General features: G+C 54.4%; 39 protein-coding genes, 2 tRNA genes and 12 pseudogenes (2 of these 53 cut by a window edge). 24 read left to right on the top strand and 29 right to left on the bottom strand.

Going from position 1 to position 57671, the window contains the following annotated elements; translation table 11 throughout:
* The 5 genes from FIV00_RS04045 to FIV00_RS04025 all read right to left on the bottom strand — a co-directional run.
* Positions 1-2494, bottom strand: the 5' portion of a protein-coding gene (locus FIV00_RS04045) for an AsmA family protein (RefSeq protein ID WP_152499549.1). 401 nt of this gene lie to the left of the window's left edge; 2494 of the gene's 2895 nt are visible here — the first part of the coding sequence; the start codon lies at positions 2492-2494; its stop codon lies beyond the left edge, outside the window.
* 129 nt (positions 2495-2623) lie between these two features.
* Positions 2624-3781: a DUF1513 domain-containing protein gene (locus tag FIV00_RS04040; RefSeq protein WP_152499548.1), complete on the bottom strand. Its 1158-nt coding sequence runs from the start codon at positions 3779-3781 to the stop codon at positions 2624-2626.
* Positions 3762-4835 carry an imelysin family protein gene (locus FIV00_RS04035; RefSeq protein WP_152499547.1) on the bottom strand — a complete coding sequence of 358 codons (1074 nt, stop codon included), beginning with the start codon at positions 4833-4835 and terminating at the stop codon, positions 3762-3764. The genes FIV00_RS04040 and FIV00_RS04035 overlap by 20 nt, the downstream gene beginning before the upstream one ends.
* Positions 4835-6364, bottom strand: coding sequence for a di-heme oxidoredictase family protein (locus FIV00_RS04030; RefSeq protein WP_152499546.1), 1530 nt, complete (start codon positions 6362-6364; stop codon positions 4835-4837). Before FIV00_RS04030 ends, FIV00_RS04035 begins: the two co-directional genes overlap by 1 nt.
* Before the next feature lie 86 nt (positions 6365-6450).
* Positions 6451-7713, bottom strand: a complete 1263-nt coding sequence (locus FIV00_RS04025; RefSeq protein WP_152499545.1) for an imelysin family protein — start codon at positions 7711-7713, stop codon at positions 6451-6453.
* A gap of 306 nt (positions 7714-8019) precedes the next feature.
* Between FIV00_RS04025 and FIV00_RS04020 the strand changes: the two genes are divergently transcribed.
* Positions 8020-8496 carry a TerB family tellurite resistance protein gene (locus FIV00_RS04020; RefSeq protein WP_152499544.1) on the top strand — a complete coding sequence of 159 codons (477 nt, stop codon included), beginning with the start codon at positions 8020-8022 and terminating at the stop codon, positions 8494-8496.
* A gap of 92 nt (positions 8497-8588) precedes the next feature.
* Positions 8589-9341: a glutamine amidotransferase gene (locus FIV00_RS04015; protein WP_152499543.1), complete on the top strand. Its 753-nt coding sequence runs from the start codon at positions 8589-8591 to the stop codon at positions 9339-9341.
* Positions 9342-9399: 58 nt separating this feature from the next.
* Here the strand turns inward: FIV00_RS04015 and FIV00_RS04010 are convergent, their stop codons facing one another.
* From FIV00_RS04010 to pyc, 3 genes are all read right to left on the bottom strand, one after another.
* On the bottom strand, positions 9400-10965 hold the full coding sequence (locus tag FIV00_RS04010; RefSeq protein ID WP_152499542.1) for a DUF1254 domain-containing protein: 1566 nt from the start codon (positions 10963-10965) through the stop codon (positions 9400-9402).
* Between the two features lie 133 nt (positions 10966-11098).
* The gene (locus FIV00_RS04005) at positions 11099-11695 is read right to left on the bottom strand and encodes a cytochrome P460 family protein (RefSeq protein ID WP_152499541.1); all 597 of its coding nucleotides are present in this window, start codon (positions 11693-11695) and stop codon (positions 11099-11101) included.
* 191 nt (positions 11696-11886) lie between these two features.
* Positions 11887-15327, bottom strand: coding sequence for a pyruvate carboxylase (gene pyc, locus FIV00_RS04000; protein WP_152499540.1), 3441 nt, complete (start codon positions 15325-15327; stop codon positions 11887-11889).
* A gap of 822 nt (positions 15328-16149) precedes the next feature.
* Here pyc and FIV00_RS03995 point away from each other — a divergent pair.
* The 5 genes from FIV00_RS03995 (at position 16150) to FIV00_RS03975 (ending at position 22363) form a co-directional block, all read left to right on the top strand.
* Positions 16150-19308, top strand: a complete 3159-nt coding sequence (locus tag FIV00_RS03995; RefSeq protein WP_152499539.1) for a helicase-related protein — start codon at positions 16150-16152, stop codon at positions 19306-19308.
* On the top strand, positions 19308-19709 hold the full coding sequence (locus FIV00_RS03990; protein ID WP_152499538.1) for an RNA-binding S4 domain-containing protein: 402 nt from the start codon (positions 19308-19310) through the stop codon (positions 19707-19709). The genes FIV00_RS03995 and FIV00_RS03990 overlap by 1 nt, the downstream gene beginning before the upstream one ends.
* Positions 19710-19933: 224 nt before the next feature.
* Positions 19934-20266 carry a ferredoxin FdxA gene (gene fdxA / locus FIV00_RS03985; protein WP_152499537.1) on the top strand — a complete coding sequence of 111 codons (333 nt, stop codon included), beginning with the start codon at positions 19934-19936 and terminating at the stop codon, positions 20264-20266.
* A 455-nt stretch (positions 20267-20721) separates the two neighbouring features.
* Entirely contained in the window at positions 20722-21312 is a 591-nt protein-coding gene (locus FIV00_RS03980) for a CarD family transcriptional regulator (RefSeq protein ID WP_152499536.1), read from the top strand.
* A gap of 187 nt (positions 21313-21499) precedes the next feature.
* Complete coding sequence (locus tag FIV00_RS03975; RefSeq protein ID WP_152499535.1) at positions 21500-22363, top strand: RNA polymerase factor sigma-32; 864 nt, start codon at positions 21500-21502, stop codon at positions 22361-22363.
* 76 nt (positions 22364-22439) lie between these two features.
* On the opposite strand, the gene FIV00_RS03970 is transcribed toward FIV00_RS03975, so the two are convergent.
* Positions 22440-23873 (bottom strand): M48 family metalloprotease, encoded by a 1434-nt coding sequence (locus FIV00_RS03970; RefSeq protein ID WP_152504099.1) that lies wholly within the window; start codon positions 23871-23873, stop codon positions 22440-22442.
* A gap of 180 nt (positions 23874-24053) precedes the next feature.
* Positions 24054-24932 carry a hypothetical protein gene (locus FIV00_RS03965; protein ID WP_152499534.1) on the bottom strand — a complete coding sequence of 293 codons (879 nt, stop codon included), beginning with the start codon at positions 24930-24932 and terminating at the stop codon, positions 24054-24056.
* A gap of 296 nt (positions 24933-25228) precedes the next feature.
* Between FIV00_RS03965 and FIV00_RS03960 the strand changes: the two genes are divergently transcribed.
* Positions 25229-25305: transfer RNA gene (locus FIV00_RS03960), tRNA-Arg, on the top strand.
* 190 nt (positions 25306-25495) lie between these two features.
* On the top strand, positions 25496-26248 hold the full coding sequence (locus FIV00_RS03955; protein ID WP_152499447.1) for an IS6 family transposase: 753 nt from the start codon (positions 25496-25498) through the stop codon (positions 26246-26248).
* A gap of 306 nt (positions 26249-26554) precedes the next feature.
* Here FIV00_RS03955 and FIV00_RS03950 read toward each other — a convergent pair.
* The 7 genes and pseudogenes from FIV00_RS03950 to purS form a co-directional block, all read right to left on the bottom strand.
* Positions 26555-27580, bottom strand: a pseudogene (locus FIV00_RS03950) (IS110 family transposase).
* Between the two features lie 78 nt (positions 27581-27658).
* Positions 27659-27757, bottom strand: a pseudogene (locus tag FIV00_RS03945) (transposase); the annotation flags it as partial.
* Between the two features lie 458 nt (positions 27758-28215).
* Positions 28216-29303 (bottom strand): IS3 family transposase gene (locus FIV00_RS03940; RefSeq protein ID WP_371419566.1). Its coding sequence is split into 2 segments (ribosomal slippage): positions 28216-29042 and positions 29042-29303, totalling 1089 coding nucleotides; the frame shifts between segments, so codons are not numbered across the junction.
* A gap of 190 nt (positions 29304-29493) precedes the next feature.
* A complete protein-coding gene (gene purL / locus FIV00_RS03935) occupies positions 29494-31692 on the bottom strand; it encodes a phosphoribosylformylglycinamidine synthase subunit PurL (RefSeq protein ID WP_152499533.1) in 2199 nt (732 codons plus the stop codon).
* Between the two features lie 336 nt (positions 31693-32028).
* On the bottom strand, positions 32029-32694 hold the full coding sequence (purQ, locus tag FIV00_RS03930; RefSeq protein WP_152499532.1) for a phosphoribosylformylglycinamidine synthase subunit PurQ: 666 nt from the start codon (positions 32692-32694) through the stop codon (positions 32029-32031).
* Positions 32695-32710: 16 nt separating this feature from the next.
* Entirely contained in the window at positions 32711-32818 is a 108-nt protein-coding gene (locus tag FIV00_RS30250; protein WP_152499531.1) for a phosphoribosylformylglycinamidine synthase-associated small membrane protein, read from the bottom strand.
* Between the two features lie 17 nt (positions 32819-32835).
* On the bottom strand, positions 32836-33075 hold the full coding sequence (gene purS, locus FIV00_RS03920) for a phosphoribosylformylglycinamidine synthase subunit PurS (RefSeq protein WP_152499530.1): 240 nt from the start codon (positions 33073-33075) through the stop codon (positions 32836-32838).
* A gap of 281 nt (positions 33076-33356) precedes the next feature.
* On the opposite strand from purS, the pseudogene FIV00_RS03915 reads away from it, so the two are divergent.
* Positions 33357-33614 (top strand): annotated as a pseudogene (locus tag FIV00_RS03915) (IS6 family transposase); the annotation flags it as partial.
* A gap of 434 nt (positions 33615-34048) precedes the next feature.
* Here FIV00_RS03915 and FIV00_RS03910 read toward each other — a convergent pair.
* Positions 34049-34474 (bottom strand): annotated as a pseudogene (locus tag FIV00_RS03910) (DDE-type integrase/transposase/recombinase); the annotation flags it as partial.
* Between the two features lie 71 nt (positions 34475-34545).
* Here FIV00_RS03910 and FIV00_RS03905 point away from each other — a divergent pair.
* Positions 34546-35633, top strand: a protein-coding gene (locus FIV00_RS03905; protein WP_371419552.1) for an IS3 family transposase whose coding sequence is annotated in 2 segments (ribosomal slippage) — positions 34546-34807 and positions 34807-35633 — 1089 coding nt in all. Because the reading frame shifts where the segments join, the coding sequence is not laid out codon by codon here.
* A 141-nt stretch (positions 35634-35774) separates the two neighbouring features.
* Here the strand turns inward: FIV00_RS03905 and FIV00_RS03900 are convergent.
* Positions 35775-37388: a hypothetical protein gene (locus FIV00_RS03900; RefSeq protein WP_152499529.1), complete on the bottom strand. Its 1614-nt coding sequence runs from the start codon at positions 37386-37388 to the stop codon at positions 35775-35777.
* Between the two features lie 205 nt (positions 37389-37593).
* Between FIV00_RS03900 and FIV00_RS03895 the strand changes: the two are divergent.
* Positions 37594-37785 (top strand): annotated as a pseudogene (locus FIV00_RS03895) (IS6 family transposase); the annotation flags it as partial.
* A 109-nt stretch (positions 37786-37894) separates the two neighbouring features.
* Here the strand turns inward: FIV00_RS03895 and FIV00_RS03890 are convergent.
* Positions 37895-39040 (bottom strand): annotated as a pseudogene (locus FIV00_RS03890) (IS3 family transposase).
* Between the two features lie 83 nt (positions 39041-39123).
* On the opposite strand from FIV00_RS03890, the pseudogene FIV00_RS03885 reads away from it, so the two are divergent.
* Positions 39124-40224 (top strand): annotated as a pseudogene (locus tag FIV00_RS03885) (IS701 family transposase); the annotation flags it as partial.
* A 167-nt stretch (positions 40225-40391) separates the two neighbouring features.
* Here the strand turns inward: FIV00_RS03885 and FIV00_RS03880 are convergent.
* Positions 40392-40841 (bottom strand): hypothetical protein, encoded by a 450-nt coding sequence (locus FIV00_RS03880; RefSeq protein WP_152499528.1) that lies wholly within the window; start codon positions 40839-40841, stop codon positions 40392-40394.
* 294 nt (positions 40842-41135) lie between these two features.
* Positions 41136-41336: pseudogene (locus tag FIV00_RS03875) on the bottom strand (DDE-type integrase/transposase/recombinase); the annotation flags it as partial.
* A gap of 598 nt (positions 41337-41934) precedes the next feature.
* Here FIV00_RS03875 and FIV00_RS03870 point away from each other — a divergent pair.
* The 7 genes from FIV00_RS03870 to FIV00_RS03840 all read left to right on the top strand — a co-directional run bounded on the left by FIV00_RS03870 (position 41935) and on the right by FIV00_RS03840 (position 49973).
* Positions 41935-43200: an alpha/beta fold hydrolase gene (locus FIV00_RS03870; protein ID WP_209006802.1), complete on the top strand. Its 1266-nt coding sequence runs from the start codon at positions 41935-41937 to the stop codon at positions 43198-43200.
* A 67-nt stretch (positions 43201-43267) separates the two neighbouring features.
* The gene (locus FIV00_RS03865) at positions 43268-43738 is read left to right on the top strand and encodes a type III secretion system chaperone (protein ID WP_152499526.1); all 471 of its coding nucleotides are present in this window, start codon (positions 43268-43270) and stop codon (positions 43736-43738) included.
* 235 nt (positions 43739-43973) lie between these two features.
* Complete coding sequence (locus FIV00_RS03860; protein WP_152499525.1) at positions 43974-44537, top strand: recombinase family protein; 564 nt, start codon at positions 43974-43976, stop codon at positions 44535-44537.
* Between the two features lie 624 nt (positions 44538-45161).
* Positions 45162-46241, top strand: coding sequence for an AAA family ATPase (locus FIV00_RS03855; RefSeq protein ID WP_247649338.1), 1080 nt, complete (start codon positions 45162-45164; stop codon positions 46239-46241).
* Complete coding sequence (locus tag FIV00_RS03850; protein ID WP_152499523.1) at positions 46234-48507, top strand: S8 family peptidase; 2274 nt, start codon at positions 46234-46236, stop codon at positions 48505-48507. Before FIV00_RS03855 ends, FIV00_RS03850 begins: the two co-directional genes overlap by 8 nt.
* Positions 48508-48509: 2 nt before the next feature.
* Positions 48510-48758 (top strand): DUF2188 domain-containing protein, encoded by a 249-nt coding sequence (locus FIV00_RS03845; protein ID WP_152499522.1) that lies wholly within the window; start codon positions 48510-48512, stop codon positions 48756-48758.
* A gap of 127 nt (positions 48759-48885) precedes the next feature.
* Positions 48886-49973, top strand: a protein-coding gene (locus tag FIV00_RS03840; protein ID WP_371419566.1) for an IS3 family transposase whose coding sequence is annotated in 2 segments (ribosomal slippage) — positions 48886-49147 and positions 49147-49973 — 1089 coding nt in all. Because the reading frame shifts where the segments join, the coding sequence is not laid out codon by codon here.
* A gap of 34 nt (positions 49974-50007) precedes the next feature.
* Here FIV00_RS03840 and FIV00_RS03835 read toward each other — a convergent pair.
* From FIV00_RS03835 to FIV00_RS03825, 3 genes are all read right to left on the bottom strand, one after another.
* Complete coding sequence (locus FIV00_RS03835; RefSeq protein WP_152499521.1) at positions 50008-50496, bottom strand: IS3 family transposase; 489 nt, start codon at positions 50494-50496, stop codon at positions 50008-50010.
* A gap of 8 nt (positions 50497-50504) precedes the next feature.
* Positions 50505-50798: a transposase gene (locus FIV00_RS03830; RefSeq protein ID WP_152499520.1), complete on the bottom strand. Its 294-nt coding sequence runs from the start codon at positions 50796-50798 to the stop codon at positions 50505-50507.
* Between the two features lie 220 nt (positions 50799-51018).
* On the bottom strand, positions 51019-52551 hold the full coding sequence (locus FIV00_RS03825) for a calcium-binding protein (RefSeq protein WP_152499519.1): 1533 nt from the start codon (positions 52549-52551) through the stop codon (positions 51019-51021).
* Between the two features lie 454 nt (positions 52552-53005).
* On the opposite strand from FIV00_RS03825, the gene FIV00_RS03820 reads away from it, so the two are divergent.
* Both FIV00_RS03820 and FIV00_RS03815 read left to right on the top strand, forming a co-directional pair.
* Complete coding sequence (locus FIV00_RS03820; RefSeq protein WP_152499469.1) at positions 53006-53374, top strand: hypothetical protein; 369 nt, start codon at positions 53006-53008, stop codon at positions 53372-53374.
* 286 nt (positions 53375-53660) lie between these two features.
* On the top strand, positions 53661-55373 hold the full coding sequence (locus FIV00_RS03815) for a hypothetical protein (protein WP_152499518.1): 1713 nt from the start codon (positions 53661-53663) through the stop codon (positions 55371-55373).
* On the opposite strand, the pseudogene FIV00_RS30245 reads toward FIV00_RS03815, so the two are convergent.
* A pseudogene (locus FIV00_RS30245) lies at positions 55359-55589 on the bottom strand (IS630 family transposase); the annotation flags it as partial. The gene FIV00_RS03815 and the pseudogene FIV00_RS30245 overlap by 15 nt on opposite strands.
* 76 nt (positions 55590-55665) lie before the next feature.
* Between FIV00_RS30245 and FIV00_RS03805 the strand changes: the two are divergent.
* Positions 55666-56366: pseudogene (locus tag FIV00_RS03805) on the top strand (transposase); the annotation flags it as partial.
* A 31-nt stretch (positions 56367-56397) separates the two neighbouring features.
* On the opposite strand, the pseudogene FIV00_RS03800 reads toward FIV00_RS03805, so the two are convergent.
* Positions 56398-56529 (bottom strand): annotated as a pseudogene (locus FIV00_RS03800) (IS6 family transposase); the annotation flags it as partial.
* Between the two features lie 91 nt (positions 56530-56620).
* On the opposite strand from FIV00_RS03800, the pseudogene FIV00_RS30240 reads away from it, so the two are divergent.
* A pseudogene (locus tag FIV00_RS30240) lies at positions 56621-56806 on the top strand (IS630 family transposase); the annotation flags it as partial.
* Between the two features lie 389 nt (positions 56807-57195).
* On the opposite strand, the gene FIV00_RS03795 reads toward FIV00_RS30240, so the two are convergent.
* Both FIV00_RS03795 and FIV00_RS03790 read right to left on the bottom strand, forming a co-directional pair.
* Positions 57196-57281 (bottom strand) — tRNA-Leu (locus FIV00_RS03795).
* Positions 57272-57671 carry the 3' portion of a MucR family transcriptional regulator gene (locus FIV00_RS03790; protein WP_152499395.1) on the bottom strand. 29 nt of this gene lie beyond the right edge of the window, so the window shows 400 of its 429 coding nt (coding positions 30-429); the start codon falls outside the window, past its right edge — the gene reads right to left on this strand; its stop codon occupies positions 57272-57274. The genes FIV00_RS03795 and FIV00_RS03790 overlap by 10 nt, the downstream gene beginning before the upstream one ends.

The raw sequence follows: 57671 nt of genomic DNA, 5'->3' as shown, positions 1-57671 counted from the left end.
GCGTCGGTACGATCTTCGGCTCAACACGCCAGGCAAGGCTTTGTTTCGGCATATCGGTCGTGCCTTTGCCCGTCATACGCAAAAGCGGGCCCACCATCGCCAGATCTTCGGTCTTGGCAACGCCATTGTTGATCTGGAAGGTTGCACCGAGTGAGCTGAAGTCGGTCTTTTCCGACTCGTTGTCCTGCCAGCCCAGCAACGTTTCAATCGAAAGACCACGCACCATTTTGGGAATGTTGATCCCCCGGATCGCACCATCCATAAATTGATAGCTTGCGGTTCCGTTCAGGCCTTGAACAAGCGCCTGCTCACTCGCTCCTTTGGAGGTGACATCCATGTTGATGGTCGCTTTGCCTTCAATCCAGCTGAAATCAGCCGCATCGCGCAACAATGGGTAGGAATCGAGACTGGTCAGTGCGAATTTCGCCGCGACGTCCGGTGTATCAGAAGACCCGTTGAGCTTGACTGTGCCGGTCCCTTTGCCGTTGTAAAGCGACAGATTTTCAAGGTTTGCGGTCAGGAGACCATTTTGTATGGTTGCTGACAGAGCAGACTGATCGATCTTGATCTTGTCCCAACGGATTTCCTGCGTTGTGACCTTGAAGTCCGCATCGACAGCCCTCAAACCGGAAAAATCGATCGGTTCGTTGCTCCACCCGCTTCCTTTGCTGGTGTTACCGCCACTATTGCCGCCACCGTTGCCGCCTGAAGACCCGGAAGAAGAAGAATTCCCACCTGATTTCGCGCTGCCCCCAAGATAAGGATCAAGAACCAGCGCACCAAGTGAGAGGCGGGCAGTGACCTTCGGCTTGCCGGCAAGTTCAATACGCCCGTTTGCCTCGCCGGAGGTACTGTCCAGGGTAAAACGGGTTTCCTCGAATGTGATCGTTTCGCCCTGAACACCGAAAATACCGGATGCCTTGAAGGTTTTCAGGCCTCCGCCAGCGCCAATCGGCTGCCCCATCCAGGCCATCAGACCACGCAGATCTGCCGTTTCAAGGCGAACAGCACCGTCAACTGCGCCCGAACGCGCCGCCCATCCGTCAAAGCCTGCACCCACGCGATTGCCCTTTACTGTCACCGAGACAGGCGCTTCAGCCCCGGCCAGAAGTTTGGCCGTGTCGGCATTGCCGGTCAGCGTAAAGGCTTCACCGCGCCAGGTCATGGCACCGCTCAGGGATATCGGCTTTTCCAGACCTTGCATCTCGACATCCATGGCAAGGTTGGTCAGTCGATCTGCTTCCGGATCACCACCGACGGCGGACGCAAGGCCGAGACCGCCGATCTCCCCTTCCGAGATTGAAACCGATCCGTTTATGTCGAGCCCCGCCACCAGCTCTTCGCCCGTAAGACCGACCGTCTCAAACGCAAGATCAGCGCTCAGTTTTCCGCTTGCCGGAAGATCCTGACCTGACAGCAGCAGCAGGTCCGCAATCGAACCGTCCTTGAGTACCAGCCGGCCGGAAAGTTCCGGCACAAGACCGGAAAGGTCTGCATCTGCGGCTCCTCCAAGCGACAATTGACCCAGTGTTATGTGAAGGTCAGCCAACGAAACTGCAGCTTCTGTCCCTGAAATCCTGGCGTCCATATTGAAGGCACCAGGATCGGTCGCCAGATCCTGACCCGCAAGCGCGGCAAGAGCTTTGAGCGAAGGACCAGACCCTTCAATTGCCAACTCGGCGCGGGCAGGCTCGATACCGGCCTCGCCTCCGACCGTAATCTTGTTTTCGGCGGAGGATATAGTGAGGTTGACCGGAACCTGTTCACCCGAAACCATTCCAAGCGGATTTGTCAGAGAGCCTTCGATTCCAAGTGGGATCTCGTTGAAGACAAAACTGGAGCTCAAGTCAACGACGCCGGACAGGTCCGGAGCGTTGAGAGAAAGATTGAGGTCGGTCACCCTGATAGGTTCAGGCGTCGACAGGTCTTTGTATGTGACCGTCCCGCCGGTAATCTCAAGGCTGTCGACACCAATGCTTTTCAGATATCCCTCCGAAGGTGCTGAACCGCCACTGGTATCTTCAGCAGGTGCGTCCGTTTGCGCGGGGGCTTCAACCACTCTTGGTGCGGCCTCCGGACTGTCCGAAGCTGTGTCAACTGCCAGCGCGCGACGCGGCTCCCAGCTGGTCGTGCCGTTTGGTCCGATTTCGAGATAGATATCCGGTTGATCAAGCGAAATGCCTGTCACCTGAATGTTGCCGGACAGCAGCCCACCCCAGGCCAGGCCAAATTCCATACGCTCGGCTTTGGCAAATTCAATACCGTCTGCACCGGCTTCTCCGGACAGGCCGATTTGCTCAGCAACAAGCGAGAAACCAGGAAACAGCGACAGGGAAACAGGGCCATCCAGTCTGACCCGCCAACCAAGGCGTTGGTCCACCTGCTCAACAACCTGGCGCTTGATCTCATCCTTGGGCAGGAACAGCGGAACAACCAAGATGATGGTCACCAGCATGAACACCAGGCTGCCCAGTCCGATCAAAAGCCGTCGCATTAAAGTGCCTTTCATCTCCTCGAATCGGCCTCAATGTAGACCAATACGGCAACAAACATGCCTGATGAATTTGACAAAAGCAGGAATTGTCGCCGTTTCAAAGCCGATTTGCAGGATTTCAGTGCGAATTCAGGAAATGGAAGACATGTGATTGTCCCAGGCATACCCGGGCGGCCGGGCTATGACTTCGGCTGGAGCGTCAAGCTCTCCAACATAAGAAAGCGCGCCATTTCCGTCTGAAATCAGGAAACCTGCCTGATCGATCGGTGCGACACCGCACCCGTCGGGAATGGGTTTTGCCCCCAGAAAGGCTGAAGTTGACGTGTCCCAGAAAAGCGTTTGACCGCCACGCGGGGCAGACGTTGCAATCACACTGCCATCGTTGTTGGCAGTCACCGAACCGATGTAGTTTTCAAGTCCGACTGCAATGGGGGTCGGGATTGTCGTTGGACGAGGCGGTTGGTCCCGTTCAACAACGACGACCAGCGGCGGCGTTTCGTTTTCCGGCCCTTCGAACTGACCGCCAACCCATACTCTTCCGGCAGCGTCCATTGCCATATGGCGCAATGAAACCTGGTGCAGGGAGCGTGGCAGCGCTTGTATGGACAAAAGTTCGCCGGTCTCTACATCAAGAAAGGCGATCGACGGCGCCATGCTGTCGAGATTCAGCTTTTCGCGTGCCTTGTCCGGATGGGTTTCAATGCCACCATTTGCGACGATAAGCGCGCGTCCATCGGCGCTCATCAGAATGTCGTGTGGGCCAACTCCGAAAGTATCGAACTCTCCGATACGCTTTGGCTCGACAGCACTCATGTCGTAAACACCGACAACACCTCGGGCCGCATCGAAATCGTTCTCAACCGAATAAAGCAGCCGTCCGTCGGCCGAAAAACACCCGTGCCCATAAAAATGCCGACCCTTGGAGGCGGCCAGGACATGAGGTTCAACGCGATCGAACGGATGAATGACGACGGCAAATGCACCCGGACGCCTCGCGAATGCGACCCAGCGGGTCTTGTCAGGAGATATAGCTATCCCGTGCCCTCTGCCCGGCAGGGAGACTTCAGCCAAGACCTGACCAAGATCGTCCAGAATACCAATTCCATAGGTTCCGTTCGCTTTTCTGAAGGCACTGGCAAAGAGAGGTATGTCCTCTTCGGCACCCCGGCCGATCAGGTTCTCTGCCAGCGTTGATTTTGCAAAAACCGGCGTTGCCGCGAGGCTGCCAAGCCCGGCCAAAAAATGACGTCGGGAAAATGCCGTCGGCTTAGTCGCCGTCAAGCGCATTGAACCCTCCGGCGAGATCCAGCGCTCCGGCAAGTTCGAGAGCGACAGTATCTCTGATCGATTTGACGGTAATCGCAAGGACGCTCACCAGTTTGTAGCTGTCTCCCTGCCCGAATGACTTGCGCAGTGGGGGATTTAGCTGCGCTAAAATCTTCTGAGCGTTGCCGAACTCAAAGTTCAGCGTATCGAAAATCCATATGAAGTCCTGCGGCGTCAGGCTTTGCAGGTTCAAGCTTGACAGCGACTGCTCAATTCCCTGCAATTCGCTGGACAAGAATATGACGCCATTGCCCGAGCGCGAAAACGGAAAACGTCGGGGTTTGGCCTTCTCTTCAGAAGTTCCTAGTGCTGGCAAAAGATCCTGATCGCGCACAACAATCAGCCCAGTGACCAATGCGTTGAAAACGGATTCGATGGCCTCTTTCGAAGTCTGAAACCGCGCATCGTTGCCACCAGGTGTTAGCAAGATGTCTTTGAACCCGTCCGGGTTTGCCCAATCCGCCTCAAGGGCAATTGCGATGGTGTGTATGTTCCGGGCGATTGCGAGAGCATAGTCGCACGTAAACTCCGAGTTTTCGTCCGATTTCCCCAGCCGCACTTCGCCGGTCTTGTCAAAAGCGATCAGCTCCAGAGCTGTCAGCCCCTGAACTGCAACACTCTTTTTCGCAAGACCGGCGGCATTGAGCGCGTCCTTGTCCTTGTTCGCATATAGTTTGCGAAGTTGCCGTGAACCTATGCCGCGAGGATCAGGCAGGAAGGCCAGACGGCTTAACCTGTCCTGATCAAGAAGTGGCCCGAAGCGCAAGAAGTGAATACGTCCAAAGTCATGAACGGTTTCGGAAAACACTTGTTGAAACTCAAGGCCGGCCGTCTCATTCGCATCGAGACAGACCGTTTCGACTGCCGTCGGAAGGCTCTGCGTCGAGGAGGCAAATTCCTGAAAAGCCGGCTGGATATAGCCGATGATCATGCTTTCAAGGTTGGACTTGTAATCCTGCGCCCGTGCCGAAACCGAAACAGACAGGGCTATGGCCATCACGAGTATCAGGCGCATTACAGAGACTCCAAAAACCTGATCAGATATCGGCGGTCATCCGGAGACAGATTGACTACGTTGTTTCGCGCCTGCTCAGCCTCACCACCATGCCATAGCACTGCTTCAAGCAGGTTTCGAGCACGTCCATCATGCAGGAACCGGGTGTGATTGTTAACTGTTTCAGTCAAACCGATACCCCATAGCGGCGGTGTGCGCCACTCCTGACCGGTCGCGTCGCCAACGGGCCGGTGATCGGCGAGGTCTGGACCCATGTCATGAAGCAACATGTCGGTGTATGGCCAGATCAGTTGGAACCGGTGTGCCGGATTTTCCGCAAATCGGCCGGTAACGAATTTCGGCTGATGGCAAGCGGTGCAACCGGAGGCGTAAAAAACTTCCTTGCCCTTGAGGACTTCCGGATCTTCGACATCCCGCCGCGCCGGAACTGCAAGGTTTTCTGAATAGAAGGTCACAAGTTCCATAACCGGGTCTGGCGCTTCCGATGGTCCAAGTTGAGCCTGCTCGCCATGCGGCATGGACAGGCACTCCGTTTGGGCCTGGGTACAGTCACCGAAGTTGTTGGGTTTGTCCGGTGTGCTAATGCCGATGTCGCCGGAGAACGCGCCAGCTGTCTGTGCTCGGATGGACGGATTCGAGGCCTTCCAACCAAACCGTCCGAGTGTCAGCTCATTGGTTTGCGGGTCCCGCACCTGACTGGGCCTTCCCGATATCCCGTCTCCATCCTCATCACTCGGGTCGGCAAGCGCTTCGATATCTCCGGGGTGGATCGCCTGCAACAACCCAAGCCCGATCATTGGCGGAGCAACTCTGGGCGAAATCAATGTTTCTGGATGCATGTCGCCATAACCAAGGTCACGGATATTATAAATTGGCATTTGCAGAACAACGGTTTCACCGCCGTTCAGCAATATCTCTATGTCCTCAAATTCAATGTCGAACTTCCCTTCGCCGGACAATCCGGGAACCGCAAACGCCTGAAACTGACCCCCGTATGTGGGCTCAGGAATAGACAGAAGCACCTTCTGGGCTAAAGCCTGCCGCTGATCATCGTTTTGCGGAGGTATCGACAATCTCAAAAAGAGCGAAACCGCCTCGTCTCCCGTGCGAGGCGGACGGCCACGCCCATCCTTCAGATGGCAGCCCTGGCACGACCTTGCATTGTAGAGAGGCCCCAGACCATCAGATGCCTGAGTTGAAGCCGGTGAAGAGGCCCAGAGCTTCTTGAAAAGCCCGTTCCCAACCTTGAACAAGTGTTGCTCGTCGAAAGTGAGATTTGAATTGGAATGGGAAAAGGCATCTCTGCTTGGCCGTCGTTTTGAGGTGCCGGCGCCTCCCTGCATCTTCTCAAATGCCTCAGCTGTTTCAAAGTCCGTTGTCAGCTCAAGCACCCGCGCCGCCTTTTGCCGGTCGGCTTCGGAAAGATCGTCTCGATAGGAGAGAGCATCGGCGCCATAGGTCGGATATGCAGCGACCAGAAAAACAGAAACAGCGCCCAATGCGGCGCTCAGTTTGGGGACCAGTCCCATTGTTCGCATCCTGATTATGCCCGCGAGCCCCAATTCGCGGGTGTCAACACCAGGCGGTCCATCGACCGCCTGGTACACTCTAAGGCTTATTCGAAGACAGCGCCCGGATTGTCCAGGCTGTCTGAGCCTTCAAAGGCGATCTCGTCAAGCTCAAGCACCTTCACCACACGTTCGATGGAGGTCGTCTGGTCGACAAGCGCATCAACGGCCGCCTGCACGACAGCATTGCCTTCCTCGTTGCCCTCACCGATCATCTGGTCATAAGCTTCGCCGCCTTCAGCGCGGGCTTTCATGGCCTTAAATGCCGCAAGCGTTGCATCAAGTTTGGTTTTCATTTCTTCCGCAAGCGCAGGGTCTTTTTCCGCGACAAGTTCCGCCAGAGACGCTCCGGAAACATTGTTGCCGAGTGGGCTGCTGTATTCGCCGAAATAGACATTCCGGATCCCGACCACATCATTGTAGTGCGACATATGCGTGTTGTCGGAAAAGCAGTCATGCTCTTCCTCCGGGTCATGAAGCATCAGGCCAAGTTTCATCCGTTCACCGGCTAGTTCGCCATAGGAAAGCGAGCCCATTCCGGTCAGGATCGTGGCCAGTCCGCCAGTTTCACCCTTGCCGCCAAGTTCCTCGCGCGCGGCACCACCAGGAGCCCAAGCAGCGGTCATTTCTTCCAAATCGGAAATCAGCAGATCGGTGACAGCCTTGAGATACTGAACACGGCGCTCGCAATTCTCGCCGGTGCAGTTTGCGGTATCGAAATCGGTTGCCGGACGGCTGCCGGCTCCAGCGTCCGTTCCGTTCAGATCCTGGCCCCACAGCAAAAATTCGATCGCATGATATCCGGTTGCAACATTGGCCTCCACTTCACCCGCTTCCTGAAGCGTGTTGGCCAACAGGTCGGCAGTGATCTCGGTCGCATCGACAGTTTCACCACCAACTTTCAAAGTCGGATTGGCGATAACATTCGCAGCGTAAAAATCATTTTCTTCAGATTCATCGCCATAAGACGCATCGACGTAATCGATCAGGCCTTCATCCAGCGGCCAGGCATTTACCTTGCCTTCCCAATCGTCGACGATGGCGTTACCAAACCGGTATGCCTCGGTCTGCTGATACGGGTTACGAGCCTCGATCCATGCGGCACGGGCAGCTTCCAGATTTGCTTCGGTCGGCTCTGCAATCAGCTTGTCGATTGCGCCCTTCAGCGTCTTGGCCGTCTCAAGCGAGTCAGCATATTTTTGCTGGGCAATGTCGCCATATGTCGACAGTACATCAGCCGGAGCCGCGGACAATGCCGGCGTGGCTAAAAGTGCTGTTGCGGCCAAAAGGCCAAACTTAAAAGATTTCATTGGTCCATCCCGGTGTCTGCAGGCCTGCAGAAAATAAGTGTTTGTGGCAGGCCAATTCCGAAAACTTTGGCGGTCAGCGAGTGCTGCGCAGATCGTACGGAAACCATTTTATGAGGCAAAAAGTCAAGATAAAAATACTAAAAAATCAATACTTTAGAACAATTCCAAAAAGTTGACTGGGAAGTGTAAGTTTAACTACGCATATATAAGCCATAAATCAGACATCAATCCTTTGATGCTAGTGAGGGAATGGTATAGCAATAAAAATAGGCCGGATCGGACGCCGGAAAACGGGAAGAAAACAAGATGCTCAATGCACTGAAAAGCTTTGTACGGGAACTTACCTTCGGTGACAGTGGTGAAAAGACTTTCGCTGAAGACGACAAACGACTTGCAGCTGCTGCGCTCCTGTTTCATCTGATCGACATTGACGGTGTCATTGAAGAGAGCGAAAGCCAAAAACTTCGGCAGATACTCCAGAACCATTACGAACTGTCGGACAAGGAAACGACCGAGCTTATTTCAGCCGCCAAGCAGCGGGATGAGGAAGCCGTCGACCTTTATGGCTTCACATCGGTGCTCAAACGCACCGCGGACGAAGACGAGCGCCTCGCGATCGTCGAAATGATGTGGGAGATCGTCTATGCGGACGGTCACGTCCATGAATTTGAAGACAACACGATCTGGCGTGTTGCGGAGCTTTTGGGCGTGTCGACCCGTGATCGCATGACACTTCGCCACAAGGTTGCTCAAACCGCGCCGGAAGCCGATGAAACCAGCTGACACCCTGCTGGAAGCAACGCCAGCTGTTCATTACTGACCGGTGATGCCCCACGGGACTCGATTTCCAAGATCACCTGCCTCATATTAAAGGCATGAAATTTCAGTCAAGTCAGGGCGGTCGCCCCAAAATTCTGATCATTCTGCACCAGGAGCATTCTTCACCAGGCCGGGTCGGTCAGGAATTGGTGAAACGGGGGTTTGCGCTGGACATCCGCAAGCCGAGATTTGGCGACACTTTGCCCGACACAATGGACGGGCACGCAGGCGCGGTCATTTTTGGCGGGCCAATGAGTGCCAACGACCCGGATGCGTTTGTCCATAAGGAGATAGACTGGATCAGCGTTCCGCTGGCCGAGCAAAAGCCATTTCTGGGCATATGTCTGGGTGCGCAAATGATGGTGAAAAACCTTGGCGGCACCGTATCCGGACACCGCGACGATCTCGTCGAGATCGGATATTATCCATTGAAAGCGACCGAAGCGGGCCAGGCACTCATGAACTGGCCGGGAAAGGTCTACCAGTGGCATCGCGAAGGGTTCAGCCTGCCGCGTGGAGCAGAACTGCTTGCAACCAGTCCGACCTATACCAACCAGGCAATCCGTGTGGGACCGGCCGCTTATGGCATTCAGTTTCATCCTGAGCTCACGCATCAGATGATGGTTCGCTGGACAACAAAGGGGGCTCCACGCATGGAACTCCCCGGAGCGCAACAGCGCCGCGATCACTTTGCAGGTCGACTGGTCTATGACCCTGCAGTTAAGAGATGGCTCGACGGGTTTCTGGATCACTGGATCGGATCCGCCGCAATGCCGAAGGTCCACTCGGCGCTGAAAGCAGCCGAGTGAACCCGCATTCCATTCAGAACCGATAATCAGATCGGAACGTCAAGACTGAGTTTATCGCTCACTCAAGCAACTCGATTTCACCAGGCTGCCACGTTTTTTCAAACCAGGCCTTCTCTGGTCCATAGAGTCGCAGGATCGTGAACCAGCCCTTTCCAGGAATTGTCTCGATCCAGTTCTGTTCTTTTCCAGATGGTGCTTGCGGGCCAAAATAGAGCGTCACCGATCCGTCTTCATTTACAAGCAACTCGTCACGTTTGTTGTTTTTGCTCGGAAAGGGCTGGCCGGTTTGCAGCTCTGAACGTGTTTGCGGGTCGTAGGCGACCACCGACCAGAAATCCTTGGCGGGCACCTTGGACGGAATGTCTAGCTTGTAGGACTTGGAGCCGTCGAGAAAGTCTCCCGATACGTCCGTAACGTTGAGCGCATATTGTGAGCCCTTGCCGGGCAGCTTCAGCACCATAGCGGGCGTGTTCACTGTCGCCATGTAGAAGAACATGGTTCTGGCATCCAGATACCGCCCTCCGTTACCCTTGTCCCGGAGCCACTGCCAGTCACCACCAATGAACGCCGTATACCATCCGCTATTTTCATAAAGATAAGCGCTCTTGTCGCGCGGCTTCAGCCAAATGGACCTGGCCATTGCGTTTCCGACCGCAACCGCCTCGGTTAGCAATTGTTTCATCCGAGGGTCCGGATCGAACGGTTTTCCTTTTTCGATGCCAATTGCGGCGGCAAGCCCACGCAGTTCCGGATCGAAGGTGGAGATGGGTTCCCGGTCAATCACAGCATGCAGTTCGTTGTAGAACTCGAATGTATTGGCATGGATTGTATTGAAAACCTTTTTGGAGGCATTGATGAACTCCATTTCCGGTGGTGTTGCCTTGTTCTTCAGCGGATAGATCTTCAACCCGTCCCGATAGGACTGCACAGCAACATCCGTTTTTCCATCGACCAGAAATCCGCGCGCGATGAACCAGTTGATATAGCTGGTCGACTTCGACACGAAATAGGTTGCGCCATCGACCTCTGCTTCATAGCCACCAACCGGAGGATCGAGGTCCCCTTCATAGTCGGGTGGAAGTATCAGATATCTGCCACCTTCACCCTTGTCTGGGCCTGGGACTCCCATATCGGTTACAAATCGAAAATAGGCATCGTTCACGGTTGTCGGGCCCTGGCCCTTGGGCACTTCGATAACCACAGGGCCGTCGCGCTGAAGGTCCAGTATCGCCGTTCCATAAACTGTGTCGGTGTTACCGGTCAGGAACAACGGATTTGAATCCATCAGTTGTTCGAACACGGCAACCTTGTTGGATGCGTCCAGCCCGATCTCAAGCAGGCCCCGGCGGATTCCCTCAATCGAAGTTGCCGGAATGAAGTTCAAAAACACCTCAGCACCGCGCATGAAGTCGAGAGCATCGAACATGAGGGTGCTCGTCTCAGGTGTCGGCCTGCCATCGATGAACTTGAGGGTGCCGAAACGGGTCTCGACTTCGTCGGGCGTCAAGATGTCTTCAGGGATCCGTGTATTGTATCCTGGTGGATTGACCGTTTTGTCGGATGCCAGACCTGGCGAATTGAGACAGAGACAAGCGGCAAACCAAAGACCAATTCGTTTCATCATTCCCTCCCGGAAGTCACACGGGCATTGCACTCGGCAGCCTTCGAACAACTGGAAGATGAAACTGAAAATGAATCAAGTTGGTGATTTTGACGGTGGAGCGTCATCGCTCCACCGATAGGTCAACTCATAAAGTTTACCTGATACGAGCGTCTTCGACCGGATAACCAAGACCGCCCTGCTCGCTAAAGTTTTCCAGGTGACATTCACTGCATGCGGTCACGACATTGACCGCTTGAGGGGCACCATTCGGCGCAACCATCATGTAGTACCAGTCACCGGTCTCCGGAGATGTACCAGCGCGCACCTTTTCCATCAGGAACAAAGGCCCCTTGCTGACTTTACCGTCATCGTTGATCGCAAAAGATTCCTTGGCGATCTTCGTGCCAGCCGGAACCTGAACATCCTCCGGCTTGTATTTCAGATATTCATCCGCACCAATCGCATTCACGTAGGTGACAAGGAAACGTCCCCCATGAAATCCGGGTGCTGCAGGAAAGGCGCTTGCCTTTGTCCAACCCGGATAATCATTGACAAAGTCTTCGGAGATCCAGCGTTTCGGGCCTTCTCGATATCCCGCCTGCAGATCGGCTTTCAAACAATCATAGACGCTTTCGGCTTCGTCGCCGCTGAGTTCATAGCCAGGCTTGTCGACATCGCAGGCAGCATGCGCTGTCGCGGAAATCAAAAGTGTCGCAAAAACGCCTCCCAGATAAATCGGTAGCTTCTTCATTTCTCTCTCCCATTGTAGCCAGCCCCGCGTAGAGCTGAAGGAAAGAAGCTTCCGGTCCAGAAAGGCGCACGCACAATTCACGTGGCCGGTGTCGACACGTGAAAAGCCGTGAACCTGAAGTTTTTCAGCTTAAATGACAGTGAGTTATGCCGCGGATCGCAGGAACTTGCGATCCGCTCAAGTCTGCTCGATCAGCTTTCGAACACCACCAGAAGGTCCTTGGCGTCAATTTGAGCACCGGGTGTCACCAGGATTTCGGCCACTTTGCCATCGCGTTCGGCATGCAGCGCCGTTTCCATTTTCATGGCTTCGATCGACACCAGAACATCGCCGGCCTTCACATCTTGGCCTGCGGCAATGGCAACAGTTGAGATCACGCCCGGCATTGGAGCCCCGACATGAGCCGCATTGCCGTCCTCAGCCTTGCGCATTGCAGCGGCACCCGTGGCGCCATGTGCCCGGTCCGGTACCTTGACGTTTCTCGGTTGCCCATTGAGTTCGAAGAAGACTTTCTTCTCGCCCTTTTCGTCCGTTTCGCCGATCGCCTGACAGCGAACCACAAGGGTTTTCCCCGGCTCAAGATCAACCAGAACTTCGTCACCGGCATCCAGACCGTAAAAATAGACCGGCGTCGGCAAGACCGAAGTTGGGCCATATTGTTGGAATGCTTTGTCGAAGTCAGTGAACACCTTCGGATACATCAGATAAGAGGCAAGCTCGGTATCGTCCACCTCATGACCTGTTTTTTCGGTGGCGGTCTCGCGCTCTGCATCCAGATCCGCTTCTGCCAGCAGAGACCCGGGCCGAACCTTGATCGGAGTTTCACCCTTCAGCACTTTCTGCTGAAGAGCTTCCGGCCAGCCACCCGGCGACTGCCCAAGATCCCCATGCAGCATCTTCACGACGCTGTCAGGAAAGGCGACATCCTTCCCAGGGTCTTCGACATCCTTCACGCTCAGGTTCTGGCTGACCATCATCAATGCCATATCGCCAACGACCTTGGACGACGGGGTAACCTTGACGATGTCCCCGAACATCTGGTTGGCATCGGCATAAGCCTGTGCAACTTCGTGCCAGCGGGTTTCAAGACCGAGCGAACGCGCCTGTTCTTTCAGATTGGTGAACTGCCCGCCCGGCATTTCGTGAAGATAGACTTCAGAGGCGCCAAAACGCAGGTCACTTTCAAAGGCCCGGTACTGGGTTCGAACGGCCTCCCAGTAAAAAGAAATCTGGCGAATGGTCTTGGCGTCGAGCCCCGTATCGCGCTCACTGCCACGCAGTGCCTCGACAATGGAACCAAGACAAGGCTGCGATGTCAGGCCCGAAAGGGCATCCATCGCAGCATCAACCGCATCGGCACCCGCTTCGACAGCTGCCAGTATCGTCGCAGCGGCAATGCCCGACGTATCATGCGTGTGGAAGTGGATCGGCAGATCGACTTCCTGCTTCAAAGTCCTGATCAGCAGTTTTGCAGCTTCCGGCTTACACAGGCCAGCCATGTCTTTGATACCAAGAATATGAGCTCCTGCCGCTTCCAGCTCCTTGGCAAGACCGACATAATACTTGAGATCGTATTTCGGACGGGCGCTGTCCAGCATGTCGCCGGTGTAACAAAGAACGCCTTCACAAAGTTTTCCCGACTCCTGCACCGCGTCCATGGAAACGCGCATGTTTTCGACCCAGTTCAGGCAATCGAAGACACGGAAAAGATCAATGCCGTTTTCGGCTGCCTGCTTGACGAAGAAACGAACCACATTGTCGGGGTAATTCGTATAGCCAACCCCGTTAGAGCCGCGCAGCAGCATCTGAAGCAGGATGTTTGGCGCTCTTTCGCGGATCTGATGCAAGCGCTCCCAAGGGCTTTCCGTCAGGAACCGCATGGCAACGTCGAAGGTCGCACCACCCCAGCATTCAAGGGAAAACAAGCTCGGCAAACCGGTTGCGTATGCATCAGCCACGTTGACGATATCGTGGCTGCGCATGCGAGTGGCGAGCAGCGACTGGTGCCCGTCGCGCATCGTCGTGTCGGTTATCAGCGCGCGTTTTTCCGCCTTCATCCAGTCGGCAAAACCCTTCGCGCCCAGTTCATCGAGCAATTGCCGGGTTCCAGCCGGTTTGTCGTCGCCGAAGTCAGGGACGATTGGCGCCGACGCATCCTTGGGCGGCCGCTCCCGGTTTTTGGTTTCCGGATGCCCGTTGACGGAAACATCGGCAATATAGGTCAGCAGCTTGGTTGCCCGGTCCTGCCGTTTCGTCTGCTCAAAGAGCGCAGGCGTGTCGTCAATGAACCTTGTTGTATAGGCGTTGGCCTTGAAATCATCGTGTCCGATGATGTTCTCAAGAAAGACAAGATTGGTGGCAACACCGCGGATCCGGAACTCACGCAACGCACGGTCCATGCGTTTGCGCGCATCTTCTGCCGTCGGAGCCCAGGCCGTAACCTTTTCCAGCAGCGGATCATAAAAACGCGTGATCACCGCGCCGGAATAAGCAGTGCCGCCATCCAGGCGAATACCAAATCCAGTCGCGCCGCGATAAGCAGTGATGCGGCCATAGTCCGGAATGAAGTTCTGCTCCGGATCTTCCGTCGTAATCCGGCACTGCAGTGCGTGACCGTTGAGACGGATCATTTCCTGCGGCGGGACACCGCTCTGCGGTGAACCGATCTTGTAACCGTCGGCAATGTGGATCTGCGCCTGAACGATGTCGATGCCGGTGACTTCTTCCGTCACCGTATGCTCAACCTGAACGCGCGGATTGACCTCAATGAAGTAGATGGCACCCGTATCGGCATCCATAAGGAATTCGACCGTACCCGCACCGCGATAGTTGACCGCCCGGCCGATCTTCAGACCGTATTCGCAAAGTTCCTGCCGTTTGGCCTCGTCGAGATATGGAGCCGGTGCCCGCTCGACGACTTTCTGATGCCTGCGCTGAATGGAACAGTCGCGCTCAAACAGATGCACAACGGTTTCGCCATCGCCGAGGATCTGAACTTCCACGTGCCGGGCGCGCTGAACCAGCTTTTCAAGATAGATCTCGTCCTTGCCGAAAGCAGCCTTCGCTTCGCGCTTTGCGGCCAGAACTTCCTTTTCCAGTGTGGCTTCGTCAGGGATCACCCTCATCCCGCGGCCACCACCGCCCCAGGAGGCTTTCAACATGACCGGATAGCCGATGTCTTGTGCCTGACGCCGGATTTCATCAATTTCATCTGGCAGCGGATCGGTTGCCGGCATGACGGGGACACCAGCTTCAATTGCAAGGTTCCGCGCAGCGACCTTGTTGCCCAATCGGCGCATGGTATCGGATTTGGGGCCTATGAAGGTAATTCCGGCGGCTTCACAGGCGTCAACGAATTCCGGGCTCTCGGAAAGAAGACCATATCCGGGATGAATCGCATCGGCCCCGGAATGTTTGGCAACACGTATGATCTCGTCGATGGACAGGTAAGCCTCGATGGGGCCAAGCCCCTTTCCGACCTGGTAGGCTTCGTCAGCCTTGAATCGGTGCAGCGCCAACTTGTCCTGTTCCGCATAGATCGCGACGGTTTTCAGACCAAGCTCATTGGCCGCCCGAAACACCCGGATTGCAATCTCGGATCTGTTCGCAACGAGAATTTTTGCAATTGCCAAACGCCCTCTCCCCTAACTTTGAGACAAAATTCAGCCACTTTCGGCAAGATTTCTACTTTGGTAGGAGGCGCTTGAAAAGGGGCAGAAGGTATGTCCTTTTTTTAAGCCGGAGAATTTTTTTGCGCCTGCACCGCTAACCTATAGAAAATGAACACTAATCCGGCCTAAGTCTCCGACGGATTACCGCTTTCGAAAAATTTGCAGTGCAGCAAAACGGCAGCATTTTTCCTGCAATTGCAAAAATTTTGAGCGAACTTTTCGACTCTGAACCAAATTGAGACACTTTTCTGAACACCTTGTTGACTGCCTTTCGTTGGCACTCTGGAAACCGGTTCAAAGATCCGCACTGCCAGATGCCGACCCACCAAATCTGGTACGAACAAACCCGAAACTTGTCTGAATCAGCGATTCGTCCAGGCTTCGTTCACCCTGTGTCCAAAGGTAAACGGACAAGCCTCTAAAGTTATTCCCGCGATTTTCAGAATTTTAACACTTGACAATGACTCGACCCAAATCGCGCTCATCTGTAGGTTTTGACTCAAGCTATTGGCCAGATTCAGGATTTTGTGCCCAAGACGACACTGCAGGCTACATGTCGTAGGGAACAAATCCTGAATCAGAAAGAGTCCGCGATTCGGTTTCGGTTTGTTCCAGAGTCGTTCTCCACAATTATTTTTCGATTGAAAAAAAGGCGTTTTTGACCATTTGGATAGGGACACAACGCGCGACGGCGTGCTAGATACGCTCCACCATATCTAGGGCCCGTTCCAATGGCGTTCCTTCAGAGCGCCTTGCCAAAGAAAGCCGACCAAAACCACTTTCATGCCACGCCCCCAAACACTGCCGCTGCCGCCGCAAGCCCGGTCCCGTACTGTCACGGCCGTGCTCGGACCGACAAACACCGGCAAGACTCATCTCGCGATCGAACGCATGCTGGCGCAGTCTTCAGGCCTGATCGGCCTGCCCTTGCGCCTGCTTGCGCGGGAAGTCTACGGACGGGTGGCAGACCGGGCGGGCAAAGAAGCCGTCGCTTTGGTCACTGGTGAAGAAAAGATCATTCCGGACAATCCGCGGTTCTGGGTCTCGACAGTCGAGGCAATGCCGCTGGACCTCAAAACCGAGTTCGTCGCGATTGACGAAGTTCAGCTCGCTGGAAATCTGGATCGTGGGCACGTTTTTACCGACCGCATCCTGAATTTGCGGGGCATGTCGGAAACCCTGTTGCTTGGCTCGGCGACAGCGCGGCCGCTGCTGGAAAGGCTTCTGCCCGGCCTGAATGTCGTGACCCGGCCTCGCATGTCCATTCTGGGATATGCGGGTTCAAAAAAGGTGTCCCGTCTACCCGCTCGCTCGGCGATCGTCGCGTTTTCCTCCGATGAGGTCTATTCGATTGCCGAACTCATCCGCCGGCAACGTGGCGGCGCCGCTGTCGTCCTTGGCTCACTGAGCCCGAGAACCCGGAATGCGCAGGTCGACCTGTTCCAGAATGGTGATGTCGACCACCTCGTCGCCACGGATGCCATTGGCATGGGCCTCAACCTCGACGTCCACCACATCGCCTTTGCAGGCAACAGAAAATATGACGGCTATCAGTATCGGCAGTTGACGGCATCCGAGATGGGTCAGATTGCCGGACGCGCCGGAAGACACACCAAAGACGGCACGTTCGGTGTCACCGGGCGGGTCGACCCGTTACATGACGAACTCGTCGAACAAATTGAAAGTCATCAGTTTGACAGCCTGAAAGTGCTGCAATGGCGCAACAGTTCTCTGGATTTTTCTTCCAGCGGCTCGCTTCGAAAAAGCCTGGATGCAGTGCCGAAAGAAGAGGGTCTCGCTAGGGCACCCACAGGCGATGACATCACAGCTCTTGAACATTTATTGCGCGACGCCGCAATATCTGACATGGCAAAAGGCGAAAAAGCGGTCGAATTGTTATGGGATGTGTGTCAGGTCCCGGATTATCGCAAGATTGCACCCGCGAACCATGCCGACCTGCTGAACACCATTTACAGCCATTTGATGCGTCATGATGTCATTGCTGACGATTGGTTCACGCGTCAATTGGCCTTCGCAGACCGCACAGATGGTGATATCGACACACTCGCAAACCGGATTGCTCACATCCGGACCTGGACATATGTCGCGAACCGCCCTGACTGGCTGGCCGATCCGGCTCATTGGCAAGGTGTGGCAAGCGGCATAGAAGACAAATTATCTGACGCCCTTCACGAGCGGCTGACACAGCGTTTCGTGGATCGGCGGACAAGTGTATTGATGCGACGTTTGAGAGAGAACGCAATGCTGGAAGCAGAAATTACATCGAGTGGCGATGTGCTCGTTGAAGGTCAGCACATCGGAAATCTGCTTGGCTTCCGCTTTGCCCCCGATGCGGCTGCCGAGGGACCGGATGGAAAGACCGTGCGCGCAGCTGCCCAGAAGGCTCTGACGACTGAGATTGAGTCTCGCGCGGAAAAGCTCGGCAAATCGGAAAACAGCGATTTTGTGCTGACATCCGATGGTGCTATCCGCTGGCGGGGCGAACCCGTTGCCAAATTGGTTGCCGACGAAGATCTTCTTGCACCAACGGCCCTCCTGCTGGCTGACGATCATCTGTCTGGCCCTTCACGGGAGGCTGTTCAGAACCGCATCGACCTTTGGGTCAAGGCACAGATCGACACCTTGCTGAAACCGCTCGTGGACCTGAAAAACGGTGAAGACCTGGAAGGCCTTGCACGCGGCATCGCGTTTCGCATCGTCGAAGGCCTCGGCATTCTTGAGCGCCAGGAAGCGGCGGACGAGATCAGGCAACTCGATCAGGACATGCGTGCCTCTTTGCGCAAACACGGCGTTCGTTTTGGCGCATATACCGTTTTCGTACCCGCACTGTTGAAACCGGCCCCCAGCCAGTTGCTCGCACAGCTTTGGGCGCTGAAGCACGGCTCGCTCGACATGAATGGCATGGCCGAGTTGCCGCAGTTGTCCGCCTCGGGCCGCACATCAATTCCGGTTGATGAAAGCATCGACAAGGCGCTCTACAAGGTTGTCGGCTTTAGGGTCTGCGGCCCTCGTGCCGTGCGGGTCGACATTCTGGAGCGATTGGCCGATCTGATCCGGCCGTTGATTGCCTGGAAGCCACTTGATGCGGAGGTTGCGCCGCCGGAAGGAGCAATCGAAACCGGTGGCGGCTTTACCGTAACAGTTGCGATGACCTCCCTGCTCGGATGCGCCGGCGAGGATTTTTCCGCGGTTTTGAAATCACTCGGGTACCGAGTTGAAACAAAGGAAGTGCAGCGCCCGGTCACTGTTAAGGCAGCGACTGAAGAACCAGAAGCGACGACAGAACCGGACGCTGACAAAGGCGCCTCCAGCACCGAAACACCGGAAGCACCCGCTCAGCCAGCCGAAGCCGCTGGTGAGACCGACGCTTTGGCAGTGGCAGACGCGCCGGAAGCAACCTCCGGCGACAGTGCAGACACACAGGCTGCGGAGACACCTGCCGCGGAGATGGAACCAGCTGCTGAACAGCAATCAGAAAGCCAGACCAAGGAAGCGGAACCCTCTGCGGAGCCTGAAACTGTTGAGGGCGACGCCCAGTCGGAGACTGACCAGACATCAGATGCGCCGACAGAGGTGGCTGCAGACGGTGAAGCGCGTGGAGGTGACCCGGAAACGGAAACAGTCACCATAGAAATCTGGCGCCCTGGCCGGCATGATCGGCGCCCTCGAGGCCGCAACGATCAACGGCGTGGTGGAGACCGCAAATCCCACGGACCGAAGGGCGGACACGGCGACAAGCGCCACGCCAAAGGTGCTGGGAAAGGCGGTCCGAACCGAAACAAGGGTGGACATGGCGGCAAGAGTTATGACGGCGGCCACCGGCGCGACAAGACGCCAAAAGACAAGCCCATCGATCCAAACTCACCTTTTGCCGCCCTGATGGCCTTGAAGGAAAACCTGGACAGCAAGGACAAGAAGTAATTCCGGAGACCGGTGAATTCTCTGCCTCAGGCAGCCTGCGCATCGACAAGTGGCTCTGGTACGCCAGGGTCACGAAGTCCCGGTCTCTTGCGCAAAAACTGGCGACCTCCGGTCATATCCGGGTCAACAAGGAAAAAATCGCTTCTGCAAGCAAAGCAGTTAAGCCCGGTGATGTTCTGACCATCGCGCGGGAACGCGGCGTGCTCATTCTCAAGATCATCGCACTCGGCAAACGGCGCGGCCCTTACGAGGAAGCCCGTAAGCTTTATGAAGACTTGTCGCCTCCGCCACCTCCAAAGGCTGATCCTCCTACGCAGGCACCTGGCCAACGGGAAGCCGGGTCAGGCCGTCCGACCAAACGAGATCGCCGCAAGATGGATGCATTTCGCAGCGAAAGCTGACACCGAATGCGCCCAATCGCTCAAAAACGAAAAATCTTTCTCTTTCTCCGCCCAAATGCGTCATCGTGGGCGCTTGCGCCCGTCATCCAAAAACGATACCCAACGGCCTGAAGTAGATTTAATGTGCTGCTCCTGATAGATGAGCTGCACATATGACCGCCGCAACAAAATAAGGATGCTGTCCGAACGTCCTGTTACGGTTGCCGGCTTTTATGAGGATACCGATGACCTACGTCGTCACAGACAATTGCATCAAGTGCAAATACACCGACTGTGTTGAAGTGTGCCCGGTGGACTGCTTCTATGAAGGTGAGAACTTCCTCGTCATCAATCCGGACGAGTGCATCGATTGCGGCGTGTGCGAACCCGAGTGTCCGGCGGAAGCCATTCTTCCTGATACGGAGCCGGGATTGGAAAAGTGGATTGAGGTCAATGCCGAGTATTCGGAGAAGTGGCCGAACATAACCGAAAAGAAAGAACCGCTGCCCGACGCAGCTGAATACGACGGCAAAGAAAATAAATTCGAGAAATTTTTCTCGCCAAACCCGCCGTCTTGATTCGATAAACTTATGCGTGCGGCGCACCGCCGCATGCGTCAGCTATACTTACTTAATTTGTGATTCTTATAGGAAATTCAAACACCTGACTGATGGCCTCAGTGAGGTGCTATGTGTCATTTGCACATCAAAAAAGCACAACGCTTTAATTTTCCACAAAAGTATGTTACCTTTAGTGGATAGTCGCCAACCACGAGACCAACCCCAAAAACGGAGTCTTCCCAATCTGTTCCGGCTCATAACCACCGGACAGAGAAAGATCCCGGCAGCTCATGTGTGTGAATAAGGTTCTAGTGTGGAAATAGACGACTGACCAGCCCTGACACGCCGCATATCAACAGGCGTTCCGTAAAGGATCGCTCGGCGGGGTACGTGTCGCATAAGAAAAGAGGATCGCTCAGCGATCCATCACCGGCCCACAAGGGCCGATCAACTGCGCAGGAGAGAATATAAGTATGGCAACGAACACCAAAAAGACCGCGCAGCGTCAAGGATTCAAGACCGGCGAGTACATCGTTTATCCGGCGCATGGCGTCGGCCAGATTACCGCTATTGAAGAGCAAAACGTGGCAGGTCACTCTTTGGAGTTGCTCGTTATCGTTTTTGAACAGGACAAGATGACCCTGCGCGTCCCGGTCGCGAAGATCACGTCCGTCGGCATGCGCAAGCTGGGTGATCCGGCAGCTGTCAAGAAAGCTCTGGAAACCGTTCGCGGCCGTCCGCGCGTCAAGCGCACCATGTGGAGCCGCCGTGCGCAGGAATATGAAGCAAAGATCAATTCCGGCGACCTGATCGCGATCTCCGAGGTTGTTCGCGACCTTTTCCGCTCTGAAAACCAGCCGGAACAGTCCTACTCCGAGCGCCAGCTGTATGAAGCAGCGCTGGATCGTATGGCGCGTGAAATCGCAGCCGTAAACAAATGCTCTGAAACCGAGGCGATCAAGCAGATCGAGCAGAACCTGGCAAAGTCCCCGAGCCGGATTAAAGCTGCCGAAGCTGCCGAAGCCGGCTCGGATGATGACGAAGACAAGGAAGAAGCCGCTTAACAGCAGCGCTACTTCTAAAAAAGAACTTGGTAAGGCCCGGACTCGTCCGGGCCTTTTCATTTTTGAAGCAGCTGCTCGCGGACTTATCACGGAGAAGTGCACAAAATCTGCCTCGGCGACATTCGTAAGTGATCTAACCTGCACTTATGTACGTAGTATCCCCGATAACAGCGTCGGAGCGTCAGCAATGTCCATGAGCGAAAAACGTCAGCTCGTTCGAGCAGCAATGAAAGCCCCTTACCTGACACGTGAGGAAGAGCTCGAACTGGCTGTTCGATGGCGAGACGATCGAGATGAAAAGGCGCTTGAAAAACTGTCTCTCTCTCACATGCGCCTGGTGATTGCCGTCGCTTCGAGATTCCGTAATTTCGGCCTGAACCTCGGCGACCTGATTCAGGAAGGACATGTCGGCCTCCTCGAGGCAGCCGCCCGCTTCGAACCCGAGCGGGAAGTTCGCTTCTCAACCTACGCGACATGGTGGATCCGCGCCTCGATCCAGGACTATATCCTGCGAAACTGGTCGATTGTCCGCGGCGGCACCTCGTCCTCGCAAAAGGCGTTGTTCTTCAATCTGCGCAGGCTCCGCGCCAAATTGTCCGGCAATCAGACCCCGCTCACCGATAGTGAATTGCATCAGAAAATCGCAGACGCGATCGGCGTAAAACAGTCCGACGTGGCACTTATGAATGCACGCCTGTCCGGACCGGATACATCCTTGAACGCTCCGGTGACAGACACTGAAGGGTCAAGCGCCGACAGGCAGGACTTCCTTGTGTCCGATGCTCCACTACCTGATGAAATCGTCACTGGCAGCATCGATTCAGAGCGGCGGAGCCGCTGGTTGAGTTCAGCACTCAAGGTTCTGAGCGAACGCGAGCTGAAGATCGTTCGGGAACGCCGTCTTTCCGAAGAAGGAGCAACTCTTGAATCGCTCGGCACCAAGCTTGGCATTTCCAAGGAACGCGTAAGGCAAATCGAAAGCCGGGCAATGGAGAAGCTGAAATCAGCACTTCTGGCCGAGCAGCCGGATCAGGCGGTCTACAGCGCCTGACATCCGAGAGACGCTATTTGAAATTTTGACACTTCAAACACCTTAAGCCGGGAGTCACGCACTGCCGGCTTTTTCTTTAGTCAACCACAAGCTTGACGGCAGTGCCGGTCGGTATCGCCTTGTTTGGGCTGAGGTCATTCAAAATGGAGAAGAACTCAAGCCGCCTGGACGGCTCGACCCCACTCATGCCAATCGCAAGCTTGCGTGGCGTGTCGCCTGGCTGTGACTTAACGACCTTGATCCGCAGCGACCGCAACCGCGCCCGCTCTGTCGGTGTCAGCTGCTTGAAACTGTCGATGGTGGCGCGAAAATCTTCATCAAACGCCTGATTGGGCGACCTACTAGCAAATATGAACCGATAGCCCGTGCGCCCGATGCGCAGTACTGCAATCCGGAAAGACCAGCCTTGCGTGATTGCGGCGCCGGTGACACCCGGCAGACCATTGATCGTGGTCTCCCGAACGCTCTCGGGAAGCAGCCCGTTGATCCAACCGGATTTCATGTAGTCCACCAGGCTGGAATACCCGCTGACATCCGCGCCGTCGAAACGGATCGCCGTTCCCGCCCCGTTGCTGGCCAGCACGGCTTCGGGCGAGTTTTCAAGTATGTATCCCTTGGGTACGGTGAACCCGATACCAAGGGCCTTGTGAAGAAATGAACGTCCGCGGACAAACCCTTCCAACGGATCATCACCAAACAGCATGCCATTGATTTGACTGAGATATCGATCGCGGTCACGCTCGCCAATTCCAGGTGCGCCGATCTGCCTTGCCGCACGCACCGCAATCTGCAACCGCTCGGGCGTCGAAGGGTGAGACGACAGAAAATCGGGCGCGGAGGACCCTGACCTGTCAGCGGACTGATACCGGGCAAAAGCAGCCATTGAGCGCAGGAAGCGTGCTGCCGCATATGGGTCAAAACCGGCTTTCGCAAGCGTTTTGACGCCAATTGCATCGGCCTCCAGTTCCTGCACCTGGCTGAAGCGGGCAAAAGACAGTTGAGAGGAAATGATTGCCTTGCGGGCTTCTTCTGAATCCTGCACCACGTCGTTCAAGATCCGGTTGGCGAGTTGCTTGGCCTCAGCTCTCTGCTGCCGTTTTATGGCGTGGTTGGCGGTCACATGCGCCATTTCATGCGCAAGAACCGCAGCAACTTCAGAGGTGTCGTTGGCAAGGGCCAGAAGGCCGCGCGTCACATAAAGATATCCACCAGGCAAAGCAAAGGCGTTGATCGCCGGTGAATTCAGGATCGTGATCTTGTAACTCTGAGACGGATCGTCTGAAGCGGCAACAAGTCGGCCAACGACGCTCGCGACAGCACGCTCGGCTCCAGCGTCATTATAGACCCCGCCATAGGTGGCGACGACACGCGGATGTTCCCTGGCACCGATATCAGCCGACAGGTTCGGCCTGAGCGTTCCTGGAGCAACAGTGCTGACATTTGGACCATCACCGAGGAACTGACAAGACGCGACAACAAGCGCAAGACAGCCTGCCCGAAGGGCACGCAGCCAACTTCGGTCAGACCGGCGCCCGGTCTTTGCTGTTGCTCCACACAATGTGGAGCGTGCAAAATCTGTCACTCTTCTGGCCGTCACTTACTGACCTTTTTGTCCGGCTCATACGGCCATCTCACAACCGCAACACCACAAGCCAAATCGTCCATTTTCTCATTTTGGCGCCAACCCCGTTCAATTGAGAGGGGCAGGCTCCAATACCACCAATTGCTCCGGATGATGGAGCGCAATATGCGGCCCGTCCTTTTCCTGCACGGTACCGCGCAATTCAACAGTGCGGCCTGTCAGCGCATCCACGTCCCAACCGGATTGGGCAAGTGCTGCATTGAAAGCCTCCTGATCCGAAACTTTCAACGTGGCTGTGAAATCCGTTTTCCAGTAATTTCCGAAGTTCAGATAGCGGGTTGTGCGGGTTTTTCCAAGGGAAACAACGCGTCCCCGTGCAATTACATAGTATCCGCTCATGCCGTTGAACGTCTTCGGTGCTTTGGTTGAAAACACGACCTGAGGCGCATTTTCCCGCCATAGCCCAACTTCCGCCTTGCGGGCGTCCCTCTCAAGGCCTCTCAGTATATGCGCGCAACGACCACTTGAGTGCTGAGGCGCAAACAAAGCACCGCCCTCGCCAAGCAGTTCTGCTTGAAGAAGAGAAGATCCATGCTCGTCGGTACGTATGATCCAGGCCGGAACAAGACCCCAGCGATTGACCGGACCAAGCGGGACCGCTTCCAAATCTTCACCCGACTCAATAAATGCCAATGGAGCTCGGTCTTCGGCAGACGACACACCACTTCCAAAGCGAAGCTCACCTGCAAAAAAGCGCTCACCCGACTCGGCGTAAAAGTGCCTGTCCTGATCATCATATCTGACAGGAATGGAAGAACTTGACGTGTCAAGACAGCTTTGCGCCGCACTCTGGCTGCCCGGCAAGAAGGTGTCAGCAGCGCCAGCAGCAGAAGATAGCCACATTGCAGAAGCTGCAAAAGCGGCCCGAACTCCGGCGCGAAGGTGGCATTCCTTAAGAAACGCGGCACTTTCCGTAAAGCTGGTCACAGACCGCCCTCACCTCCGACCCGAATTGAACCTCTTCCTCAAAAAACGCACAGACGGCCCCCATCCTCGCCACATCTTGCATTTGCTCATGGCTTCACGACCGGAGACAGTGAGAAAGCGGTCACGACTGAAGTTCCTGCTAAGGGGCGAATAAGGCAAGTCCAAGACAAACTTGACAAAAAGCGACCACACAAGACCGAACCCGACCCGACATCTTCCAAATCATCAGACTTGGAAAACCACACATCCAACGCTCTCGCCAACCATTCAAAATCATGCTAAGCGACCCTATCAATGGCCCCGTAGCTCAGCAGGATAGAGCATCAGATTCCTAATCTGAGGGTCACAGGTTCGAATCCTGTCGGGGTCACCATACTATTCAAACACATATCAAACTAACACCGTTTCAGCCGAAAAAGTTGAAACGGTTTTTGAAACGGCTTGAGCTTTACGAAATTTCTGATGAATGCAGGAACGACGTGCCTTTCTCAAGGACTGTAGTGTTAACCACGCCTTGAGGTTTGGCTGTTGAAAGAGCGGTCCTGTCATTGGAGTTCCGCGTCATGATTCTGAGGGCCATCGTTGAAAAACTGAAACGCCAATCGAAGGATGACTTCAAAGGCAGGCAGTTCGAGGCTTGGTTGATCATCCAGGCGGTGTCCTGGTACTTGCGTTATCCTCTGAGCTATAGAGACCTGGAAGAAATGTTCCTGGAAGGCGGCTTTAAGGTAGACCACAGCACCATCAACAGATGGGTTTTGGCGTATGCGCCGCTGATCGAAAAACGGCTACGCCGCTTCCGCAAACCGCATTGCGGCTCGGTCCGCATCGATGAAACCTATGTGCGCATCAAGGGCCAATGGCGCTATCTGTATCGGGCCATCGACAAGCATGGACATCCGGTCGATTTCCTGCTCACGGCAAAGCGCAACCTGAATGCTGCCAAGCGGTTCTTTCAAAAAATGTTGCGGGAGGCCCCACTGCTGTCACCGGGCAAAATCGGCACCGATGGTGCTGGCACTTTTCCTCCGGCCATCGGCGACGCGGTTGACGGTGGCCTGCTTGCTTCGGATCCGGTGCATTATGTGACCAAGCATTTGCAACAAGGCATAGAGAGCGATCATTTCAGGGTGAAAAAGAACATGCCGAAGGTCGGCGGGTTCCGCTCGTTCAACTCAGCCAGAAGAACCATCGCCAGCTTTGAAGCCATGCTGTGGCTCAAGAAGGGCTTTGACTTTACCGGTCAATGGAGTGTCCGCGAACATAACGATCTGCTGGCAGTGATCTTCGGAATTGAAAAAGTTAACGAAGCCTGAAAAGCGCTCCTAATACGGGAGAAATCTGTCCGCCAGTGAGGGTTGCGACATGTGTAGACGCCCTGATTGCAAGAGGATTTTTTTGGTTATTTGATCGCACGGTCGGGTGCTGACATGTGTCCGGCCTTTGATGCGGCTTTTGACTTGCCGCGGGCCCGTATGGTGTTCGAGTGTCAGGTCCAAAATCAAGCCCACGTGCTCAAAGGCACTGTGTCGCAAACTGGTTTTCCTGACCTCATCCCAAGATCGTTACGCCAAACTTCTAAAGACCTCTCTTGCGCCGCCGTCCCCGTAGCTGCTCCCGTTTTAAGCTTGAGCAGCCGGAGCCCTATATGTCTGACCGCTTGACATCACCGCCCAGACAATACGTGCCATCTTGTTGGCCAGAGCGACCCGAACCAGCATCGCAGGCTTGCGAGCGAGCATACGTTCGAGCCACGACCCTGACATTGCCCCCTTCTTTGCTCGCCAGCTGACCACACTATTTGCGCCAATAATCAACAATCGTCGCAATGAGCGCTCTCCCATCTTTGTCGTGGCTCCCAATCGCTGTTTTCCTCCTGTCGAATTCTGCTTTGGCGTAAGACCGAGCCAAGCTGCAAAATCTCGACCACGCCGGAAGGTTGCAGGGGGAGCCGCCAAGGCTACTATGGCAACTGCAATCAAAGGTCCGATCCCGGGAATTGTCATCAGTCGCCTCGCCGTCCCGCTCGCCTTCGCACGACGCGTGATTTCGCGATCCAGACCCTGAATGTGATCATCCAACCGGGACAGGCTATCGGTCAAATGGCTCAAAGCATCACGGGCCGTTTCGGGAAGAGCCATTGCCGGGTCGCAGATGTGATCCATCAACTTACCAGTGTTGCTCACGCCTTTAGGGACGATGACCCCAAATTCCGCCAGATGACCCCGCAGCGCATTGATGATCTGTGTACGTTGCCGGATCAATAGCTCGCGCGTCCGCAATATGACGGCAATGCCCTGACGCTCTTCACTCTTGACAGCAACAAATCGCATCGTCGGGCGGGTCGCGGCTTCACAAATCGCTTCCGCATCTGCAACATCGTTCTTCTGACGCTTCACGAATGGTTTCACGTAAATGGGCGGTATCAACCGAACCTCGTGTCCCAAACGGGTAAGCTCGCGTCCCCAATAGTGGGCACTGCCACAGGCTTACATCGCAACTAAGCACTTTGGTTGGGCCGCAAAGAAACTCAAAACCTGGCTACGCCGCAAGCGCCTGCGGAAAACAACTCCTCCTGATGAGTCTGCCCCATGAGCATGAAATACCGATTGCGCCAAATCCAAACCAATTGTATGAACTTCTGACATCGACGCCTCAAAATAGCATTGAAACAAAACCTACCTTGGCACATCTGAGCCAGCGGCGGGCGTCTACATCATCAAGCCCATCCCGTGCTCCCGGCAAAGCTCGGCGGCCGATATGCCCGCCTGATGTTCCTTCAAAATACCGATGATCTGTTCTTCAGAGAACCTGGATCGCTTCATCGTCTGTTTCCTTCAGTTGGGAACAGACTAACCTCAAAACCAGGAACTTTCAGGGGAGCAGGTCAAAGAAAACGACGAACAGAACCACGTCCTTCGGGAACTGGATTCCTTTGAAATTGATCAACGCTAAACACCTGGAAAAATCTGATCGAGGGCGCTCCTCCTAAACCTCAATCCGGAAAAAAGGAAACAGACAGACAGAAAGTTTGCGACACTACCGAGCTGAACGCCTCATCAACGTGAATCCGGATGTCTACTTGCAAGCCTATAGAAAAAAAGAGTTATAATTGAATCTGGTGTTCGGGTGGTTTGAATGACGGCGGTGTTTTGCATCTCGCCTGGTGTTGCCTGTGTCTCGACGAAGATGAGGTGGGCGCAGACTTCCTCAGATCCGCTGCACTGCATGAGCTTTGAGGGGTGGTAATCATCCCATTTTTCGCGGGGTCGATAACTGGACTTCAGGCTGCAGCTGTCAGTTTCATTTTCGGCGTAACGCCGCCGATGGCCATATTTGGCCGCTCATTGTTGTATGTCCATAGCCAGCGTGTGGCGTGATCCTGTGCCTCCTTGATCGTGTTGAATATGTATTGTCCGAGCCATTCATGGCGGACGGTTCGGTTGTAGCGCTCGATATAGGCGTTCTGTTGCGGTTTGCCGGGCTGGATGTATTGCAGCCCGATCCCGCGCCGTGAAGCCCACATTTGCAACGCCGCACTGACGTTTTCCGGGCCATTGTCCACCCTGATGTTAAGGGGCTTGCCGCGCCATTCGATGATCCGCTCCAGCGTACGGATTACCCGTAGGGCCTGAATGGAGATGTCCACCTCAATGCCCAACCCCTCCCGGTTGAAGTCGTCCAGCACGTTCAGAGTCCTGAAGCTACGCCCATCGGCCAACTGATCCGACATGAAGTCCATTGACCAGGTGACATTTGCCTCGTTTGGCACAACCAACGGCTCCGGCTTTTCCCGAACCAGACGCTTCTTCGGTTTGATGCGCAGGTTTAACTCCAGAGCACGATAAATCCGCCGGACGCGCTTGTGGTTCCAAGCAAAGCCTTTGACATTGCGCAGGTAAAGGAAACACAAGCCGAAGCCCCAGGTACGGTGTGTTGTCGTCAGCCGCACCAGCCAGTCTGCGATCTCGGCATTCTCGTCGCCCAGTTTGCGTTCATAGCGATAGCAGCTTTCGCTGATCTGGAAAGTCCGGCAAGCAAGCGCAATGCTCACGCCACGCAGACGGATTGCATTCATGGCCATCTCTCTACGTTGAGACGGCCTCAAGGCTTTTTTCCCAGAGCATCCTTCAGCAGTTCGTTCTGCATTGCCATCTCGGCATACATCTTCTTCAGTCGGCGGTTCTCCTCGGCCATCGCCTTCATCTCAGACATCAACGAAGCGTCCATCCCGCCATATTTGGAACGCCAGTTGTAATACGTCGCGTTGCTGATCCCGTGCTCCCGGCAAAGATCGGCGACTGGGACCCCGCTCTCACCCTGCTTCAAAACTGCCAGGATCTGGCTTTCCGTAATTCTTGATTTCTTCATGTCGTTCTCCAAGCGCATCAAAGGCCGGAGAAGTCCAATTTTCAACCCGTTGGTTTTTGGGGACGATTACCGGGTCACATGGGATCGGCCCAGAGCGGATGGAGGCTCGGAACTGAGCTCCTGGTGTGATGATGTGCCAAGCAGTCTTTCTAGGGGTCGGTTCCGGCTGGCAGCGAAATGATACTACCTATTAAGCTGTCGCCATGTAATCGGGGAACCAATCTTCGTGTGCTTTTTTCAAGTTTGCAACGGATATGGTGAGAACACCCTCAACAGTCAAATCGTCACCACCAGTTTTCCCGATTTGCTGAACCTCAATACCGGCATCGATAATGTCTTCAAGCACAGCTTCGACCTTGTCTGGTGCAACCGTCAGCACATAGCGTCCCTGATCTTCGCCGAAAAGGGCCGCATGGGCTGGGCCATCGATCCTGACATTTGCGCCAAGTCCACCTGCAATTGCCATTTCTGCAAGGGCAACACCCAGGCCGCCGGAAGAAATATCATGAACTCCGGATAGCCGAGCTGCACCGATGAGTTGACGAACAATCGTTCCGCGCCGCTTTTCCGCAGCCAGGTCAACTGGAGGAGGTGCTCCTTCTTCGCGGCCCAGAACATCGGCAAGATATTGTGAGGCACCCAGATGAGTGCCAGGCCCACCTACGACAAGGATTGCATCACCTTCCTCGGCAAAGGCTGCACCGGCGCGCACGGTGACGTCCGGCAACAGTCCAACGCCGCCAATGGCGGGGGTCGGCAATATCGCTTCGCCGTGCGTTTCGTTATAGAGAGAGACGTTGCCGGAAACGATGGGAAAATCCAGTTCTCGGCATGCTTCGCCAATGCCTTTGATGCAGCCGACGAACTGCCCCATGATTTCAGGCTTTTCCGGGTTGCCGAAATTGAGATTGTCGGTTGCAGCAAGCGGCTCAGACCCGACGGCAGTCAGATTGCGCCAAACCTCCGCGACGGCCTGCTTACCACCTTCAAAGGGGTCGGCTTCGCAATAGCGTGGGGTAACATCGACCGAGAAAGTAAGACCCTTGCGTGATCCCTCAACGCGAATGACACCGGCATCGCCACCAGGCGTTTCGGCCGTGTTGCCCTGGATCAGCGTATCGTATTGCTCATAGACCCAGCGACGTGACGACCCGTTGGCGTTGCCGACCAAAGTGGTCAGTGCTTTGGCATAGTCTTCCGGTTCTGCAATGTCAGCCGCATTCAAAACGGGTCGTTTCTTCGGTTCGACCCAAGGGCGGTCGTATTCCGGCGCCTCATCGCCCAGTTTCTTGATCGGCAGGTCAGCCACCATGTCACCTTGATGTTTGACCACGAAGCGGAGCGTGTCGGTGGTGATGCCGACAATGGCAAAGTCCAAACCCCATTTCCTGAAAATGGCTTCGGCTTCATGCTCCTTTTCGGGCCTCAGTACCATGAGCATGCGCTCCTGGCTCTCAGACAGCATCATCTCGTAGGCGCTCATGCGCTCTTCGCGTACGGGAACCTTGTCGAGGTCAAGTTCGATGCCAAGGTCGCCACTGGCGCCCATTTCAACTGCGGAGCAGGTCAAGCCAGCAGCACCCATATCCTGAATGGCAATGACGGCACCTGTCTCCATCAGCTCCAGACAGGCTTCCAGCAGGCATTTTTCCGTGAAAGGATCACCGACCTGAACAGTTGGGCGCTTTTCATCAATGGTATCGTCGAATTCAGCAGACGCCATTGTTGCACCGCCAACGCCGTCACGGCCGGTCTTGGCACCAAGATAAACGACGGGAAGACCGACACCTTCGGCCTTTGCGAGAAAAATCGCGTCAGATCTGGCAAGACCCGCAGCAAAAGCATTTACCAGGCAATTGCCGTTGTAACGGGCGTGGAATTCGACCTCCCCACCAACTGTTGGAACGCCGAACGAGTTGCCGTAGCCGCCGACGCCCGAGACAACCCCTGACACCAGGTGCTTTGTACGCGGATGATCCGGTTCACCGAAACGCAAGGCGTTCATGGCTGCAACAGGGCGCGCTCCCATGGTGAAAACGTCCCGCAAGATACCACCGACGCCTGTCGCGGCACCCTGATAAGGTTCGATGTAGGACGGGTGGTTGTGGCTTTCCATCTTGAAGACCACGGCCTGGCCGTCGCCAATATCGACGACCCCGGCATTTTCTCCCGGACCCTGAAGAACGCGCGGTCCATCCGTCGGCAGTGTCTTCAGCCATTTCTTGGAGGATTTGTAAGAGCAATGCTCGTTCCACATGGCGGAAAAGATGCCGAGTTCGGTGAAGCTCGGTTCCCGGCCAATCAATTCCAGGATGCGCTCATACTCATCCGGTTTCAGGCCGTGGGAAGCAATCAGGTCGGGCGTGATCTTGATGTCGTTCGGGATCATGACGTTCCAGTATTTTCATATGAACATTTTACTAGGGTTTGCATTAAACCTAGAATATTGAAATGCTAAGTAGAAGGTTACTTGCAATAGTTCTTAATTGAATTTAGTAATAAGAACGATTTTGATGAGTTGAAAAAATATCATTCGCGGCCTTTAATAAAGATACAAGTCTGCAAACTAAGTCAGGCTCGTCAATTTATTGGCGAATAGAAATGGTAGTCAAACCTTCCAAAACAAATAACATAAAAAGCATTTTTCCTTGATTGTATTTTCTATTTGCTAAAACCACACACTAACCTAAGCAAACTAAGCTAATTGTATATCAAGCTTAGGAAATTAATGCGCAACCAAAAAATCGTCGAACAACAGACGCCCGTCCAACCCACCGTGCAAGGGCTCTACCAGGTTTTCAGGATGCGGCATCATTCCGAGCACATTGCCAGCCGCATTTGTGATGCCGGCAATGTTGTTGATCGACCCGTTGGGGTTTGTTCCTTCGGCATAGCGGAAGACGACCTGATTGTTGTCCTCAATTGCGCTCAGTGTTTCCGTGTCAGCAAAATAGTTGCCGTCATGATGGGCGACGGGGCAACGCCAGACCTGTCCCTTCTGGAACTTGGACGAGAAGCGAGTCGCGTTGTTGACCGTTTCCATCAAAACGTCCTTGCAGACGAAGGTGAGACCAGCATTGCGCATCAATGCGCCAGGTAGCAGGCCTGCTTCTGTCAGGATCTGAAAGCCATTGCACACTCCAAGGACGGCAACGCCGCTGTTGGCTTTGGCAACCAGATCTTTCAGGATGGGAGAGCGGGCGGCGATTGCACCGGAGCGCAAGTAGTCCCCATAAGAAAACCCGCCGGGAACGACCACGAGGTCAACATCGGGCAGCGTGCTCTCGGTGTGCCAGACATGCTGCGGACGCGAACCGGTTATCAGCTCCAGCGCGTGAAACATGTCGCGGTCGCGGTTGGAGCCCGGAAAAACAATAACGGCGGATTTCATTTGGCAATCCCGATATCTAGAGCAGGACAAGAACGGCGATGATGGCAGCAAGAGCTGGCACGAGGATGAAGATGGCAGCTTTTACGGCCATGAACATTATGGCCTTGCGCGTGTCTTCATCCATTGGCAACAGCTCAGGCTTCAGGCGATCTCGATCGCGTAGTTCTCAATAACGGTGTTGGCAAGAAGCTTTTCACACATTTGTTCCAGCTCCGCCTTGGCAGCGTCCTCGTCGGATCCGCTCAGCTCAACGTCAAAGACCTTGCCTTGACGCACGGAACCAACGTCGTCAAACCCTAGGCCCCCAAGAGCACCTTCGATAGCTTTTCCCTGAGGATCGAGAACACCGTTTTTCAAGGTGACGATCACGCGTGCTTTCATATTTTCTACTTTCTGAGAATCTCGAAAGACTGGTTAACTCAAATTGTTCACGAATGCTGACTTCTTCATAAGGAGGAGTTTTTGAAACTTATCTGGAGTCAATTTAGTTTTCTGTGCTATTTATTACAGATGAAGACCAAAATTTGTTTTTTTGGGCAAATCGTTAACCTACTGACCCATTAGATCGGGTTCTGCCGCAAACATTTAATCTGTCGGTTTCCTTTTTGCGTATCTCGGTTTAGGAGGCGGTCCTCCGCTCAGATTTTTCCAGGTATTTAGCGTTGATCCGTTTCAACGGCAGCCAGTTCCCGAAAGTCGTGGTTGTGTTCGCCGTTTTCTTCTATGTCCGCTATGGGGTTTCCTACCGGGATTTGGAAGAAATCATGGAAGAGCGCGGTGTTGATCTGGACCACACAACACTGAACCGTTGGGTCATTCGCTACAGCCCGGCAATTGCTGCAAAGGCCAAAGCCAGAAAGCGGCCCGTGTGTTCGTCCTGGAAAATGGATGAAACCTACGGTGCGCCTCGTCCCGGATGGCTCGGGGTGCATATGACTGGAATGCATTGTGAAAAGAGGAATGGAAGATTGCCTGGTCCCCTGCAGCAAGGGGCATGAGCCCAAGCGGCGGTGACCTGCTGTCAGCTGGCAGGGCGACGTAGCCCGCAGGTAAAGGGGATTAAGGCGAAGCCGTTACGCCAAGATGGTCTCCGAGGCTGAAGTATTGGAAGATTGAGGAACACGAACCGGTTCACCCGCATCTGAGGGCTGAAATCGTCGCCTCCTCCTACACGGCTTAACAGGCGGAATGCTGATGAAGCTGCTGGACACGTAAGTCGGCGGCATCCGAATACGGTCGTAGATGTAGGTCTCCCGTATGGGGTCATGAGGAGAATGCAGCCAGACCATGACATCGGCATCGACTTGCGCAACCCTCACTGGCGGACAGATTTCTCCCGTATTGGGAGCGTTTTTCAGGCTTCGTTAACTTTTTCAATTCCGAAGATCACTGCCAGCAGATCGTTATGTTCGCGGACACTCCATTGACCGGTAAAGTCAAAGCCCTTCTTGAGCCACAGCATGGCTTCAAAGCCGGCGATGGTTCTTCTGGCTGAGTTGAACGAGCGGAACCCGCCGACCTTCGGCATGTTCTTTTTCACCCTGAAATGATCGCTCTCTATGCCTTGTTGCAAATGCTTGGTCACATAATGCACCGGATCCGAAGCAAGCAGGCCACCGTCAACCGCGTCGCCGATGGCCGGAGGAAAAGTGCCAGCACCATCGGTGCCGATTTTGCCCGGTGACAGCAGTGGGGCCTCCCGCAACATTTTTTGAAAGAACCGCTTGGCAGCATTCAGGTTGCGCTTTGCCGTGAGCAGGAAATCGACCGGATGTCCATGGGTAATCGTCCCCAAAAACCAACGGGTTGAAAATTGGACTTCTCCGGCCTTTGATGCGCTTGGAGAACGACATGAAGAAATCAAGAATTACGGAAAGCCAGATCCTGGCAGTTTTGAAGCAGGGTGAGAGCGGGGTCCCAGTCGCCGATCTTTGCCGGGAGCACGGGATCAGCAACGCGACGTATTACAACTGGCGTTCCAAATATGGCGGGATGGACGCTTCGTTGATGTCTGAGATGAAGGCGATGGCCGAGGAGAACCGCCGACTGAAGAAGATGTATGCCGAGATGGCAATGCAGAACGAACTGCTGAAGGATGCTCTGGGAAAAAAGCCTTGAGGCCGTCTCAACGTAGAGAGATGGCCATGAATGCAATCCGTCTGCGTGGCGTGAGCATTGCGCTTGCTTGCCGGACTTTCCAGATCAGCGAAAGCTGCTATCGCTATGAACGCAAACTGGGCGACGAGAATGCCGAGATCGCAGACTGGCTGGTGCGGCTGACGACAACACACCGTACCTGGGGCTTCGGCTTGTGTTTCCTTTACCTGCGCAATGTCAAAGGCTTTGCTTGGAACCACAAGCGCGTCCGGCGGATTTATCGTGCTCTGGAGTTAAACCTGCGCATCAACCCGAAGAAGCGTCTGGTTCGGGAAAAGCCGGAGCCGTTGGTTGTGCCAAACGAGGCAAATGTCACCTGGTCAATGGACTTCATGTCGGATCAGTTGGCCGATGGGCGTAGCTTCAGGACTCTGAACGTGCTGGACGACTTCAACCGGGAGGGGTTGGGCATTGAGGTGGACATCTCCATTCAGGCCCTACGGGTAATCCGTACGCTGGAGCGGATTATCGAATGGCGCGGCAAGCCCCTTAACATCAGGGTGGACAATGGCCCGGAAAACGTCAGTGCGGCGTTGCAAATGTGGGCTTCACGGCGCGGGATCGGGCTGCAATACATCCAGCCCGGCAAACCGCAACAGAACGCCTATATCGAGCGCTACAACCGAACCGTCCGCCATGAATGGCTCGGACAATACATATTCAACACGATCAAGGAGGCACAGGATCACGCCACACGCTGGCTATGGACATACAACAATGAGCGGCCAAATATGGCCATCGGCGGCGTTACGCCGAAAATGAAACTGACAGCTGCAGCCTGAAGTCCAGTTATCGACCCCGCGAAAAATGGGATGATTACCACCCGACCAAGTGACGAAGGAGCGTTAATCTAAAACAGTTGTTCGTCATTTTTTTTATCATTTTGGCGTCTGCCTTATCTCCTTCTTTTACAAAACCATAAATTACGTCGGAATTGAGGGATGCCCATTGTTTTGCAAGTTTTTTATATCTACATGCTGCTTCGAGGCAGCGAGTACAACGTTTTGGAAACTCAAACGTGGGAGCATTTTTTCAAAAATGATAATTTTTTCTACCGTGATACTGTCCGGCAATGTAGCCCAAACTACTTCTGAAAAGCGTACGGGTTCCCCAGAAAATGTTTCTCTGTTAACGTTATTGATATGGGTCCAAATTTTCTTAATTTTTTCTAGGTTTAACCTTTCTTTGTCCCCTTTATTTAAAAGGGCAAGCGCCTTCATAATTTCGCCAATCTTTTCCTTTGGAAATCTTTTTCTGAACGCGGCCAATGTATCTAGATCCTTCACTCGCACTATTTCCTCAGCTATTTGCCTGAGGGTTAGATGCTCATTTTCACTGTGGAGAGCATGGACTAGTTCCATATGATCCTTGTTAATAAGCAAGGTCGAATCAAAGAGATTTTTTATTGACTCTTTTTTGAATATGTTACGCAGCGAAAATAATAGCGCTAAATCGACTTCCGGGTATCGTCGAAGGCGTGCACCGATTTGAATAAGATCTTCCATCGGTAGATTTGTAATTTGGCTACGTAAGTAGTCACATACATCCTGATCGTTTTTGCAAATGGAGAGGACATAATCAAATTTCAAATTCGGATTTAGGTGGCGGGCAAGAAACAGCACATTCGGGTCCGTCTTCGGCGACGCCGCCAACTTGCCAAGCGTGAGCACATCCTCTTTCGGAAAGATCTCGCAAAAATCGCAGAAACGATCAAGACACATCTCGGGATATAGTCGGCGGACGACAAGCAGCATATTCAGGTCCAGGTCTGGCAATGCTGCCAATCTGTCGAGCGCGAGCACTTCCTTTTTCTTGAGGTTCTTAAAATATTCTCTGAAATTATCGCAATTCAACTCTGGAGTTATTTGGCGAAAAACACGCAGCATATCCAGGTTCAGGCGTGACGACGCCGCCAACTCGCCAAGCTTTATAACATCCCCTTTCGGGAAGACTTCGCAAAAATCGCAAAAACGATCAAAATACATCTCGGGATATAGTCGGCGGACGACAAGCAGCATATTCAGGTCCAGGTCTGGCAATGCTGCCAGTCTGCCGAGCGTGAGCACATCCTTTGCCTTGAGGCTCTCGCAGGAATTGCAAAAAACATCACAATTCATCTCTGGATTTAGTTGGCGGAAAACGCGCAGCATATCCTGGTTCAGGTACGGCGACGCCGCTAACTTGCCAAGCTTGAACTCATCCCCGTTCGGAAATATTTCTTTGCAAAGCCAGAAAAATGTCTCGGAATTTAGGTTCTGCAAAGACGCCACAATTGCGAGCTTGGGCTTCGACCTAGTTGTCAATTTGGCACTTAGCAACATGAACCGGGAGCCAGATTCCAAGCCGTCTGCATTCCGCTGCAACTCAGGCTTCATTTTACGGGGGGCAGTTTGCGAGCACGGCGTCGATCGGGAGGGTTTTTTTACTCGATATTTCGTCATCCGTCTTGCTTGAACTTCAAAATAAGCTTTGAAATTATTTTGACTGTTTTCGGTATTGTTGCTTTTGCTTCTTGGCGTTATTTCCGACAAATTCATAGTCTTTTCCCAAGCTAAACTCCGTTTGCCCGGACCTTAGCCCTATCTAGATTTTCCGAGGTGCCATTTGTGACTACCGTGTGGCATTGTTGCATTAATCGGATTGGTGCCCTACCTGACCGGGGCTGCCGCAAAGATTGTCGTGTTAACCACGCCTAAAGACTTGGCTGTTGAAAGTGCCCTTCTATGATTGGAGTTCCGCGTTATGATTCTCGGTGCCATCGTAGAAAAACTGAAACGCCAATCGAAGGATGACTTCAAAGGCAGACAGTTCGAAGCTTGGCTGATCATCCAGGCGGTGTCCTGGTACTTGCGGTATCCGCTCAGTTATCGGGATGTTGAGGAGATGTTCCGCGAACACGGCTTCGAAGTGGATCACAACACAATCAATCGGTGGGCCTAGATTCAGATTCGAAGTGCAACACCTGCGATTTGAGCAGGTGGCATGGGAAGACATTACAGACATCTGAGCTACTCCCCATTCATTGGACAGGTTTTGGCGTAAATTAAGCTACTCTCTGCACCTGCTGATCGGGTTGGTGTTGTTCAATGCGCTGCCAATAGACCACGGCAGGCGGCTTGCCGCCAAGTGCTGAATGTGGGCGCTTCTGGTTATAGAAATCCACCCACTTTCGAACACCGGCCCTGGCCTGCGATCCAGTTTCCCAGGCGTGCAGGTAGACGCACTCGTATTTGAGCGTACGCCACAGCGAAGATATTGTCGAGGAACCGTCCTTTGCCGTCCATCGAGATGCGCACGCCCATCCGCCGTAGCCGGTCCGTCCATGCAAACGAGGTGAACTGTGATCCCTGATCCGTATTCATGACTTCCGGCGCGCCGAATTTGTGGATCGCTTCATTCAACGCCTCGACGCAGAAGTCGGCTTCCAGGGTATTGGAGATGCGCCAGGCCAGCACCTTGCGGGTGAACCAGTCCATGATCGCGACCAGGTAGAGGAACCCGCGGCGCATCGGTAAATACGTGATGTCGGACGCCCAGACCTGGTTCGGCCGTTCCACCCGCAATCCCTTGAGCAGATATGGCCAGATCTTGTGTCCCTTGGCTGGCCTGCTTGTATTGGGCTTCTGGTAGATCGGCATCAGGCCCATGAGCCGCATCAGTCGCCGGACCCGCTTCTCGTTCACCGGATGACCTTCGTTCTTTAGGTGCCAGGTCATCTGCCGGACACCGAAGAACGGCGCCTCCAGGAACTGTTCATCGATCTGGCGCATCAGCGCGAGGTTCATCTCGCTCTCGCCCTTCGGCGTATAATAGAAAGACGAGCGCGAGATCGACAGCAGAGAACACTGCTTGCCGACCGATAAGTCTGGATGCCTCGGCTCGATCATGCCGCGCCTCACTTCATGCCCCAAGGTTTGAGCTTTCTGGACAAAAAATCGTTGGCAACCGCCAGCTCCCCGATTTTGGCATGGAGCTCCTTCACCTGGTCCTCGTCAATCTCGGGCTTTCGTTTGCCGCCACGTGCAAACACGTCCGAAGCTCCTTCCAGCAGGGCACGCTTCCATTGATGGATCATGGTCGGATGAACCCCGAACCGGCTCGCCAGCTCCGAGACCGTCTCCTCGCCCTTCAGGGCTTCCAGGGCGACCTTCGCCTTGAATTCCGGCGCGTGCCGCTTGCGTTTCGACATCTCTGATCTCCTAATTCTCGAAGACCAGCAGACAACAAATTGTAGCTTACGTCAGTGTCCGATTTCCGGGGAGTAGCTCACCTGCTCCAGTCGAAGCCGCATTGCTCAGCGAAGCTGACCGACAGGTTGGCGGGAACGATGCATGGCTGATTATCGACGACACCGCACTGCCCAAAAAGGGGAACCACTCGGTCGGCGTGGCCCCGCAATATGCTTCGGCATTGGGGAAACGGGCGAACTGCCAGACGCTGGTATCCGTGACGCTGGCTTCGAATGAAGTGCCTGTCATGGTCGGCTTGCGGCTCTTTCTGCCGGAGAGCTGGATCTGCGATACCGCCCGGCTTGATCACGCCAGAGTTCCTGATGATGTTCGTGACTACAAGACCAAGCCCGAGATCGCCTTGGCGGAAATCGACCGGGTTCGTGCAGCAGGTGTGCGTTTTGGTTGCGTCCTTGCCGATGCCGGATATGGCTTGAGTGCTCCTTTCCGGCAGGCTTTGAGCGCACGCGGGTTGACCTGGGCCGTTGGCATCCCGTTCAAGCAAAAGGTTTATCCCGCAGACGTGAAGATGATCTTCCCTGTCGCCAAACGCGGCCGCCCGCGCCAGCGGCACATTCCCGATACAAAGTCGATCACAGCGCAGGCCATGTTGGAAACCGCAAAGTGGCAGAAGGTCAGTTGGCGGCGCGGGACCAAGGGAGCCCTTTCGGCACGCTTTGCAGCTGTGCGGGTCCGGATCGCAGACGGTCCACCTCAGCGCATTCGCGACATGGGTGCCCAGCACCTGCCGGGAGAGGAGGTCTGGGTCGTCGGCGAGCACCGCTCGACCGGCGAGCGCAAATACTATCTGTCCAACTTTCCCGCAGAAGCGACACTCAAACAACTTGCCGGCGCCATCAAGGCGCGTTGGATCTGCGAACAGGCACATCAACAGCTCAAAGAGGAACTCGGTCTGGATCACTTTGAAGGACGATCGTGGAATGGGCTTCACCGGCACGCATTAATGACGATGATCGCCTTTGCCTTCCTGCAATCCCGACGCCTTAAGCAAGCGACAGGGGAAAAAAAGAATCTCCGGACCTCCGCCGCAACCAACACTGCCTGCCGTCCGGACGGAAATCCTGAAAATCATTCAAAAACCTCCGCCCGAAAGATGCCCTCATTGCCGGAAATCTATCTTTGAGAAAAACCTGCCAAAGTAGTGCTAGATACCGGCAGCACCACCGAGTTTGGCGACATCATGCGTAAGGCTGTCCTGCCGATCTGAGGCACAAACCGCATCATCACTTAAATGCGGTCCAAGCCGGATGTTTCCGGTTCAAGCCGCGGATTCCGATTCAGCACACGCAATTACAAGCTTCCCGCATCTCTTTTATATTGAAGTATCTCAAATAGTTTACTTGAACGACCAATTGCTACCGAAAGACTGCGGATATCGCTATCTTGATCTCGCAAAATGTCCGCAATTTCGCGACCCATTACTCCGTCAGTATTGATTGGTTTCTTTCTGTTTACTAAGGTGTCTTTTATAAATTTTTTGAATTTTTCTTTGTTTTCTATATGCGGTAGTTTGTCTTTGTCACCGCAAAGTTCAATAACACGGAACAAGTTCCTATCATCCGAACTAAAGTCCGGTTCATTTCTTTCCTCTTGTACTATCTCCGCCAACGGGATTCCACCCAGCGCCTCAGGCTCCATAGTCGAGCGCTCCGCTGGGTCGGCCGGCTTGCTGAACGACTGTGTCCGGTTTTCTTTGAAATCGAGAACTTCTTGCCGCAGTATGGCGAGTTCACGTTCCAACTGTCTATTCGGTCTTCGGGAAAAGCAACAGGTCATTCCGCGAAATATGCCCGAGAGTGTGTTGCAAGCTTTGGTGATGAAGCTTTGGCTCTGAGGAACAGCAATACTTTGATTTCTGCTAATGGTGCCCACAATCAACCATCCCTTACCTATTTTCCATGGCTATGACCTTATCAGGGTTGCCTGACTTAGCCTGTGTTAAAAAAAACACCCCTCTTAACTTCTCACCACCTTCATGCGGGTAGTGTCGCAAACTTTAGTCATATTCGGAGCTGTGGCTTTGTCTTGAAACAGTTATCCTGCGAGCTCCATGACCTGTCGGTAAGCAGGTACACTCGGCCAGTTCAGTTGCCCCTTTCGGATCATGTGCGCTGTTTCAATACCGTCCAGAGTCGCACTTGCTGACTGAAACGCCTTGAAGCCCATCATTGGCCTTATCAGCTTCTTGATGAACCGGTGGTCCTGTTCGATGATGTTGTTCAGGTATTTGACCTGAAGGGTGTCGATGAAGGACCACCATAAATCAAGGACAGGCAGGTAGATATTGATATTCGTCAGGCCTGCAAGATTGGCGGGCGTCTACATCATCAAGCCCAGGTCGAATTGCTCGGCTAGAGACTTCGGTGGATAGCTGACCCCTGTGCTTTATGGCACAACGATCCGTGACATCTTACTGGTATCATTCAGAAAATTGAAGCTTTTCCACTAGAAATAGTACGCTTTGTTTTGCCTGGTCGGCGAATGAAGGGTGCGCCAAGGAGTCATGAAGTTGTCACTCGGCTTTCCCCTTTCCCCTTTCCCCTTTCCCCTTCCTTCTTGGGGTGCTTCCGCTCCCGCATTTCGGCCCGCGCAAGCGTACGGCTCCCATGGAGCCGCTGCCTCCGAAGGCAATCTGAGTTTCAGGGATACTAGTGCCTGGCGTGATAGAAGCATCGTCTATCGGCTGATTTCCCGCGTAACGCCCAACTTCACTGGACGCTCTACTACAGGGCCGCGGCCAATACGCCACTGGACAGCTTGGGCCGGATTGAATCTATGGCGCGCCGCGCTGCGACATAACGGTGTTCAAAGTCCGCAGCGGGCGGCCGGTCCTGTGGACGAGGTGCGCATTCATCATCCAGATGGCTCCGTTGAGCTACAAGAAAAGTCGGAAAAGTTCGGGACTATAGAGGATGATGGCGGTTCCAAGTTCAATTGGGCCTTTTCGCAGAAGGTGGAGCTGAGGTTCGACGCTGGGTCTGGCAGCGGCCCGCGCTCGAACGAACAAAAGCTTGTCGGATTCGCATACAAAGTGACGCAGCAGCCGGAAGGTCCTGCGGATGACCCAATCAAGAAATTGAACGCTTTGGATGCGGGGCTCAACCCATCTGAATATTTATCTACATCTGTTCCAGATTTTACAAAGAACGACAGGCCGGTTGTTGTCATATTTGGCGGTCACGGGGTTCCGGTGGAACAAATGTCGCGCGGTGGATTTTTAGGGGGATGCGTCGGCAAGACTTATGTCGACAGGCTGCAAGCCAATGTGCTCGCCCTGAATTACCGTGGCTATGGACAATCGACGAGTGGGATAACCAGCAACCGAAGTATGGTTGAAGACGGTATCGCCATAGTGAACCACCTTCTCGAGTCTGGTGTAGACTCCAGGCGGATCGTTCTCCACGGATACAGCATGGGTGGCAACATTGCGGCAAATGTCCTTCAGGCCGTTGAGGCCAATAAAAAGGTTCTCGGCGGTCTGATACTGGACCGATCCATGGAAAAACTGTCTACGGGTGCCGCCTCGATGTCGGCGACGAAAAGTAGCAAGATACCCAATAGACTTTTCTGCAACTATTTTCTGTCTCCAATAGCCCAATTGGTGGCGTATTGCCTTGCGGAATCCTACAGTACCCGCCTTGCTATCAAAGGGATTTTTGATCACAGGAAGGCTCTGGCCAACGATCCGGATAGTCTTGAGCGCCCGAAGAACAGCACGCCGATTGTCGCTGTTTACGACGATGATCCCATAGGCTCAACGACGAAGCGCATGTGTGAAAAATATAAGATCGAAAATTGGGAAACCGGCGCGGGACACAGTGAAGGCGTTGGGGCGACCCTTACAGCATTGACGGACCTTCGGGACGAAATGCTGGAGAAAAACGTTAAAAATTCCAATGTTTGGCGCCTGTTTAAGGTCTTCGAGGTGGAACCACACCAAACCGCAAAAACAGAATCAGATCCTGGTATCGATGAAATAACCTCTGAATCGAGTTTTTCGAGCACGAAAGAGGAAGATAGGTCCGTTAGTGGCTATGGCGTCCCGGAAATGTTTTTCTCGGGTGAATTCAATCCAGATAGCTTGAGAAGCCAAACTTGATAAGCCGGATAAGGACAGTCGAACGCAGAACTGTAGAGGGGCACTCGCGGGTTGCCGTGGTACACGCATGATCACGCGGCATGACGTCAACAACGCGCTGGCTGAATTCTCTCGCCAGACGGGGTTAGGCGAGTTGTCCCTTGGACCGGACGACGTCGCCAGCGCTGAATTCGGCGACGAGGGTATCGTTGCGATATGTTTTGACGAAACGGTCGGATGCGTGCGGCTGCTGTCTCCGGTGGGACAGCTGGACCACTCCATGCCGATCGCACATCAGGCCGCCCTGCTTAGACAAACGCTTGCCTTCAACATCGAGAACATGTCCTGCCTTGGCATGGAGGATGATGCTGGCGTTTTCCTATTGACGCTGCAAATTTGGTCGCTCGATAGTTTTGTCGAACAGGTCAGCGATTTCGCTCGTCAGTCAATCGGCGTCTCGGACTGGCTTGAGAACTTCGACGCGGACGAAGCCGCTTACGCCGAAGTCGATGGCTCGCTTCCGTCAGACGAGACGGCCCCCGTCGTTCTGAAACCCTGAATAACCGCGTTGTTGCATTGATCCGATTCACCGTGTTGCGCAAATCATTGGGCAATACGGTGTCGATGCGGTTGATCTCTTTTGTCCTAAAAGGATCGCTTCCGGACATGTCCGGTAAATTCGAGCCCGATAATTATCGGACGCTGTCCGGCGCAGAAATCCGCCATGTGTCCGAAACCGAAAACTGTCCTTTATTCGACTTGTCTGAAATCACTTGGCGTGATTAATTCCGGACATGAAAATCGGATATATAAGAACATCAACCGGTGACCAGACCGGCGCCGGTCAACGGGAAGCTCTCAAGGCGGCCGGCTGCGAGCGAATTTTCCATGACAAGGGAGTTTCTGGAGGGGCGGTTTGCAAGCCGCAGCTCGAGCGCGCATTGAACGCGGCCTCGGAAGGGGGCGCTCTGGTCGTGACGCGGCTTGACCGGCTGGCGCGATCGATGAAATTCCTGATCGAGGATGTCGAGCGGATCGGGCGCTTTGGCATTGACTTTGTGTCGCTGCACGAGGCGATCGACACGACGACGCCGGGCGGGCGGCTGTTCTTCCATATCAGCGCGGCCTACGCGGAATTCGAACGGGATGTGATCCGACAGCGAACAAAAGAGGGAATGGCGGCCGCGAAGAGGGCAGGGCGGCCGGTTGGCCGGCCACCGGCGATCACTGATGCACGCTGGCCCGGTATTCGCCACTTGCTTGATGGCGGCATGACGATCACGGCCGCTGCGCGCACCGCCGGCGTCCCGCGCCAGGCAATTTACCGGCGGCTGGAGGCTGATGCCAAAGCGGACTGACCATGCCCCAAGAAACCGGATCAGTCAGCCAGACCTAAACCGGAAGCCAATCAAAAAGTGCAATGCCCTTTAGATGATTTTTTGAGCAACTGAATAGAAAAAATCGATGAGAGCTCGATCGACTTTTCTTATTTTTAAAAGAAATAATTTGAACGCAAACTTAAAACTTCTGTTTTGAGGTCGGTATATCCCGAACCAAATATTTTTTAAAATCTTAGCAAGAGCACATACAATCCTCATCCTAAATAATAGAACGCATCGAGACTGTTCGCTGTAGCAAATAAGACTATTGACCTCGCAACGACACATTCAAGGGGACAAAACAAGATGGGGTGGTTGCCGAGAAGAGGGCAGGGCCGCCGGTTGGTAAGCAAACGTCGAGCAGTATCGCGTTTCCAGCCGATTTGGTTCAGGGACCAACGCGTTCCGGATAATGATTTGAGCAGCACGGTCTAGCAGATATTGCGCTTACGAAAGCCGTAACCGCCCGGCGAGCGTCTCGCGCAGAAGTGACGAGTACAGGTTTACGTTTTTGATTATGTAGTTGACATTTGTATGATTTGATAGCATTTTTCAGGCATGGAAGTTGACAAATCCCTCGTAACCGCCCTCGTAGAAGCTGCTATGACAGCGGACTACACTGCCGTGCGGCGTCTCGGCGGCCAGATCGCGAAGCGAATGGCCGAACAGAATGACCTTGAGGGGGCAAAATCCCTTCAGAACCTACTGCGCAAGCGCGGTGTGCCACTACAGACGTCAGGTTATGCCGAGGCTTTGCCTCGGGATGCCGGATCGCGGCTACCTCTTATCGAAGAGGGGCAATGGCCGACCACGCCGATCATGCTGGGCGGAGAGGCGGGACAGACGATCTCACAATTCATCGAAGATGCACAGCATATTGGCCTACTGGCTGAGAAGGGCGTTTCTGCGCGACTTGGCTTACTGCTGTATGGACCACCCGGCACCGGTAAGACCTTGCTGGCAGGGCACATCGCAGCCTCGCTCCGGCGGCCGCTGTATGTGGCGCGGCTCGACTCGCTGATTTCGTCCAGGTTGGGCGAAACCGCCAAAAACATCAGGGGAATATTCGAGTTTGTGCCCGCTCGGAACGCCGTCCTTTTCCTCGATGAAATGGATGCTATCGCGAAGCTCCGGGACGACCGGCACGAGCTGGGCGAGCTGAAGCGCGTGGTGAACACCGTTCTTCAGGGGCTGGACTCTCTGACCGATGACGTTGTGACGGTCGGCGCAACCAACCATCCACACCTTCTCGATCCCGCGATTTGGCGACGTTTTCCCTACAAGGTCGAGTTGACACTGCCTGATGAGGATGTGCGTGCCAGCATGTGGGAGCATTTCTTGTTCCTGGGTGATGAAGCCCGCAAGGACGACGGCCGCCTGCTGGCGCGGGTATCGGACGGGCTAAATGGCGCGGACATCGAGAATATCGCACTGGCAGCGCGGCGGCGCGCGATCCTGAGCAATCAGGATGCCAGCCTTGCACATATTCTGCTGGCCGTAGGCGCATCGCGTACCGGCAGCCCCCGGCTGCTTGATAACCGTGAACTGGACACGGCCGACAAAAGGACACTGACTGGTTTGTTGCACGACAAGGGCGGCATCAGCCAATCGGACATTTCCAAAATCGTCGGCGTCAGCCGCCAGATGGTGCACCGCTATTTGAAGGAGACGCTCGATGGCTGACCCTCCCCGGCAACCGCTTCTGAATCCCGTCCTTCGCTTCACCAAAGACCCGAAGCCTGAGGGTGTATCGGGCGGCGGAAAGAACGCGGCCAGCATCATGACGGGTCGCTTGCCCAAACAGCGGCGCGTACTATCGAGACAGTTCCGTGACCTGGGAACGCAAGCAACGCAGCAGCCACGCTTCGACGGCAGAGTGGTGCTCTATGCTTCCATGTTCGACGACTCTCTTGCGCCAAGTTATACGCCAAACGACCTCTTTCAGGCGACGCGCAGCGCGCGCCTGATTGCGCCCTATCGCTCGGGATACCTGGTCGAGATCGCAGCGGATCAGCTCGACCGATATGCGGGCATAGTCGAGAGCAGCGGCCTTACCAAGGATCAGGTGGATATTTCCCGCATCGAAGCCGTGCGGTTCTTCGAAAGTGCCGATGCCGGCGGGGCGGCCAGCCTCGATGAGATTTGGGAATCCGCGCCCGTAACTGACGCGGGCAAAGCCTTTGTCGTATGGCTCATGCCTTTGCGTGGTCGCGATGCAGCAGAAGAGCTGATCCAGCGCTTTTCCGTCCTGCGCGATGGCACAATCGTGCCGCCGCCGCCGCTCCTGGCGGGGATCGATGTAGGCACGGATACGGACGTGCCGGTCGGGATGCGGCGTGCACTTAAGACGCTGGCGGCGAGCGGCGACCGCTTCAATCTTGCGATGCGCACTTATCGCCTGCACCATCGCGCTCGCACGACCGTGCTGGTGCCGTCGCGTACTGCACTCGATCAACTGATTGCTTCGGGCACCGTGTTCCGCATCGAGCCGGTTCAGTCAATCAGTTCGACTTCGCCAGGTGAGGGTAGGGAACCCGACCGCCCTTTGCCAAGGGACATGACGACGCTGCCGATCGTCGGCGTCGTTGACGGCGGGCTCACCGCCGCCTCTTACCGTCATGCGGAAGCCTGGCGTGCGCCGCCGCTGATTGCGGATGGTGCTGCCGATACACAGCACGGAAATTGGGTCACGTCTCTCGTGGTGCAGGGGCATGATTGGAACAACAATCTGAACCTGCCGCCACTCTATTGCCAGGTCGGCACAGTGCAGGCGGTCGCCAAGAAGGGTTCACGCGCCTTCGTCGATCCTCAGGATTTTGTGGCCTATCTCGATAGCGTGATGGCGTCGAACCCGGAAACGCGGGTTTGGAACTTGTCGCTCAATCAACCCTATTCATGCGACCTCGAAGCCGTGAGTGCGCTCGGGCATGACATCGCCATGCTGGCACGGAAGCACAGTGTGCTGCCGATCATCTCTATTGGCAACAAGCCGGGAATGCGACTTCAGCCACCCGGCGACTGCGAGGCAGCGATTACTGTTGGCGGCCGCGTTCACGACAACAACGGAGATCCGGCGGGCAAGTGCCCCGTCAGCCTTTGCGGGCCGGGGCCGTCCAGTATGCAGAAGCCGGACCTCTCGCACTTTTCGCACGTCCGCGCTTTGGGCGGCGTAGTCATCCGTGGATCGAGCTTTGCTACCTCCCTGACATCTCCGCTCGCCGCGCACACGATGGAGCGGCTGCGAGAGGCCTCGCCCGATCTCGTGAAGGCGTTGCTCCTGCACAATTCGGACGGGGTGACCTTCGATCCGGCACTTGGCTTCGGCACGCCGACAACGGCATCGCTGCCCTGGGAGTGCAGGCCGGGCTTTGTCACCCTGCAATGGAGAGCGTCACTCCGCCCGAGCGCGGCCTATTATTGGGAACTGCCTATTCCGGAATCTCTGAAGAGGACCGGTAAGCTGAAAGGCACGGGGGCTTTGACAGCGATCCTCAATCCGCTCCCGATGGTGACGGATTATGCCGGGCCGAATTACTTCAGTGTCCGATTGGCGACGGCGCTCCAATATCAGCGCGGTAAGACGCCAAAGAATGCCGCGAAGTTTCATAACCTCCTCGGGTCGCTCGACACGGGCAAGATTACCGAACAGGAAGCGCGGTCGTTCGATCACAAGTGGAGCCCGATCCGGCACCATAAGAACGACTTTCAGGGCGTCAGCTTCGAGAGCGATATGCTGCGCATCTACGCCCGCATCTATGCACGCGATCTGTACCTCTACGGGTACTCGAGTGCTGACGAGATTCCAGAAATGGAGACCATTTTCGTTCTGTCGCTCGGCACCGGCGATGAGAACGACGATGTGTATAACGAGCTGCGCGACCAGCTCGGTGCCTTTGTCGAGACGGCAGTCGTCGAGGCAGACATCGACGTGGACAACGAAGGGTTCTGAGCATGAGCAAAGATAAAGACAGGACGATCTACCGGCGGCCCTCGGACAACAAATGGGTCGATAAACGGAACGACGCAGGGCGTGGCTTTGTCTTCGACACGCAGGCGGCAGCGATCGCTTCGGGCCGTGAGAAGCTCGTCAATGCCGGAGGCGGCGAGCTGACGGTGAAGGGACGTGACGGAAAAATCCGCAGCAAGGACACGCTCGGCGGTGGCAACGATCCGATGCCGCCGCGCGATCGCGAGCATTGATCGCGCCCGTGGGCAGTCCTATTCAGTGTGACACGGTGAACAGCACCAGAAGCACCGGTAATCGTCCCCAAAAACCAACGGGTTGAAAATTGGACTTCTCCGGCCTTTGATGCGCTTGGAGAACGACATGAAGAAATCAAGAATTACGGAAAGCCAGATCCTGGCAGTTTTGAAGCAGGGTGAGAGCGGGGTCCCAGTCGCCGATCTTTGCCGGGAGCACGGGATCAGCAACGCGACGTATTACAACTGGCGTTCCAAATATGGCGGGATGGACGCTTCGTTGATGTCTGAGATGAAGGCGATGGCCGAGGAGAACCGCCGACTGAAGAAGATGTATGCCGAGATGGCAATGCAGAACGAACTGCTGAAGGATGCTCTGGGAAAAAAGCCTTGAGGCCGTCTCAACGTAGAGAGATGGCCATGAATGCAATCCGTCTGCGTGGCGTGAGCATTGCGCTTGCTTGCCGGACTTTCCAGATCAGCGAAAGCTGCTATCGCTATGAACGCAAACTGGGCGACGAGAATGCCGAGATCGCAGACTGGCTGGTGCGGCTGACGACAACACACCGTACCTGGGGCTTCGGCTTGTGTTTCCTTTACCTGCGCAATGTCAAAGGCTTTGCTTGGAACCACAAGCGCGTCCGGCGGATTTATCGTGCTCTGGAGTTAAACCTGCGCATCAAACCGAAGAAGCGTCTGGTTCGGGAAAAGCCGGAGCCGTTGGTTGTGCCAAACGAGGCAAATGTCACCTGGTCAATGGACTTCATGTCGGATCAGTTGGCCGATGGGCGTAGCTTCAGGACTCTGAACGTGCTGGACGACTTCAACCGGGAGGGGTTGGGCATTGAGGTGGACATCTCCATTCAGGCCCTACGGGTAATCCGTACGCTGGAGCGGATCATCGAATGGCGCGGCAAGCCCCTTAACATCAGGGTGGACAATGGCCCGGAAAACGTCAGTGCGGCGTTGCAAATGTGGGCTTCACGGCGCGGGATCGGGCTGCAATACATCCAGCCCGGCAAACCGCAACAGAACGCCTATATCGAGCGCTACAACCGAACCGTCCGCCATGAATGGCTCGGACAATACATATTCAACACGATCAAGGAGGCACAGGATCACGCCACACGCTGGCTATGGACATACAACAATGAGCGGCCAAATATGGCCATCGGCGGCGTTACGCCGAAAATGAAACTGACAGCTGCAGCCTGAAGTCCAGTTATCGACCCCGCGAAAAATGGGATGATTACCCCTCGACGCAGAAGTCGGCTTCCAGGGTATTGGAGATGCGCCAGGCCAGCACCTTGCGGGTGAACCAGTCCATGATCGCGACCAGGTAGAGGAACCCGCGGCGCATCGGTAAATACGTGATGTCGGACGCCCAGACCTGGTTCGGCCGTTCCACCCGCAATCCCTTGAGCAGATATGGCCAGATCTTGTGTCCCTTGGCTGGCCTGCTTGTATTGGGCTTCTGGTAGATCGGCATCAGGCCCATGAGCCGCATCAGTCGCCGGACCCGCTTCTCGTTCACCGGATGACCTTCGTTCTTTAGGTGCCAGGTCATCTGCCGGACACCGAAGAACGGCGCCTCCAGGAACTGTTCATCGATCTGGCGCATCAGCGCGAGGTTCATCTCGCTCTCGCCCTTCGGCGTATAATAGAAAGACGAGCGCGAGATCGACAGCAGAGAACACTGCTTGCCGACCGATAAGTCTGGATGCCTCGGCTCGATCATGCCGCGCCTCACTTCATGCCCCAAGGTTTGAGCTTTCTGGACAAAAAATCGTTGGCAACCGCCAGCTCCCCGATTTTGGCATGGAGCTCCTTCACCTGGTCCTCGTCAATCTCGGGCTTTCGTTTGCCGCCACGTGCAAACACGTCCGAAGCTCCTTCCAGCAGGGCACGCTTCCATTGATGGATCATGGTCGGATGAACCCCGAACCGGCTCGCCAGCTCCGAGACCGTCTCCTCGCCCTTCAGGGCTTCCAGGGCGACCTTCGCCTTGAATTCCGGCGCGTGCCGCTTGCGTTTCGACATCTCTGATCTCCTAATTCTCGAAGACCAGCAGACAACAAATTGTAGCTTACGTCAGTGTCCGATTTCCGGGGAGTAGCTCACTGGGCAGTATCAAGGACCGGAATTCGCGGTAGAGTTTTTGGTCGATTTTCATATCCATCTTGTTCATCACGGCGATTGCCGGGATTGCCAACTTATTTTGTATGGCCGGCAAGATGCCCTACTTTTGACGTGACTCACTCTAGAATGTTAAGTCGTCTAAAAACATCATGTTCGGATCACCTATCTTTGTGGCGGATACACTGTCAAGCATAAGTGAGCTACCATCGGAAAACGCCAACTCCAGTCCCTGATCGGATTGCTTCGTCGCAGTCAGCATGTACACTCCGTTTGCATCAATCATGGAGCTAAAGTCTAGACGATCGGCGTCCATGTCGAAATCAGAGATCCGATCGGAGCCGAAGCCCGGCTTAAATACAAAGGTATCAGATCCGGCACCGCCGTACATTTGATCGTCACCCTTTCCGCCGATGAGCTTGTCATCACCCTTTCCGCCGATGAGCTTGTCATCACCCTTTCCGCCGATGAGCTTGTCATCACCCTTTCCGCCGATGAGCTTGTCGTCGCCCTTTCCGCCGATGAGCTTGTCGTCACCCTTTCCGCCGATGAGCTTGTCATCACCCTTTCCGCCGATGAGCTTGTCGTCGCCCTTTCCGCCGATGAGCTTGTCGTCGCCCTTTCCGCCGATGAGCTTGTCGTCGCCTGAAGATCCCGTCAGCGTGTCGCTACCCGAGGAACTTGTCGTTCTGTCGATGGTGAAATCGTCGGCGGTTCCGATGAGCGTGTCGTCACCTGAAGAACCCGTCAGCGTGTCGCTACCCGAGGAACTTGTCGTTCTGTCGATGGAGAAATCGTCGGCGGTTCCGATGAGCGTGTCGTCACCTGAAGAACCCGTCAGCGTGTCGCTACCTGAGGAACTTGTCGTTCTGTCGATGGTGAAATCGTCGGCGGTTCCGATGAGCGTGTCGTCACCTGAAGAACCCGTCAGCGTGTCGCTACCTGAGGAACTTGTCGTTCTGTCGATGGTGAAATCGTCGGCGGTTCCGATGAGCGTGTCGTCACCTGAAGAACCCGTCAGCGTGTCGCTACCTGAGGAACTTGTCGTTCTGTCGATGGTGAAATCGTCGGCGGTTCCGATGAGCGTGTCGTCACCTGAAGAACCCGTCAGCGTGTCGCTACCTGAGGAACTTGTCGTTCTGTCGATGGTGAAATCGTCGGCGGTTCCGATGAGCGTGTCGTCACCTGAAGAACCCGTCAGCGTGTCGCTACCTGAGGAACTTGTCGTTCTGTCGATGGTGAAATCGTCGGCGGTTCCGATGAGCGTGTCGTCACCTGAAGAACCCGTCAGCGTGTCGCTACCTGAGGAACTTGTCGTTCTGTCGATGGTGAAATCGTCGGCGGTTCCGATGAGCGTGTCGTCACCTGAAGAACCCGTCAAGACAAGAGGTTCGGCGGTTGAACCTGCAGACCATGTCACATCAAATTGCCCGCTTGAAACGAGAACGGTCCCGTTGTCCAACATGGTCCCGAAGGATGCTGAATAATCACTGATAGCGTTGGATGCAAAGTTTGTGGGCATGTCAGTGTGGGTCGCGCGGCTGTAATTGGCTGCGTCGTCGCTCAAATATGTCATTTCAGCAGTCGGATATTGAGTTGCTACCGTTGATTGCTCTGTAGGATAACTCGCGTTAATTTCAAAATAGTTAGATTTCATGAAAAGATTTCCTTCAGTACTTTCGAATATAAGGCTAACGATAGGTTCTTTTCATGGGAGTGACGCGCGTCATAGGTACGCCGGTGCGATCTCTGCTATGCGCCCGGCGAAATGAACGCCTGAAATCCGGCCAAAGCAGGGCACCTTGCCGGCCGTACAAAATAAGTTGGCAATCCCCATTCTAGCCCATCCTGAGGATCTTCTGACCCTGGTCAGCGGCGAGAAGAGCGTCTTCGGGCGGCATGATATTGCCCGTGCGCTACATCTCGAGCGATGTGCGCCTGTTCCAGAATTTCTTTGCCGCGGTCATGGCCGGGCGTGTTGTTCTGTTCTTGCCAGGCAACAACGAGGAATTGGTCAAGGGGCTGGTGTCTGTTGTGCTTCTGGGTGGGGCTGTTGCGTTCCTAAGCGTCAACGGGGCTGCCCGGTTCATTGCGGGCGGCGCGGCGGCTCTGTGTTTTGGAAGTCCGACGATATCATCACCCTTTATTGGGTTTGGTTCCAACCACATCTGGCCGCCATGCCTGACGGCAACGTGGTTCAACACCTGCGCTACCTCAATCAGGTCTTCGGCTTGTTGACAGAAGCAGACGTTCAGTTCCTGGTTCTTGGCTGCGCCAACGGCCTGGCTGGAATTGCCGCGCTCGCTGCAATTGCGCGGACAAGTCTCAATCCTGACAGCCGCAAGCAATCCAAAAGCGACCTGTTCGGCGATGCCCGCTGGATGAGAAGACGGATCATGGCAAAGCTGTCCAGGAAGGGCGTCTACATCATCAAGCCCTTCGGCTTGTGGCACGACTACACACGCGAAATGAACGCCTGAAATCCGTCAAAAGCAGGGCATCTTGCCGACCGTACAAAATAAGTTGGCAATCCCCAGGTTACACATGTTGCACAAATGATTGTCCGGCACGCGGTAATGAATATTACTCCTGCTTGCTTTTACCTCGTGTATTCAGCAGCTGAATTTGTTGAATCCTATTTCAAACCCAAGAGGTATGTGAGTGCCATGATGCTTGATGCAACATGTCCCGCAACATGTCGTGTGCGGCCAAGCCCCGCAATGAAGCAATACCGCCAGCAACAAACTGTTGAGGGAGGGCGCTCACATGGGTGACATCAAAGTTCCAGGATCTGGCTCACAAGCTAGCCAGTCGGGTGCGGTGCCTCCCCAAGGAAGGGTGATAACCGGTCACTTTAATGGCAAGACTGTTGATCAGATTGTCAAGATTGGAAAGGAGAGTGATCCTGTAGGTGCCTTTAGGTATCTGTTTCGATTGGCACAAAATAAAAATAGCGAGGCTATAGAGGCCCTTAGAGGAGCGGCTCTGACGGCGCCTCTTAAACCGCAATGTACATTTAGTGCACTCGCTAAATCAGCAATGCCAGCAATACCAGCAATACTCACTGAATTAGATAAGTCAGAAAAGTTAGCACGAAATGCGGCAGAGCAAAAAGAGAGCGACGAGGGCGGCTCTGTCCGGCAAGTCGGCCCCTCTCTTGGGACACGACTAGATAGATACAATGCTCTAATAAAACTGCTAAAGTCTGAGTATCGCTGTAGGACCGATCCGCTACGTGATGACACGAATCTCCTGACAGGAAAAGCCAAAGTAGGCGAGGAAACCAGCCTGACGTTTTCGCAGTTTCACGAAAAGTTAGAAGAAAAGGGTGTCGCCAAAATAGCTGTTGCTTGGTTTAAGGTATTGGCAGAGTGCAAACTTAGACCTGAAGAACGGATCAAACAGCAAACCGAAGAACGGATCAAAATCCAGACTGCATTGGTCAAAGCTTTAAATAAGTTAAGAAAGCCTTTAATTGAAAAGCTAGAACAGGTACGCAAATCCAGATTCTCAGAAAATAGCACAAAGTTCTTTGATTTCCTGTTGTGCCTTCATAACACTGATGAAAAGCTTATGTTGCTGATGTGTGAGTTGCTATTGCTGTTTCCTGATGCGTCCATGAGACAATGTTATAGACTGGCCCATACACTTGATGCCGAGAGCATGAGGCGGCTTAAAGAGCTGAAACAGCTGTTTGAAAATGGATCCCCTAAAAGTCTTTCTAAGGCGGCTTGCAAGCTGGATGGTGAAGGCATGGGGTGGCTCAAAGAGTCGAAAAAGCTGTTTCCTAATGCATCCTTCAAAGAGCTTTTTTATGCAGCTTCTCGGCTTGATGACGCAGCTATGGTACGGCTCAAAGAGTTGAAAAAGCTGTTTCCTAATGCGTCCCTCATAGACCTTGTTGACTCAGTTCGTTGGCTTAATGCCGATCATATGGAGCTGCTCAAAGAGCTGAAATTATTTATTCCTAGTCAAAAGAAGCTCGGACGAGTTTTTAGAATTGCTCGTAAACATTTTAATAAAATTGAAATTGTTAAGGAGCTTAAACCGAATTGTAAAGGCCTGAATATATACCAGTTGGAAGAGCTGTTAGATAATATCGAAAACAGGATTGAGGCACTGAAAGAAAAGAAAGTTCTGAGTTTATTTTGCCAGCTATTTCTGCTATTCCCTGGTGAAGGGGTACAACTACTTCTAGTTACGGTCAATGTCCTTAAGGCCGAACAATTAGAGCGGATGAAAGAGCTGAAAGGGTTGTTTTCCTATGCGACCTTCAGAGAATGTCGCGGCGCGACCCGTCAACTTGATGCCGATGGTATGGGGCGGCTCATAAAGCTACGAGAGCTGTTTCCTGATGCGCACCTCAGAGAACTTTCTGATGCGACCAATCGTTTTGACACCGAGGCTATGGTTTGGCTCATCACGCAAAAAAGGAATTCGCCAGACAAAACCCTCCAACAGCTTTCAAATAAGAGCTAATGGAATTGACTCCAACCTTTGAACCCCTCGATTTCGAGCGGCAATGATCTTGTCAGGATCGGCCTTCCAGACGATTGGCTTGGGCTCGTTGGCGTTGTACTCTCGGATGAAGCGTTTGATGGCTTCCTAGCGATCAACGATGGAATGAAAGACGCCGTTTTTGAGCTGCCGCCGGCTCAGTTTGGCGAAGAAGCCTTCGACGGCATTGAGCCATGAGGAAGGGTAATCATCCCCAAAAACCAACGGGTTGAAAATTGGACTTCTCCGGCCTTTGATGCGCTTGGAGAACGACATGAAGAAATCAAGATTTACGGAAAGCCAGATCCTGGCAGTTTTGAAGCAGGGTGAGAGCGGGGTCCCAGTCGCCGATCTTTGCCGGGAGCACGGGATCAGCAACGCGACGTATTACAACTGGCGTTCCAAATATGGCGGGATGGACGCTTCGTTGATGTCTGAGATGAAGGCGATGGCCAAGGAGAACCGCCGACTGAAGAAGATGTATGCCGAGATGGCGATGCAGAACGAACTGCTGAAGGATGCTCTGGGAAAAAAGCCTTGAGGCCGTCTCAACGTAGAGAGATAGCCATGAATGCAATCCGTCTGCGTGGCGTGAGCATTGCGCTTGCTTGCCGGACTTTCCAGATCAGCGAAAGCTGCTATCGCTATGAACGCAAACTGGGCGACGAGAATGCCGAGATCGCAGACTGGCTGGTGCGGCTGACGACAACACACCGTACCTGGGGCTTCGGCTTGTGTTTCCTTTACCTGCGCAATGTCAAAGGCTTTGCATGGAACCACAAGCGCGTCCGGCGGATCAATCGTGCTCTTGAGCTGAACCTGCACATCAAGCCGAAGAAGCGTCTGGTTCGGGAAAAGCCGGAACCCTTGGCTGTCCCCGATGGCCCAAACATGACCTGGTCGATGGATTTTATGTCTGACCAATTGGCCGACGGGCGCAGCTTCAGGACCTTGAACGTTCTGGACGACTTCAACCCGTAGGGCCTGAATGGAGATGTCCACCTCAATGCCCAACGTCAACGCCGCGCTCCTGCAGGATTTCCTCCAGATCCCGATAGGAAACCGGATAGCGCACATAAAAGAAGACTGCGAAAAGAACGACATCCTTCGGGAAATGGTTTCCTTTGAAACTGATCAACGCTGTGCACCTGGAGAAATATGACGGGAGCCCAGACTTCTAAACGCCAACACACCCAAAGGGAACCAACGGTTAAAAATTTGCGACAGATCCTCTACCACCGCTGAGCCCCGTCAACAACTTGGCAATCCCCATCAGGGACAACTGGCTGTCAAACCGGATCTTCAAATCCTACGACCAAATCGTCGAAATCTGTTGTCGCGCATGGAACAGGGTAACTGACCAACCCTGGACCATCATGTCCATCGGACTACGAGATTGGGCACATCGGTTCTGAATTATGACGGTTGGTATAAGGGGCAGCTGCGTGCCGCCTGATGATTTGTGCAACACGGTGCGTTTTTTCTGGCTCGCGATAACAACCAGTCGCTCTCCCTGTCTTTTATACGGATGTTCCTGTGTCCTTCGATACAGGTATTGGCCTCCGTAAGAGGCTATTAGAGGATCAACAGTGTACGAGGCTCGAATGAGCCAAAAGGTCCTCCCAAGGTCGTACACTGCTGTTCCCTCTAGGATAACTTGCCCAACGCCCGTTCCTCGTGAACGGGCGTCTTTTTTGCTGGGGGCCTTCCCTCCAGGCTTGGATCGCTCTCATCGCCAAGGTCTTGCCACTGAACCGGGCCTGGCAATCAGTCGCCGCCTGCGCTCAGGCGCGGGAACCAGGTTTGGTGCGGACAGCGGGACTCGAACCCGCACAGCTCAAGGCTTCCGGATTTTAAGTCCGGTATGTCTACCAGTTCCCTCATGTCCGCGTTTTAGCGCCTTTTGAGCGCCCGTATTTTGTCCCCAAGCCCGATTTCTTTGCGAGCTCAGCGCGCAAAGCCGCATAGTTTGGTGCCACCATCGGGTAGCTTTCTTTAAGATCCCACTTGGCCCGGTAGTCTTCCGGGGTCATGCCATAATAGGCCTTCAGATGGCGCTTGAGGGATTTGAACCTTTTGCCGTCTTCCAGACAGATAATGTAGTCCGAATGGACCGATTTGTTGATGGGCACCGCCGGTTCCTGGGGCGCTTCGTCCAAGGTCCCGTCACTGTTCTTGCGAAGAGCCTCGTGAACGGAGCTGATCAGACCTGTCAGGTCCGACGTGTTGACTGTGTTGTTGCTGACATAGGCCGCCACAATGTCAGCGGTGCAATCGATG

The organism is Labrenzia sp. THAF82, from assembly GCF_009363435.1.
In the GTDB taxonomy this organism is placed as follows: domain Bacteria; phylum Pseudomonadota; class Alphaproteobacteria; order Rhizobiales; family Stappiaceae; genus Roseibium; species Roseibium porphyridii.
This window is presented reverse-complemented; position numbering and strand designations above follow the sequence as displayed.

Excerpts from the sequence above, each read along its gene's own strand:
- FIV00_RS04035 (WP_152499547.1), bottom strand. The coding sequence starts at position 4,835 with ATGCGCCTGATACTCGTGATGGCCATAGCCCTGTCTGTTTCGGTTTCG.
- FIV00_RS03830 (WP_152499520.1), bottom strand. The coding sequence starts at position 50,798 with ATGTCGAAACGCAAGCGGCACGCGCCGGAATTCAAGGCGAAGGTCGCC.
- purS (WP_152499530.1), bottom strand. The coding sequence starts at position 33,075 with ATGAAAGCACGCGTGATCGTCACCTTGAAAAACGGTGTTCTCGATCCT.
- purL (WP_152499533.1), bottom strand. The coding sequence starts at position 31,692 with ATGATCCCGAACGACATCAAGATCACGCCCGACCTGATTGCTTCCCAC.
- FIV00_RS03980 (WP_152499536.1), top strand. The coding sequence starts at position 20,722 with ATGGCAACGAACACCAAAAAGACCGCGCAGCGTCAAGGATTCAAGACC.
- FIV00_RS03900 (WP_152499529.1), bottom strand. The coding sequence starts at position 37,388 with ATGAATTTGTCGGAAATAACGCCAAGAAGCAAAAGCAACAATACCGAA.
- fdxA (WP_152499537.1), top strand. The coding sequence starts at position 19,934 with ATGACCTACGTCGTCACAGACAATTGCATCAAGTGCAAATACACCGAC.
- FIV00_RS04005 (WP_152499541.1), bottom strand. The coding sequence starts at position 11,695 with ATGAAGAAGCTACCGATTTATCTGGGAGGCGTTTTTGCGACACTTTTG.
- FIV00_RS03955 (WP_152499447.1), top strand. The coding sequence starts at position 25,496 with ATGATTCTGAGGGCCATCGTTGAAAAACTGAAACGCCAATCGAAGGAT.
- FIV00_RS03865 (WP_152499526.1), top strand. The coding sequence starts at position 43,268 with ATGATCACGCGGCATGACGTCAACAACGCGCTGGCTGAATTCTCTCGC.
- FIV00_RS03845 (WP_152499522.1), top strand. The coding sequence starts at position 48,510 with ATGAGCAAAGATAAAGACAGGACGATCTACCGGCGGCCCTCGGACAAC.
- FIV00_RS03815 (WP_152499518.1), top strand. The coding sequence starts at position 53,661 with ATGGGTGACATCAAAGTTCCAGGATCTGGCTCACAAGCTAGCCAGTCG.
- FIV00_RS30250 (WP_152499531.1), bottom strand. The coding sequence starts at position 32,818 with ATGGATGAAGACACGCGCAAGGCCATAATGTTCATGGCCGTAAAAGCT.
- FIV00_RS03835 (WP_152499521.1), bottom strand. The coding sequence starts at position 50,496 with ATGATCGAGCCGAGGCATCCAGACTTATCGGTCGGCAAGCAGTGTTCT.
- FIV00_RS04015 (WP_152499543.1), top strand. The coding sequence starts at position 8,589 with ATGAAATTTCAGTCAAGTCAGGGCGGTCGCCCCAAAATTCTGATCATT.
- FIV00_RS03850 (WP_152499523.1), top strand. The coding sequence starts at position 46,234 with ATGGCTGACCCTCCCCGGCAACCGCTTCTGAATCCCGTCCTTCGCTTC.
- FIV00_RS04010 (WP_152499542.1), bottom strand. The coding sequence starts at position 10,965 with ATGATGAAACGAATTGGTCTTTGGTTTGCCGCTTGTCTCTGTCTCAAT.
- FIV00_RS03855 (WP_247649338.1), top strand. The coding sequence starts at position 45,162 with ATGACAGCGGACTACACTGCCGTGCGGCGTCTCGGCGGCCAGATCGCG.
- FIV00_RS04025 (WP_152499545.1), bottom strand. The coding sequence starts at position 7,713 with ATGAAATCTTTTAAGTTTGGCCTTTTGGCCGCAACAGCACTTTTAGCC.
- FIV00_RS04020 (WP_152499544.1), top strand. The coding sequence starts at position 8,020 with ATGCTCAATGCACTGAAAAGCTTTGTACGGGAACTTACCTTCGGTGAC.
- FIV00_RS03860 (WP_152499525.1), top strand. The coding sequence starts at position 43,974 with ATGAAAATCGGATATATAAGAACATCAACCGGTGACCAGACCGGCGCC.
- FIV00_RS04030 (WP_152499546.1), bottom strand. The coding sequence starts at position 6,364 with ATGGGACTGGTCCCCAAACTGAGCGCCGCATTGGGCGCTGTTTCTGTT.
- purQ (WP_152499532.1), bottom strand. The coding sequence starts at position 32,694 with ATGAAATCCGCCGTTATTGTTTTTCCGGGCTCCAACCGCGACCGCGAC.
- FIV00_RS04040 (WP_152499548.1), bottom strand. The coding sequence starts at position 3,781 with ATGCGCTTGACGGCGACTAAGCCGACGGCATTTTCCCGACGTCATTTT.
- FIV00_RS03995 (WP_152499539.1), top strand. The coding sequence starts at position 16,150 with ATGCCACGCCCCCAAACACTGCCGCTGCCGCCGCAAGCCCGGTCCCGT.
- FIV00_RS03975 (WP_152499535.1), top strand. The coding sequence starts at position 21,500 with ATGTCCATGAGCGAAAAACGTCAGCTCGTTCGAGCAGCAATGAAAGCC.
- FIV00_RS03825 (WP_152499519.1), bottom strand. The coding sequence starts at position 52,551 with ATGAAATCTAACTATTTTGAAATTAACGCGAGTTATCCTACAGAGCAA.